We start from the raw sequence: 57,386 nt of genomic DNA on the forward strand, positions 1-57,386 counted from the left end.
CGATGCCGCCGAGAACACCGCTGACCCGGGCGCGGGAGAAGCTGAGACGACGCATCCCGGTGCGCGTCCCCTGCAGGTCCCCGGCGAACCCGACCACCGCATGCACCAGGGCGACGACGGCGATCAGCCCGATTCCGCCGACCATGCCGGCCAACGAGTCCATCTGCCCCTGCTGCTCCGAGTCGATCTGCTCTTCGACGACCTCCTGCGGGGCCAGCCAACGCACGTCCGGGACCACCTCATTCACGTCTGCTGCGCCGGCGACGAAGGTGCGCTCACTCATCTCCCCCTCAACCGCTGACACGCTGAGAGGGAAGGACGTCCCGTCCACCGTGAGCCCTCCACCAAGGGCGGAGTCGCGGTCGACGACGGCGACCACCGTCACCTCACGGCGGACACCGTCATCGTCCCTGACCAGTATCTTCTCACCGAGTTCCCAGCGCTCGTCTGCAGCGACGTCGTCGCCTCCGATCTCGGCGAGGGATCCGGCGAGAACCGTCCCCTCCACCGACAACTGGCCGATCGAGACGGGATCGACCCGGTGCACGGGAAGCTGGTCGACGGAGTTCACACCCTCCAACCACCCGGGGTCCGTGTCCAACGGAGACACGGTGAAACCAGCCTCACGCGCCGCGGTTGACTGCGCTTCAGTCAGGTCTCGAGCGGTTACCGCCGTGGCCTGCAGCGAGGCCGCGCTCCGGTTCGCGTCCCCGATCGTGCTGGTCAGTGCAGCAAGGGCCGCCGTGCCCCCGAGCACCACCAGGAGGGAGGCGACCAGTGACATCCCTGCGACGCGACGGGCCCGGTCGTTGACGACGCCGCCGATAAGCATGCGTCCGGTCCCTCCGCGCCGCAGCAGCCAACTGACCACACGCAGCACCGGCACGGCGAGTCCCCACATGAGAAGGAGGGTGCACAGAGCGATTCCGAAGGACATCTCATTGAAGTTGTCCATGGTCGTCGTGGCGTCGTGGAGTGCCCACAGGGCCATCGCCGCGCCAACGCCCACGGCGTAGCGGAGCGGCGTAGCCAGTACCCGCAGGATGCGACGGCCTCTGCCCGGGCGCCGTGCGTCCGCCTCAATTCCTGCGAGGTGGCGCCCCTGCCACCACACGGTCACGATGCCCCATGCGGCCAGGCAGATTCCGGCCAGAACCGTGGGGCCGGGCATCCACAACGAGCCGAGCTCGGTTGTCACCAGCCCGATCCGGCCCAGCAACCACCTGTAGGCCAACCCTGCCACCGGCGACAGCAGGAGTCCGAGGACAACCGCCACCACAGCGAGGGCAAAGGTGGCCCCGGCAATCCGTAGCCGGACCAACCTCCGCGAAACCCCCAGCAGTCGCAGTGTCCTCGAGGTCGGTGCCAGGCTGGACACGAGGAACTGCGCGACCGAGAGGAGGAGAATGACCCCGACCACACAGGCAATCGCGGAAACCATGAACGCGAACGTCGCGGTCCCCTGGTAGTTCGCCCACGTCGCGGACACCTCGGTGGTCACGACGTCCGACGCTCGGTAGCCGTCGGCCACCTGGGTGGCACGAACCGCGGTGCCGATGACACCGCCGGCCAGGCCGGTGAGCAGGGTAACGACAGTGAGAAAGCCAAGGCAGACGGTGCGGTGACCGGCCAGCATCAGTCGGAACATCGTCACGCCGGATCACCCGCAGACATCGCGTTGACGATCGTTCCGTCCCGGAGTTCCAGCGTCCTGTCCGTCACCGCGGCAACGTCGGCATCATGGGTGACCATGAGGATGCTCGTACCGTCCGCCGCGAGCTCACGCAACAGCGCCACGACGACACGGCCGTTCGCCTCGTCAAGTGCACCCGTGGGTTCGTCAGCGAAGATGACCTGCGGGGACACGGCCACCGCGCGGGCGATCGCGATCCGCTGACGTTGCCCGCCGGACAACTCATCCGGCCGTGACCTCAGATAGTCCTGCATCCCGACCCTCGACAGCGCTTCAGCGATGCGGTCACGGCTCGCGTGACCGCCTGCCATGCGTATCCCCAGCGCAATGTTCTCCTGGACGGAGAGGAAGTCGAAGAGGTTGTACTCCTGGAACACGGTCGCTGTGGTGGTGGCCCGGAGACGCGACCGCCTCCCGTCCGAGAGATCCCAGAGGCCGGTGTCACCGTAGTTGACGACTCCTGAATCCGGTCGGACGATACCGGCGAGAAGGTTCAGGAGCGTCGACTTCCCAGACCCCGACCGGCCCATCAGAGCGAGGAAGGAACCCGCCGGGATGCTGACGTCCACACCTGCGCCGGCCGCGCCGCCGATGACCGGTCCGTCTTGCTCCCGGTAGGTCTTGGTCAATGCATGCGCGGTGATGTCCATGTCCCCACCCTGCGGTAGTGAGGGCTCAGGATCGAGAGGAACCCGGAACGTCGGGAGCTGGCTCCACCCCCGGAAGAACGGTGGAGGTGAGTCCACCGACACGCGTGCCCCTGACCACTACACTTACTGACCGTGGAGTTTTAAGCGAACGATCCATCGAACGCCCCTCAGGCACCCAGGTACTGGCCGGCGGGGTTCGACGTCCGACCGTGGAGATTCCTCGCTGACCGAGGTCCGTGGCGGGTCCTGCCCTGGACCCTCCTCCTTGCAACCCTCTTCCTCCCAGCCCTTGTCACGGCGCTCATCCTGTTGCCGTGGCTGCCGTTGAGTGCCCGAGCATCGGATTCAGTCGGTCGTCTCGGTTCCCGGTGGATGAGGGTCTCCGTGCCCGACCGCCCGGTCAACCGGTGGTTCGACTGGCGGCAGACAGCTGAGCTCTGCGCCCAGCTACTACTGTCCTTCGCCGCTTTCCTGCTGTCGCTGAGCCTCGGTCTCCTCACCTGTGTACTTGCCGCAACCCCCTTCATGTGGGCCAGCCGCGGCTTCCCGGGAGGCACCGGAATCGACCTGGGGGTCCTGGAGATCCACGACACCGGGGCTCTCGTCGCCATCGTCGGGGCCGGAGCTGCAGTCTGCGCCCTCGCTTTCCTGTACGCCAGCTGGGTCATCACCGGCTGCTCGGTCGCTGTTACCGTCGCCTCGAACTCGACGGTTTCCCCCGACGTCGCCGAGATCACCCGGTCACGGGCCGTCCTGGCAGATGCCTTCACAGGCGAACGTCGCCGCATCGAACGCGAGCTCCACGACGGTGCCCAGCAATACCTCACGGCGCTGCAGCTCAATGTGGCCGCGCTGGAAATGACTGCGCGGACGGGACAAGAGCTGACTGAGCCCATGGACAAGGTGAAGGTCAATGCACGGCAAGCTCTCGAATCGCTACGGGCCACCGTCCGCGGCATTTACCCTCAGGTGCTGGCCGACAAGGGTTTGGTGGCCGCGGTGGACGAACTTGTCTCCCATTCCGGGCTCGATCACCGCTTCGTCCTCGACGGAGCCGAGGATGACTTCCGCCTCACCGACACCCCCGCCCTCCTGCTGTACCACTGCACCGCAGAGGCTCTGACGAATGCCGTGAAACACGGGGATGCCGACGCCGTACGGGTCACCCTGTCCGACGACAACGGGCACACCGTCCTCGCGGTCGACAACAACGGCACTGGCACCGGCACGGGCTCTGCGAAGGTAGCCGCCGCCTCCGACGGAGGAGGCACAGGCATCGCCGGACTCACCGAGCGCGCCGCCGCGCTGGGAGGGACCGTGCAGTTGTCAGATCTTGGTACGTCACAAGGACGATGGACCACACGACTGGAAACGAGGCTTCCATGAAGATACTGCTTGCCGAGGACACCACACTGCTTCGCGAAGGCCTCGTCGGACTTCTGGAGTCCGCCGGGCACGAGGTCACCGCGGTCGTCGACGCCGACTCACTGCTGGCTGCTGCTCAGTCGGCATCCCCCGATCTCATCGTCAGCGATGTCCGGATGCCACCAACAATGACGGATGACGGGCTCGCGATGGTGCACCGGCTTCGTCAGGACGCGGACGAGCACCGACTGTCCGTCCCCGCGCTGATGCTGTCCCAATATGTGGCGGCCGCCTACCTCGACGACCTCCTGGAGCACGACGGCTTCGGATACCTGCTCAAGGAACGTGTCGCCGATGTCGATAACTTCCTCACCGCCATAGCGAGCGTCGCAGACGGTGGGACAGTCGTTGATCCGGAGGTGGTGCGCGCCCTGGTGAGTTCCCGGCGCAGCGGCATTGGCGATCTGACGGCGCGCGAACGCGAGGTCCTGGAGCACATGGCGGCCGGCGACTCGAACTCTCAGATCGGCGAGAAGCTCTTCCTCTCCCCTGGTGCCGTGAGCAAACACGTGGCCAACGTGTTCATGAAACTCGGGATGCTGCCTTCGGACGAGAACCGTCGGGTACGGGCGGTGCTGACCTGGCTACGTCACGCAGGTCGGTAACCGGCGCCTCCCCCACCCCTCGCTGCACCGGCCCACCCCGATGTAGCCAGATCACCCTCCCAGGTAGCCGAATCGCCCGATCGCCTTCCTGGGCGGGCGACTATTCCGCAATGGTGCGGCAACGCGGAGGTTCAGCCAGACTGCAGCCAGACCACAGCTAGACCGCGGCGGCGATCCGGTCGCCGACCTCCACGGTGCGCACCGGGGACCCGTCACGCGAGCCGGCCTCGGCGAGCACCGCGGCCTCGATCCGCTCCGCCTGCGACACGCGCAGGGCCGCGTCCTCCCCGGTGGCCCCCTCGTCGTCGGCGAGGTGGCGCAGCAGCAGCGCGGCGGACAGGATCGCCGCACACGGGTCGGCGATCCCCTGCCCGGCGATGTCCGGCGCCGAGCCGTGGACGGGTTCGAACATCGAGGGGTTGCGGCGCGACGGGTCGATGTTGCCGGAGGCCGCCAGACCGATCCCGCCGGTCACGGCGCCGGCCAGGTCGGTGAGGATGTCGCCGAAGAGGTTGTCGGTGACGATCACGTCGAAACGTCCCGGGTCGGTGACCATGTAGATCGTCGCGGCGTCGATGTGGCAGTAGTCCACGATGACGTCCGGGAAGTCCGCGCCCACGGTCTCCACCGCGCGTGACCACAGCCCACCGGCGTTGACCAGCACGTTGGTCTTGTGCACGAGGGTGAGCCTGCCGGAGCGGGCCTGGGCGCGGGTGAAGGCGTCGTGCACCACGCGCTGCACGCCGTACCAGGTGTTCTGGCTGACCTCGCTGGCGACCTCGTTGTCGGTGCCTTCACGCAGTGTGCCGCCGTTGCCGCAGTACAGGCCCTCGGTGCCTTCCCGCACGACCACGAAGTCGATCTCGCCGGGGGCGGCCAGCGGGGAGGACGACCCGGGGTACAGCTTCGCGGGACGCAGGTTCACCGCGTGGTCGAGGCGGAAGCGCAGCGGCAGCAGCAGACCTCGTTCCAGCACGCCGGCGGGCACCGAGCGGGGGTCGCCGATGGCGCCGAGCAGGATGGCGTCGTGGGCACGCAGGGAGTCCAGGTCGGCGTCGGTGAGCAGTTCACCGTTGCGCAGGTAGCGGCGCGCCCCCAGGTCATAGTCGGTGGTGTCGATGGTCTCGTCGCCGGTGACCGCGTCGAGGACCTTCAGGGCCTCCGCGGTGACCTCGGTACCGATTCCGTCTCCGGCAATGACCGCGAGTTTCATTCTGTGGACCCTTTCTGGCGTTTCTGTCTCACATCGTTGGAAAAATCCTTCCACAGGCTACCACGCCGCGCCGTGGGCCTAACTCGCCGCGGGACACGACTGGAGCTACACTTTACTTTCCCCGACGGACGTTCCTTCGTCGCGTCCACCACCCGTCCCCGGAAGGCAGCTGCCTTGACCTCGCACCACCCCACCGACACCACCCCGACCGGGTCACCGGTCACGGCAGCCCCGCCGTCCCCGCCGGCGGCGGGCCGTCCTCTCGCAGGACGCACCGTCCTGACCGTAGGTCTGGCCCTGGTCCTGGCCGTGGTCGCCTACCGCGAGACCCGTCCGGTGGTCTTCGAACGCACCCTGGACCTCTACAAGGTGCCCACCGACTTCATGGTGTACTTCCGTGCCGGTGAGGCGTTGGCCTGTGGCGAGGGCATCTACGACGGCCCGCTCTACGGTCACCTGCCCTTCACCTATCCGCCGTTCGCCGGCAGCATCTTCCGCTACGTGGCCTCCGCACCGGCGGAGATGTCGGCGACGTTCTGGCAGCTCGCCTGCGTCGGCGCACTGGTCGCGGTGGTCCTCGGCACGCTGGTGCAGCGCGGATACCGGCTCGACACCGGGACGATCGCCCTGGGCGTGGCCGCCGCCATGGCTGCACTGGCTCTGTCTCCGGTGCGCGACAGCTTCTTCTACGGCCAGATCAACATGCTGCTGATGCTCCTGGTCGCCCTGGACTTCCTGCGCACGCGTGACCGGCTGACCGGCATCGGCGTGGGTATCGCCGCGGGTCTGAAGCTCACACCGGCCTTCTTCATCCTCGTCTTCCTCATGCAGCGGCGGTGGCGCGAGGCGGCGACGGCCACGGCGACCTTCGCCGTCACGGTGGGCATCGGGTTCCTGACGGTGCCGGACGCGATGCGCTTCTGGACGTCCGCCATCTTCGACTCCTCCCGGATCGGCAGCGACACGGTGTCCGCCTCGCAGTCGCTTAAAGGCTTCACCGAGCGCACCTTCGACAGCGACACGACGGGCACCGCCGTGTGGCTGGTGTCGTGCGTGGTCGTGGTGGCGTTGCTGTACGTGGCGGTGCGCTGGGCCACGCGTCGGGGCAACCAGGCGCTGGTGATGGCCCTCGGCGGGATCACCGCGTGCCTGATCTCCCCGTTCTCCTGGCACCACCACTGGGTGTGGCTGGTGCCGCTGGTGGTGTGCCTGGTGGACCTCGGGGTGCGCGCGGCGCCGGCGTGGCCGGGACACCGGGTGCGGTCCTGGTTCTCCTCGCAGGTCGGCGCGCTGCTGGCTCTGCTGGTGGTGTGGGTGGCGATGATCCCGTTCGTCAGCCACCAGGTGTCGGTGCACTGGTCGTTCATCGGCCAGCAGTACATGTCCGTGCCGTGGAACAGCATGTGGGTGCTGTGGGGCGTGCTGATCCTCGTGGCCTTCGCCGCGGTCGGTCTGGTCGACGCGGTGCGCTCGCGTCGCACCGAGACGGGCACCGAGACGGGTACCGAGACCGGCACCGTCCCCGCGGAGGAGCCGACAGACAGCAACCCCGCAGGACGCTGAGAGCGTCCTGCGGGGTTGTGGACCCGCGGGCGGCGCCGGCACGGCGCCGGGGAGGGTTCGCGGGCTACACGGCCTCGGGGCCGTGGACCTCGACGTGGTCGCGGGACGCCATCATCACGAGGATGGCGACGACGGCCACGACGGCGGCGACGTAGTAGGGCACGGCGACGCCGACACCCTCACCGATCTTCGTGGCGGCGAAGGGGGCGATCACGCCACCCATCCAGCGCACGAAGTTGTACCCGGCGGACGCCACCGGCTGCGGGGCGTCCGACACGCTCATGGCCATCTCGGTGTACATCGTGTTGTTGATGCCCAGCAGGGCGCCGGAGAGCACGACCAGCACGACCACGACCGGGGTGGTGTCGTGGAAGACGCCGAGCAGGGCGTAGATCACCAGCAGGCCGACCAGGGTGGCGATGGTGGTGTTCGCCGCACCGATACGGTTCTGGATCAGCGGGGCGATGAACACGGAGAACACCGCGAGGCAGCAGCCCCAGCCGAAGAACACCGCACCGATGCCGATCTCACCGAAGCCGAGGACGAACGGGGTGTAGGCCAGCACGGTGAAGAAGCCGAAGTTGTAGAACAGGGCGGAGAAGGAGACGCCGAACAGGCCGCGGTGCTTCAGGGCCTTCAGCGGGGCGGTCACGCTGGTCTTCTCGGCCGGCGGCGGGGTGGCCGGCAGCTTGAACAGCAGGACGACCAGGGCGATGAGCATCAGCAGGGCGGTGCCGAAGAAGGGTCCGCGCCAGTTCAGGGAACCCAGGGCCGCGCCGAGCAGCGGGCCGGCGGCCATGCCGAGGCCGAGTGCGGCCTCGTAGAGGATGATGGCCACGGCACGTCCGCCGCTGGCCACCGACACGATCACGGCGAGGGCCGTGGCGACGAACAGGGCGTTGCCCAGTCCCCAGCCCGCCCGGTAGCCGACGAGCTCACCGACGCTGTTGGACGTCCCGGCGAGGCCGGCGAAGACCACGATCAGCGCCAGGCCGGTCAGCAGCGTCTTCTTGCCGCCGATGCGGCTGGAGACGGCGCCGGTGACCAGCATCATCACGGCGGTCACCGCGAAGTAGCTGGTGAACAGCAGGGAGACCTCGGACGCGCCGGCGTCCAGGTTCTCCGCGATCGCGGGGAGGATGGGGTCGACGAGACCGATCCCCATGAACGCGAAGACGCAGGCCAGGGCCGTGGCCCACACTGCGACAGGCTGCCGCATCATCGACGTCTTCTCTGATTCGAGTGTCGCGCCGTTGAGCGTGGCCTCCTGGGTGTCCTGTCTCATTCGCGGTCGTGCCTTTCCAAGTTTCTCGATGTGTCTTCGCTGACCCGACGGATGTACGCGCTGGCGAAGGCCGTCAGCGGTTCCAGTGCGTCGGCAATGCGCCGTCGTGCGTCGTCGTCGAGCAGGTCGAAGTGCTCGGCCAGCGCCCGGTTACGCAGGTTGTTGTCCCGCGTACGTGTGGCGCGTCCCTCGTCGGTGATCTCGACGAGGGTGACCCGGGCGTCCTTGGGACTCCGGACCCGGCGAACCACGCCTGCCCGTTCCAGCTTGTCGATCTGTTGCGTCATGCCCGGCTGGGTCATGCCGTTGATCCTGGCGAGCAGCCCGATCGAGTGGGGCTCCTCGGTCAGCGTGTTGAGGATGCCCAACTGGGTGAGCGTGTGGCTCCCCCGGTGGTCGAGAAGGCGCACCATGTGCAGACCTTCCCGGAGGGCGTCGCGGAACTCGTCGGCGAGCTGGTTGTCCTCGTCCGTGGGGTTGTTCGCGGGTTTGTCCGCGGGGACGGGGGCAGGCGTGTGGTTGGCAGCATTGTTGTCAGTCACGGCAACGACCCTAACCCATAAGACAGTTATTTACATAACTCCCCGAAGTGTTATCACCCCCACCACCTACCCCCACCACTTTGCGGCGGTCGACGCTCCCCCGTCGTTGACCACCGGCAGGACGGCCCCCTCGCCGTCCCGTCCCCGTGGCAGTCCCGTCCCCCGTGGGGTCTAGCTCAGGTCGAGCAGGACGGTGCGCGACGCCGACAGGGAGTCGGCGATCTGCTCCTGCAGGTCCTGCGGGACGTCCTTGTCCACGCGCAGCACCAGCGTGGCGGAACCCTGGTCGGCGTCCTGCGTCAGCGCGGCGGCGTCGATGTTGATGCCCGCACGGCCCAGGAAGGTGCCCACGGTGCCCAGGGCACCGGGCTGGTCGTCGTAGTTGAGGAACAGGTTGAGCCCCTGTGCACGCAGGTCCAGGCCGCGGCCGTTGATGCGCACGATCTTGTCCACGCGCTCCAGGCCGGTCAGCGCACCGATCACGGAGACCGAGGTGCCGTCGCCGGTGACGACGGTGACCTCGAGGACGGAGCGGTGGGTCACGGACTCGTCCGCGGTGGTCACCGAGAGGTCCACTCCGCGCTCGGCGGCGATCTGCGGGGTGTTGACGAAGGTGACCTGCTCGTCGACGACGCCGGAGAACACGCCGCGCAGTGCCGACAGACCCAGGGCATCGACGTTCTCCGAGGACAGCTCACCGCGGGCCTCGACGTTGACGGCGGTCACGGCCTGGTCCAGCAGACCGGAGGCGACCTTGCCCAGCTTGGTCGCCAGGCCGAGCCACAGCGCGACCTCCTCGCTGACCTTGCCGCCCGTGACGTTCACGGCGTCGGGCACGAAGTCGCCGGACAGGGCCTTGAGGACGGACGCGGCCACGTCCGTGCCGGCGCGGTCCTGCGCCTCGACGGTCGAGGCGCCCAGGTGCGGGGTCACGACGACCTCGTCGAGCTCGAACAGCGGGGACTCGGTGCAGGGCTCCGAGGCGTAGACGTCGAAGCCGGCGCCGCGCACCGGACCGTTCTTGATCGCCTCGGCCAGGGCGGCCTCGTCGACCAGTCCACCGCGGGCGGCGTTGATGATGATCTGACCCTCCTTCGCCTTGGCCAGGAGCTCGGCATTGAACATGCCCGCGGTCTCCTTGGTCTTCGGCAGGTGGATGGTCACGAAGTCGGAGCGGCCGACCAGCTCGTCGAGCTCCACGAGCTCCACGCCGAGCTGTGCGGCACGGGCCGGGTTGGCGTAGGGGTCGTAGGCGACGATGTCGGTCTCGAAGGCCGCCAGACGCTGGGCGAACAGCTGGCCGATGTGGCCGAAGCCGACGATGCCGACGGTCTTGCCGAAGATCTCCACGCCCTGGAAGGAGGAGCGCTTCCACTCGTGGTCACGCAGGGTCTTGTCCGCCGCCGGGATCTGACGTGCGGCGGAGAGCAGCAGCGAGATGGCGTGCTCGCAGGCGGAGTGGATGTTGGACGTCGGGGCGTTGGCGACCATCACACCCTTGGCGGTGGCGGCGTCGATGTCGACGTTGTCCAGGCCGACGCCGGCGCGTCCCACGATCTGCAGCTTCGGGGCAGCCTCCAGGACCTCCGCGTCGACGGTGGTCGCGGAGCGCACCAGCAGCGCGTCGGCGTCCACGACGGCCTCCAGCAGTGCGGGACGGTTCGGACCGTCGACCCAACGGACCTCGACGGAGTCCCCCAGCGCGTCCACGGTGGACTGGGCGAGCTTGTCGGCGATGAGGACGACGGGACGGGAATTCTGACTCACGGATACTCCTGACAGCTGTGCATGTCCCGGCCCCTCCGGCACGACCGCGTCGAAGAGGTCAGGGCCCACGCCTGACTCCCCACACCGAAATAAGCCCAGGGGTGACGTGCGACATGGACAGCTTAGTACGTCTTTTGTCGCACGGCTCGGAAACCCCCGAGATCGTGGCCGGGGGCGCCATAAGCAGCCGTTGTGACAGGGCGCACCTCACCCTGCCATAATGTGTTGGTTCACCTATCTTTCTTGAGGAGACCCAACAATGGACTCGTTCGCTGAATCGATGCAGTCCCCGGGCGGGCTAACAGCCATAGGCCTGGGAATCATCATCGTCACCGTCGGCATCCTGCTCCGCGGCAGGAGCAACCCGACCGTCGTCATGACCCTCGTCCCGGTGCTCGGCGCCTTCGTCGCCGGCTACGGCATCAAGAGCATCGGAGACTTCTACGAGTCCGGGCTCGGATCCGTGATGAACGTCGTGGTGATGTTCATCTTCGCGATCATCTACTTCGGTATCCTCAGTGACACCGGACTGTTCACACCCCTGGTCAAGGGGCTGATCATCGCCACCCGAGGTAACGTCATCCTCGTCGCCCTGGGTACCGCCGCGATCGGCATGGTCGTCCACCTGGACGGTGCCGGCGCCACGACCTTCCTGATCACCATCCCGGCGCTGCTGCCGCTGTACAAGGCGCTGCACATGTCGCGTTACGTCCTGCTGGCCATCGTGGCCACCGCGGCGTCGGTGATGAACATGGTGCCCTGGGCCGGTCCGATCGGCCGTGCGTCCTCCGTGGTCAACCAGACCCCCGTTGAGCTGTGGCAGCACATCCTGCCGCTGCAGGGAATCGCCCTCGTCCTCGTCTTCGTGATCGCCGGCCTCCTCGGCCTCAAGGAGTCCCGCCGCATCGCCAAGCTGCGCAAGACCCCCGAGTTCGTCGGCACCGGCGACGTGGACGTCCAGACCCTCGCCGCGGACTTCGTGCAACGTGAGAAGGAGAAGCAGGAGGAGATCGGCGCGCAGATGCGCACCGGCCGCTGGGTCACCATCGTCAACATCGTCATGTCGCTGTGCATGCTGGCGCTGCTGATGTCCGGCTGGATCGAGCCGGGCCCCGTCTTCCTGGTCGGTACCGCGATCGCCCTGGTCGTGAATTTCCCGCTGTCCGGCGAGCAGGCCGAGACCCTGAAGCGTCACGCCCCGAACGCCCTGTCCATGGCCGGCGTCATCCTCGCCGCCGCGATGTTCCTCGGTGTGCTGAACGAGTCCGGCATGCTCGAGGAGATCGCGCTGAGCCTGCTGCACATCCTGCCCGACTCCGTCGGCGCGCAGCTGCACGTCATCGTCGGCCTGCTCGGTGTGCCCCTGGACCTGCTGACCTCGACCGACGCGTACTACTTCTCGGTGCTCCCGGTCGTGCAGGAGACGGTGGCGTCCTTCGGCGTCTCCGGCTCCGGCGCCGCGGCCGCCCTGATCATCGGCAACATCATCGGTACCTTCGTCAGCCCCTTCTCCCCCGCCCTGTGGCTGGCCATCGGCCTGTCCGGCGGCACGATCGGCAAGCACATCAAGCTGACCTTCCCGATCGCCTGGGGCTTCGGCATCATCATGGTGCTCATCGCCCTGGCGCTGGGCCTCACCGCCTAGACGGCGCTGCCAGCGCCCTGCCCGTCCTGCCCGTCCTTTCGGGGCAGGACGCACTCCTCGCCGCACCCGGAGTCGCACGCCTGCGCGCGCGGCGTCCTGGCGGGTGCGGCCAGGGCCTCGGTCTGCACGGTGACGTGACCGATCCCCCGGTCGGCGAACACTCTCCTCACGTCCTTCCGGACATCCTGCTCGTCACCGGTGGTGACCACGTGAACGGTCGCCATCGACGACTCGCCGTCCACCGACCAGATGTGGAGGTCGTGTGAGCCGTAGACCCCGTCCGTCGCACTGACGGCCTCCTGGACCTCGACCGGGTCCACCCCGGCGGGCACCTGCTCCATGAGCACGGTGCCCGCCTCCTTCATCAGCGACCACGCCCGCGGCAGGATCATCGCCGCGATGATCAGCGACGCGACCGCGTCGACCCAGTACCAGCCCGTCGCACCGATGACCAGGGCAGCGACGATCACGGCGACCGACCCCAGCAGGTCCACCAGGACGTGCAGGTAGGCGCCCTTCATGTTCAGCGACTCCCCTGCGCTGCGGCGCAGGATCACCGCCGAGACCACGTTGGCCAGCAGACCGACGACCGCCACGGTGAGCATCAGCCCGGTCTGGATCTCCGCGGGCCCCTCCCCCATCCGCCGGAACGCCGCCACGGCGATCCACACGCCGATCACGGCGACCGCACCGGCGTTGACCGCGGCGGCGAGCACCTCGGCACGACGGAAGCCGTAGGTCGAACGCGCGGTGGCCGGCTTCGACCCGACCATCATCGCGAAGGCCGCGACGACGAGGCCCCCGGCGTCCGACAGCATGTGTCCGGCGTCGGCGAGCAGCGCGAGCGAGCCGGACACCACCCCGCCGATGACCTGGGCGACGAAGATCGTCGAGGTCATCGCGATGACGATCCACAGTGCCCTTCCGCGGACCTGGGTATGTGAGTGATCATGGTCGTGATCGTGCGCCATGGCGAACCTCCATTTTCATTAACGGTAAGTGCTCACAGTAGAACGAGATTTGGCGCAGGTCAAGGGCGATCTTTGGGTAGCGTAATCATTATCATTAAGCGCTCCGCCGGCGCGGCGCGGCTGCGGATGCGGAATACCGCGGCGCCGCGTGCGGTTGGCCCTGAGGTAACACACCGTCGATCTGCAGCAAGGACCTGAAGACATATGAGCACAGTGGGATTCATCGGCGCGGGACTGATCGGGGCCACCGTCGCCCGGCTCTCCGTCCTGGCCGGTCATGACGTGGTCCTGAGCAATTCCCGGGACCCGAAGACCCTCCTCCCCCTCGCCGCCGCGCTGGGCCCCAAGGCCCGGGTGGACACCCCGGAGGGCGCGGCGACGGCCGGCGACATCGTCGTCGTCACCATCCCGCTCGGCGCGCTGACCGAGGTCCCGGTGGCGCCGCTGGCGGGCAAGACCGTGATCGACACGTCCAACTACTACTGGCAGCGTGACGGCCACATCGACGTGCTGGACGCCCGGGAGATCACCACCTCCCAGATCCTGCAGGACCACCTGCCGGACACCCACGTGGTCAAGGGCTTCAACAACATCAACTTCGCCCACCTCGGTGAGCTCGCCCGCCCGGCCGGCGACGCCGCCCGCACCTCCCTGGTGATCGCCGGTGACGACGACGCCGCCAAGCAGGACGTCGCGTCCTTCCTCGACGCCGGTGTGCTGGCCGAGGGCTGGCGCTTCGACAACGGCGAGCCCGCCTACGGCAGGCCGTACATCTCGCCGGACGCCACACCGACCTCCATCTACGACATGGGGCCTGGTAAGGCCGCCTCCGACGAGGAGCTGCGCGAGGCGCTGACCGCCGCAGAGCGCTGACACAGACAGGCCCCACGGACCTTTTCTTCGGTCCGTGGGGCCTTCCCCGGTGTTGCGGTGACGCCTACGCGGTGGCGTCCAGCGGGTTCTTGACCCAGCTCATGAGATCGCGCAGCTTGGTGCCGGTGGTCTCGATCGGGTGCTTGGCGTAGTCGGCACGCAGACCCTCGAGCTCCTTGTTGCCGCCCTCGACGTTGGCGATGAGGCGCTTGGTGAAGGTGCCGTCCTGGATGTCGGACAGGATGTCCTTCATGCGGTCCTTGGTGCCGGCGTCGATGACGCGCGGGCCGGAGAGGTAGCCGCCGAACTCAGCGGTGTCGGACACCGAGTAGTTCATGTTGGCGATGCCGCCCTCGAACATCAGGTCCACGATGAGCTTGAGCTCGTGCAGGCACTCGAAGTAGGCCATCTCCGGCTCGTAGCCGGCCTCGGTGAGGACCTCGAAACCGGTCTTGACCAGTTCCTCGGTGCCACCGCACAGCACGGCCTGCTCACCGAAGAGGTCGGTGACGGTCTCGGCCTCGAAGGTGGTCGGGATGACGCCGGCGCGCGCACCGCCGATGGCGGCGGCGTAGGACAGGGCCAGGTCGCGGCCCTCGCCCTTGGGGTCCTGCTCCACGGCGATCAGGCACGGCACACCCTTGCCGTCGACGAACTGGCGGCGCACCAGGTGGCCCGGGCCCTTGGGGGCGGCCATCGCGATGGTGAGGTTGTCGGCCGGCTTGATCAGCTCGAAGTGGATGTTCAGCCCGTGGCCGAAGAACACGGCGTTGCCGTCCTCCAGGTTCGGGGCGATGTCCTCGGTGTAGACCGTGGCCTGGGTGGTGTCGGGCACCAGGACCATGACCACGTCGGCCCAGGCGGCGGCCTCGGCGTTGGACAGGACCTTGAATCCCGCCTCCTCGGCCTTCGCGGCGGACTTGGAGCCCTCGCGCAGACCGATGACGACCTCGACGCCGGAGTCTCGCAGGTTCTGGGCGTGGGCGTGGCCCTGTGACCCGTAGCCGAGCACGGCAACCTTGCGGCCCTGGATGATCGACAGGTCGGCGTCGTCGTCGTAGAAAACGTCAATTGCCATGAGGTGAAGCCTTTCGTGGGAAAACGGGTGTGGATCGGTTCATCGAACCGGGAACTGCGTTCTGTGCCGCTATCGTACCAGCAAGGATTATCAGAGTGTGAGACTGGGTATCCCACCCCGTGAATGGCCACGGGGAGGGACTGAAGAGGCCGATCAGAGCTTGGCGGGGTACATCGCCTTCTGGCCGCGGCTCACCGCGGTCACGCTGGACTCGACCAGTTCACGGATGCCGAAGGGCTCCAGGACCTCCAGCATCGCCTTGAGTTTCGTGGGCGTGCCGGTGGCCTCGATGACCAGCGACTCGGGTCCGACGTCGACCACGTGGGCGCGGAAGAGCTTGGCGGACTCCACGACCTGCGTGCGGTTGGAGTTGTCGGCGGAGACCTTCACCAGCATCAGGCCGCGGCACACGATGGAGTCCGGCTCGTGCCGGCTGACCTTGATCACCGGGATCAGCTTGTTGAGCTGCTTGGTGATCTGCTCGATCACGTGGTCCTCGCCCTCGACCTGGATGGTGAACCGGTTGACCCCGGCCACCTCCGTCTGACCCGAGGCGATCGAGATGATGCTGAAGGCGCGGCGGGTGAACATGCCGGTGATACGCGACGCGATTCCGTCGACGTCCTCACACAGGACGCTCAGAGTGTGGACTTGAGACATTAGTTCTCCTCGCCTTCCTCGATGATCTTACGGATGTCGTCGGGTTCCTCCGCCGCGGACTGCTCCTGTTCGAACAGCGGACGCAGGTCGCGGACGTACTGGACCTCGTCGTTGGAGGCCCCGGCCGAGATCATGGGCCACACCTGGGCGTCCTCGCCGACGATGAAGTCGATGACCACGGGACGGTCGTTGATCTCCCGCGCCTTGGCGATCGTGGCGGCCACGCCCTCCGGTCCGTCCTTCTCGGTCACGCGGAAGGCCGCGCAGCCCATGGACTCGGCGAGTCCCACGAAGTCCGGGAGGTAGTTCTCGCCCGGCTTGAGGTTGGTGTGCGAGTAGTGGCCGTCGAAGAACAGGGTCTGCCACTGGCGGACCATGCCGAGGTTGCCGTTGTTGATCAGGGCGATCTTGACCGGCAGCCCCTCGACCGCACAGGTCACGAGCTCCTGGTTGGTCATCTGGAAGCAGCCGTCGCCGTCGACGGCCCAGACCTCGGTGTCCGGGGCGGCGGCCTTGGCGCCCATCGCTGCGGGCACGGCGTAGCCCATCGTGCCCAGCCCACCGGAGTTCAGCCAGGTGCGCGGCTTCTCGAAGCGCAGGAACTGCGCGGCCCACATCTGGTGCTGGCCGACGCCGGCGACGTAGACGGCGTCGGGGCCCGCGGCCTGGGTGAGCTCCTGCAGGACGAACTGCGGGGCGAGCTTGCCGTCGGCCGGCTCGTCGAATCCCGGGGGGAAGTCGGTCTTCAGACCGTCGAGGTAGGTCGTCCAGCGCGACGTGTCCTGGCGACCCTCACGGTCCTCCACCGCACGACGCAGCGCGAGGAGGACCTCACGGGCGTCGCCCACGATCGGCACGTTGACCTCGCGGATCTTGCCGATCTCCGCCGGGTCGATGTCGGCGTGGATGACCTTGGCGCCCGGGGCGAAGGAGTCCACGTCGCCGGTGACCCGGTCGTCGAAGCGCGCGCCCAGGGCGAGGATCAGGTCGGACTTCTGCAGCGCGGCGACGGCCGGCACGGTGCCGTGCATGCCCGGCATGCCGAGGAACTGCGGGTGGGACTCGGGGAACACACCCAGCGCCATCAGCGTGGTGGTCACCGGCAGTCCGGTGGACTCGGCGAAGGCGAGCAGCTCCTTGTGGGCGTTGGCCTTCAGGACGCCGCCGCCGGCGTAGATGACCGGGCGCTTGGCCTCGGCGATGAGGCGGGCCGCCTCGTCGATCTGGCGGGAGTGCGGGGTCGTGACCGGGTGGTAGCCGGGCAGCCGGTAGCTCGGCGGCCAGATGAAGTCGAGCTCGGCGTTCTGCACGTCCTTGGGGATGTCGACCAGCACCGCGCCCGGACGCCCGGTGACGGCTACGTGGAAGGCCTCGGCGATCGCCGCGGGGATGTCCTCGGGACGGGTGACCATGAAGCTGTGCTTGGTGATCGGCATCGTGATGCCGCGGATGTCGGCCTCCTGGAAGCCGTCGGTGCCCAGCAGGTGACTGCCGACCTGACCGGTGATCGCCACGATCGGCACGGAGTCCATGTTGGCGTCCGCCAGCGGGGTGACCAGGTTCGTCGCACCGGGACCGGAGGTGGCGATGCACACGCCGACCTCCCCGGAGACCTGGGCGTAGCCCGTGGCGGCGTGACCTGCGCCCTGCTCGTGGCGGACGAGGATGTGGTTGAGCTTCTCGGAACCGTAGAGAGCCTCGTAGAGCGGGAGCACCGCACCACCGGGGAGGCCGAAGACTACGTCAGTACCCAGTTCCTCGAGGGAGCGGACTACCGCCTGGGCACCGTTGATGCGCTCGGGCTTACGGCTGCGTCCTGAGGCAGCGACTGTCGCAGGACTGGGGTGTGGGCGTGAGGTGTCATTCACCGTCCGTGCACTCCTTTGGGTGGTCATGTGTTGTGGATGTCCGACGATCGAGGTCTCGAGGTGTGTGGTTTCCGCCGTAGAACCGACTGTGCCCCCGCTACCCGTGGTTCGGGGCGGGGGCGCCAGATTGTTCCGCGAAGTGACCGCAGGGGCTCTAGCGCCCGGCGGATACAAGAATCAGGAACGTCGTCATAACCCACGACCATAGCGGAGCACCACCCCCCGGTCAATGGATTTCAGGAAATTTTCCCACCCGCTGATACCCCCCGTCTCACTGCATGAACGCCCCGCGTCGGTCCCGGCGGAGACGCTGTTTCGCGTGTCGAATGATCCAGCGAATCCCCAGAAACACGGTCTATGGTGAGTCTCATGTTCGACGTCAAGTACCTCTTGTTCTCCCTCTGGGAATGGATCATTCAGCACGGGTTGCCGCTGTCGGCCCTGTTGATCGCGGCAATCCTGATTCCCCGGGTCGGCCGCCAGGTCGTCCGTGTCCTCACCGACCGTCTCGAGAGCGGCCAGGAGGAGACGAAGTCCAAGCTCGCCCTCGTCGGCGCCCTGGTGTACATGCTCGAGATCGTCGCCTACTTCGTCCTGGTGCTCCTCGCACTGACGAACCTCGGCGTACCGGCCATGGGCGCGGCCATCCCGGCGACCGTGGTCTCCGCCGCCATCGGTTTCGGCTCGCAGAACATCATCGGTGACTTCCTCACCGGCTTCTTCATCATCTCCGAGCGCCACTACGGTGTCGGCGACGTGGTGACCTTCGACGACACCTCCGGGCAGATCACCGGTACGGTCGTGAAGCTGACCCTGCGTTCCACGCAGATCCGCACCGTCGCCGGCGAGCTCGTCACCGTGCCGAACAGCAAGGCCAGCGTGACGATCAACTACTCGCAGCGCTGGTCGCGTGCCGTGGTGGACCTCGACATCCCGATGGTCGACGAGGAGTCCATGGCGGACCTGCTCACCAAGGTGGAGACCGCAGCGGCCAAGGCCGTGGAGTCCGCCGGGGTGGACGCGAGCATCCTCGGTGACATCGAGGTCCAGCCGGCCCGCAGCATCACCCCGCCCGCCGCCGCCGGCCAGCCCTGGTCGGTGGGCATGCGCGTGGGCGTGGACACCGGCCCCGCCGACCAGTGGTTGGTGGAGCGCGCGATCCGCGCGAACCTGGTCAACACGTTCTGGGACCGCTACCAGTCCCGAGGCGACGTGCTCGGCACGGCAGGGGCCGCGCAGGCCCCCTCCACCGACACCACCCAGGCGCCGTCGAAAATCGCGGCGAAGGACACGTCCGAGGACGACACGTCCCGCGTCGTGGCGGCCGCGGCGTCCGGCCCCGACCACATGTCGTTGGACGACGGCGCCGACGGCGACGAGGGTGCAGACAACGCCGCCGCGGACGCCGACAAGGTCGAGGACGCGCAGGACGCCTCGGCTGAGCCGGACAGTGCGGCGCAGCCTGACCCGGACGACCCGGCGACCCAGGTGCTGCCCTCCCCCGCACCGGAGGAGGACCCCGACGCGAAGGACGGCAAGGCGGGGAAGGACGGTAAGGCCGGAGCAGAGGACGACAAGTCCGATCTCGCCGACCTGGTCGACGGCCCCTACGAGTCGAAGACGAAGAACCTGCTGAGCTTCGGCGGCCGGTTCCGTCCCTCGACCTCGGGCCTGTTCATCGCCCTGGTGATCGTGGCGATGCTCGCGCTGTTCTCCAGCAACCCGGACGACGGCAACCCCGGCATCCTGTCGCCGGACCGCTACCGCAACGCAGGTACCGAGGTGGAGTCCACCGAGACCAGCGTGTCGAGTACCCCGACCGAGACCGAGGAGAACACCGACAGCGAGCCCACCGAGGACACGCAGCCCACCGACACCGAGGAGTCCGACAACTCCGGTGAGGTCACCGACACCGAGGAGTCCGACGGGTCCGGCGACAGCTCGACCAACAGCGGCAACACCTCCGGCAACGGTAACTCGGGCAACTCCGGCAACTCGAACAACTCCGGTTCCGGTACGTCGGGCACCGACGGCACCGAGGGCACCGGCACCACGGACGGCACCAACGAGTCCGACGGTTCCACGCAGAACCAGGGTCAGAGCCAGAACCAGGGCACGACCCAGCAGGACGGCACCTCCGGCGACCAGACCACCACGCCCTGACGTCCCACCCCTGCACCACCGCACCACCACATCGCCCGGACCACATGGTCCGGGCGATGTGTGCGTGGGCCACCGGTGCTGATTAAATGGACAACCATGAGTTCCGTGGAGTCGCCCGCCCTGCCGTACCAGGTCCGCACGGATCAGGCCCACCTGATCGCCGGTTTCCTCATGGTGGCGATGTCGATCGTCGGTGTGGCCTATGCCCCGGGCGTGCTCTTCTGGCTCCCGCTCCTGCCCCTCCTGTTCATCGTGGGTGTGCTGCGCACCCGGACGGAGTTCACCGAGGGCGGCATCACCGCCCGTTACCTCCTTCGCCCCACAAAGTCATTGGCGTGGGACGACTTCGAGGCGTTACGATTCACCCGTGGAGGCAAGGCCCTTGCGGTGAGCAAGGACGAGACGACATTCCCGCTCCCGGGTGTGAGCTTCAATTCGCTGGTGACCCTGGCGGAAGTGACCGGGGGCAGGATCCCGGACCCGGTGACCCCGAGTCTCTCCGCGATCGACGAGAAGGTACGGGTCGTCGAACGCGACAGCGGTCTGGCCGTCCTCATGGACGAGGACGAGTACGGCGAGTACGAGGCCGCGCAGCGTGCCCGACGCATGGCGCGCGAGGAACTCGAACGCCGCCGCTCCGCTGCCGGCGACCAGGACGCCGGGCAGGACGGTAGACCGGACGCCGCGAGCTGACCGGACGCGCCGCGCGCCGCGGTGCGTCCGATAGCGTCCGACTGAGTACCGGGGCCGACAGCTGACTACTGTCCCCCGGCCCCGCCGGATCCCGCCGTCGCCGCCGTGGCTCCGCACCTATAAATCAACGCAAGAACCCCCACGCACGAACCCCACCGAAACAACTGCCCACGGGCCGGGCAGCCGCACGAGGCCCCACGAGAGGACGCTTTTCCCACCATGAACGAGATCTCCTACCGGTCATCAGTGACCACCCAGGGACGCAACGCCGCCGGCGCACGCTCCCTCTGGCGAGCCACGGGCATGAAGGACAGTGACTTCGACAAGCCGATCATCGCGATCGCGAACTCCTACACCCAGTTCGTCCCCGGGCACGTCCACCTGAAGAACGTCGGTGACATCGTCGCCGAGGCCGTCGCCGAGGCCGGCGGCGTGGCCCGCGAGTTCAATACCATCGCCGTGGACGACGGCATCGCCATGGGGCACTCCGGCATGCTGTACTCGCTGCCGAGCCGCGAGATCATCTCGGACTCCGTGGAGTACATGGTCAACGCCCACCAGGCCGACGCCATCGTGTGCATCTCCAACTGCGACAAGATCACCCCTGGCATGCTCAACGCCGCGATGCGCCTGAACATCCCGGTCGTCTTCGTCTCCGGCGGGCCGATGGAGGCCGGCAAGGCCGTGGTCGTCGACGGTGTGGCCCACGCGCCCACCGACCTGATCACCTCGATCTCGGCGTCCGCCAGCGAGCAGGTCTCCCGCCAGGGCCTGATGACCGTGGAGCAGGCCGCCTGCCCGACCTGCGGTTCCTGCTCCGGCATGTTCACCGCCAACTCGATGAACTGCCTCACCGAGGCTCTCGGCCTGTCCCTGCCCGGCAACGGCTCCACCCTGGCGACCCACTCCGCGCGCCGCGACCTGTTCAGCGAGGCCGGACGCACGATCGTGAACCTGTGCAAGCGCTACTACGGCGAGGGCGACACCTCCGTGCTGCCGCGCAACATCGCCACCAAGGAGGCCTTCCAGAACTCCATGGCCCTGGACATGGCCATGGGCGGGTCCACCAACACGGTGCTGCACATCCTCGCCGCCGCCCAGGAGGGTGGCATCGACTTCGACCTGCAGGACATCGACGACCTGTCGCGCAACGTCCCCTGCCTGTCGAAGGTCGCGCCGAACTCCGACTACCACATGGAGGACGTCCACCGCGCCGGCGGAATCCCCCGCATCCTCGGCGAGCTGTGGCGTGGCGGCAAGCTCAACGAGGGCGTGCACACCGTGCACTCCCCCAGCCTCGCCGAGTGGCTCGAGGACTGGGACGTCAGTGCGGCCTCGCCGCGCCAGGAGGCGATCGACCTCTACCACGCCGCCCCCGGCGGGGTGCGCACCACCGAGCCCTTCTCCACGGACAACGTGTGGGACGACCTCGACGTGGACGCCGAGAACGGTTGCATCCACGACGTGGAGCACGCCTTCACCGCCGACGGCGGGCTGGTCATCCTGCGCGGCAACCTCTCGCCCGACGGCGCGGTGATCAAGGCCGCCGGCATCGACGAGTCCCTGTGGCACTTCTCCGGACCGGCCCTGGTCGTGGAGTCGCAGGAGGAGGCCGTGGACGTGATCCTCAAGAAGAAGGTCACCGCCGGCGACGTGGTCGTCGTGCGCTACGAGGGCCCGTCCGGCGGACCGGGCATGCAGGAGATGCTGCACCCCACCGCCTTCCTCAAGGGCTCCGGACTGGGCAAGAAGTGCGCCCTGATCACCGACGGGCGTTTCTCCGGCGGATCCTCGGGTATCTCGGTCGGCCACATCTCCCCGGAGGCCGCCGACGGTGGACTGATCGGGCTCGTCGAGAACGGCGACACCGTGACCATCGACGTCCACAACCGTCAGCTCACCCTCGACGTGCCGGACGAGGAGATCGCGCGTCGCCGTGCTGCGATGGACGCCTCGCAGAAGCCGTGGTCCCCGGCGACCCGTCAGCGCAAGGTCACCAAGGCGCTGCGCGCCTACGCCAAGATGGCCACCAGCGCCGACAAGGGCGCGGTGCGCGAGGTCGACTAGACCCTGCCGCGGCCCTGCCGCAACGACAGCTCACAACGTGCCCGGGTACGCCCCGCCGTCGATGAGCATGTTCTGCCCGGTGATGTAGCCGGCCTGTGCCGAGCACAGGAAGGCGCAGGTCGCGCCGAACTCCGCCGGGTCGCCGAAGCGTCCTGCCGGGATGCCGTCGGTGGACGGCGACGAGCCGGTGCGCGCCAACCGCGCGGTCGCGAAGCGTCCCGGCAGCAGGTTGTTGACCGTCACGTTCGCCGCGGCCAACCGGGGTTGGCGTGCCACCCCGGCCACGAAGCCGGTCAGCCCGCCGCGCGCCCCGTTGGACAACCCCAGCGTGGCGATCGGGGCCTTCACCGCCACGGAGGTGATGTTCACCACCCGCCCGAATCCACGGGCGGCCATGTGGTCCACCGTGGCCTTGATCAACTCCACCGGGGTGAGCATGTTCTGCTTCAACGCGGCGAGCCAGGCGTCCTCGTCCCAGTCGCGGAAGTCGCCGGGCGGCGGCCCGCCGGCGTTGGTGACCAGGACGTCGACCTGTGGTGCGGCGTCCAGCAGGTTCTCCCGGACACCGGGATCGCTGATGTCCCCGGCGACCTCACGCACCTCCACCCCGTGGGTGCGAAGCTTTTCGGCGGCCTCGGCGAGCGGCCCGGTGCGTCGGGCGTTGACGACGAGGTTCACCCCCTCGGACGCCAACGCGTCGGCGCACCCGAGGCCGAGCCCCTGACTGGAGGCACCGACCACGGCCCATCTGCCTGCTATCCCGAAGTCCATTCCCCCACGCTACCGCGCCCGCACAACCGCCTAGAATGGGGGCCATGGTCGACCCAAGTTCCACAGTCCGTGTCCACGACGCCCACCTGCGCAACCTGCGCCACGTCTCCGTGGAGTTCCCGCGGGGCAAGCTGGTGGCGGTTACCGGGGTGTCGGGGTCGGGGAAGTCGTCGTTGGCGTTCGGCACGGTGCACGGCGAGGCGCAGCGCCGCTACCTTGAGTCGGTCGCGCCCTTCGCCCGCCGGCTAATCGCCGGGGCGGTGGACCCGAAGGTCGGACGCATCGACGGGTTGCCGCCGACGGTGGCGCTAGAGCAGTCGCGTTCCGGCGGTGGGGCACGATCCACGGTGGGGACGTTCTCCACGGTGTCGAACTCGGTGCGTCTGCTGTTCTCCCGCTCGGGCACCTACCCGGAGGAGCTGCGGGAACGGGTGGGCCGGTTGGACTCGGACCGCTTCTCCCCCAACACCGCCTCGGGCATGTGCCCCACGTGCCAGGGCACCGGGACGGTCCATGCGCCGACGGAGGCGTCGATGGTGCCGGACGCCTCGGTGTCGATCGACGACGGTGCGATCGCGGCCTGGCCCGGCGCGTGGCTGGGCAAGAACTTCCACGACATCCTGGTCACCCTGGGCTACCGCACGGACGTGCCGTGGTCGCAGCTGTCGCGCGAGGACCGGGACTGGATCCTGTTCACCCCGGACAAGCCGGTGGTCACGGTGCACCCGGTGCGCGGCGCCCACCAGATCCAGCGCACCTACGACGGGACGTGGCGCTCGGTGGCGACCTACCTGCGCGAGACGTTGGCCTCGACGTCGTCGGACGCCACACGCCGTCGCGTCCTGTCCTTCATGGACCATTCGGTGTGTCCGGAGTGCGGTGGGCGCCGGCTCACCGCGGATGCGCTGTCGGTGACGTACTTGGGGCTGACCATCGACGAGTTGAACGCCGTGCCGTTGGAGGAGCTCGCCGGCCTCGTCGCCGGGGTCACATCCCCGTCGGAGGCCGAGCGTCTGCTGCTGGAGCAGGTGACCCCCACGGTGCGCGCGGCGGTGGAGCTGGGGCTGGGCCACCTGAGCCTGGACCGTGCCGCCTCGACGCTGTCGGCCGGGGAGCTGCAGCGCCTGCGCCTGGCCTCGCAGCTGCACTCGGGCCTGTTCGGCGTGGTGTACGTGCTGGACGAACCCTCCGCCGGACTGCACCCGACCGAGCGGGTGGCGGTGCGTGAGCTGATGACCCGCTTCCTGGAGGCGGGCAACAGTGTGGTGCTCGTGGAGCACGACATGTCCCTGGTCGCCGGGGCGGACTGGGTGGTGGACGTGGGCCCGGGCGCCGGGGAGAACGGCGGCGAGGTGTTGTGGTCCGGGCCGGTCGGTGGTGAGGACGGCGGTGAAGACGGTGGTCAGGACGGTCTGGCCGGGCAGGACACGCCCACCGGCCGCGCGCTCGCCGCCGCAGCCCCCACGCTCACCGGGGGACGCCACCCGGCGCGCGCAGCGTCCTCCCGTCTGCCGGTGCGCAGCACCGAGCGCACCCTGGACATCGACACGTCACTCGGGCTGGGCCAGTTCACCGCGGTGACCGGGGTGTCCGGCTCCGGAAAGTCGACGTTGCTGTCCAGTGTGCTGCCGCAGGTGCTCGACGACGCCGGAATCCGCACCGTGCACATCACCCAGCAGCCCATCGGCCGCACCACCCGCTCCTGCCTGGCGACCTACACCGGCCTGTTCGACCACGTGCGCAAACTCTTCGCCGGCACCGACGGGGCGCGCGAACGCGGGTGGACGGTCTCCCGGTTCTCCTACAACGTCACCCAGGGACGCTGCCCGACGTGCAACGGTGAGGGCGCGATCGAGGTGGAACTGGTGTTCCTGCCCGGCAGTTACACCACCTGCCCGGACTGCCACGGCGCCCGCTACAACGACGAGACGCTGCAGGTCACCTGGCACGGCTACACCGTCGCCGGGATCCTGGGCCTGACCGTGAAGGACGCCCTGGACGTCTTCACCGACGAGCCCGCGGTGCTCACCGCACTGCAGGCGTTGGACGCCGTGGGCCTGTCCTACCTGCGCCTGGGCCAGGGTGCCCCGGAGCTCTCCGGCGGGGAGGCCCAGCGCATCAAACTGGCCACCGAGCTGCAGCGCAGCCGCCGGGCACGCCGTGGCACCCCCACGGTGCACCTGCTGGACGAGCCGACCACCGGCCTGCACCCGGCGGACGTGGACCTGCTGGTCACCGAGCTCAACCGGCTGGTCGACGCCGGTGACACCGTGGTCGTGGTGGAACACGACCTGCGTGTGGTCGCCCAGGCCGATCGGGTGGTGGACCTGGGGCCCGGTGCCGGAGTGGAGGGCGGACGCATCGTCGCCGACGGCACCCCGGCCGAGGTCGCCGACTCCGGCACCGCCACCGGCCGGGTCCTGCGCGCGGTGGCGGGTGCGGACGGGTAGCTCGCACCTCCCCTTCCTATAACCCCACTCAGTTGTTGGTCTCCGGGATCCCCACCAACATCTGCGTGGGGTTTCAGGAGCCAGCATCGGTAGGCGTCAGTCTGCGATGGTCAGCGTGCCAGCTGGTGGATCACGCCGTCCAGGATGACCTCGAGTCCGTACCTGTAGACCGCCGTCGGGTCGGTGACCGCCTGGTACTTCTCGCCCACCGCGGTGCCGACGCGTCCGGACACCGGGAAGTCCGCGTCCCTCATGACCTGCGACAGTACCGGCTCGTTGACCCGCCACCAGTCCGCGTCACTGACCCCGGTGTCCCGGGCGAGGTCCCGGGTGTTCACGCTCGCCGCCGCGCTGGCCACGGCATGGGACTCGATCAGTGAGATGGTGTGGTCCATGGCCACGTCGTCCAGTCCGCACCCGTCCACGGCGGTGAGCTGCCATTCGTAGCGACGCGATACGTTCGGGCCGAGCAGGGGCCGGTGCCGCTGGGCGTTGAGCAGCCAGGGGTGCTCGTGGACCTCCTCCCAGGCGACGGCCGACACCATGCGGAGTCTCTCGGCCACGCTCTGCGGATCCGTGGCCGCACCGTCGAACGACGGGAGGTCGACGCGTCCCATGACCTGGTCGACCATCAGCCCGAGAAGTTCGTCGCGGCCGGGGATGTAGGTGTACAGCGTGGCGGCGGAGGTGTCGAGCTTCTCCGCGATCCGGCGCATGGAGAGTCCCTCAACACCGGCGACACCGGCGGCGTCCGCCTCGGCGATGGCGGTGTCCACGACCTGGTCGACCGACCATTTCTTCCGCGGGCCGCGCGCGCCGGACTCCTCGCCGATCTCGTGGCGCCACACCAGTCGCAGCATGCGGTCCGGTTCAGCGGCAGTGTCGTTGTGGCTCTCGGAATCCATGTTGACAGCTTACTCCGAACGGCGTACGTTAAAACACCCTCGCAACTTCGTACACTGTTTGGAGTTTATTGTGCCCTCGGCCTCCCCGCCCGCCATCCACGCTGAATCACTGGTCAAGACCTACGGCGACCACCGCGCGCTCGACAACTTCACCCTCACCGTTCCCACCGGCACCATCCACGGACTGCTCGGCCCCAACGGCGCCGGCAAGACGACCGCCGTCGGCGTCCTCACCACACTGACCACCCTCGACAGCGGGACCGCCCGGATCGCCGGCACCGACGTCCGTGACGGAAACGCCCTGCGCTCACGCATCGGCCTGGTCGGCCAGTACGCCGCCCTCGACGAGGTCATCGGAGGTCGTGAGAACCTCGTCATGTTCGCCCGATTGCTCGGACTACGTCGCCGCGACGCCCGGCGCCGCGCCGACGAGCTCCTGGAGCAGTTCTCCCTGACCGACGCCGCCGACCAGGCGGTGTCCGGCTACTCCGGCGGCATGCGCCGACGCCTCGACATCGCGGTCTCACTCATCCGCGAGCCGGACGTCCTCTTCCTCGACGAACCCACCACCGGACTCGACCCCCGCGGACGCGTCGACGTGTGGGACGCCGTCCTGCAGACAGCCCGCGCCGGCACCACCGTGCTGCTGACAACCCAGTACCTCGAGGAGGCTGACCAGCTCGCCGACCGCATCTCGATCATGAAGGACGGACGGGTGATCGCCAAGGGAACACCGGACGAACTCAAACGCAGCCGCGGCGGCGACCGCGTCGACGTCACCTTCCCCTCCACCACCACCCGGGCCGAGGTCGAGGCCGCCGTGCCCGCCGGATGGCAGTCGCTGACCGAGACCCCGGACGGGATCCACGCCAGCGTGCCCGCACCACGCGGCACCGCCGACATGGTCGATCTCGTCCGACGACTCGACGAGGCGAACCTGTCGCCCACCGACGTCGCACTGCGCCGCCCGACCCTCGACGAGGTCTTCCTCTCCGTCACCGAGACCCCGTCCGACCCGACCGTCCCGAACCCCGAGGAGAACCGATGAACAGCATCACCAGCGGCATGATCCTCACCACGAGGGAACTGCAGCACTGGCGCCGCCAACCCCTGACCCCGGTGTTCAGCATCCTGTTCACCGTGATGCTCCTGCTGATGTTCGCCCTGCTCTTCGGCGGGTCGATCGAACTGCCCGGCGGCGGGGACTACATCGACTACCTGCTGCCCGGCATGATGGCCCTGTCCATGATGTTCGGTGTCGAGGCGACCACCACCGCCATGGCCAACGACGCGAAGAAGGGCATCACCGACCGCTTCCGCTCACTGCCGATCGGGGACGCCTCCGTCGCGCTCGGTCGCGCCGGCGCGGACATGATCACCTCGGCGGTGGAACTCGTCGTCCTGGTCGTCGGCGGACTCCTGCTGGGGTGGCGGATCACCGGCAGCCTCCCCGAGGCGATACTGGCGATCGCGCTGCTGCTGTGGTTCCGCTTCGCCGTGCTGTGGATCGGCATCTTCCTCGGCCTGACCCTGGGCAGGAACGAGGGAGCTGCCATGGCGGTGCAGGTCCTGGTCTGGCCGATCGGGTTCCTGTCCACCGCCTTCGTGTCCCCGGAGTTCATGCCGTCCTGGCTGGAACCCCTGGCCACCTGGAACCCGGTGTCCGCCACGGCCACCGCCGCCCGCGAGCTCTTCGGCAACCCCACCGGCCTCACCGGCGGGGCTCTGGCCGACCATGCCGTGCTGGCGGCGTTGTTGTGGCCCTTGGTACTCGTGGCGGTGTTCCTCCCCCTGTCGGCCCGCGCGTACCGTCGACTGAGGCGCTGATCCTGAAACCCCGCGATCTTGTCGGTCTTCGGGATCCGGACCACCATCTGCGTGGGGTTTCAGGAAGGCATGGCCCCAGCCCCACTACCCCAGGCCCACTACCCCAGCACCGCTACCTCAGCCCCGCAGCCGCGGCGGCGTGCACGGCGTCGGTGAGCACGCCGAGGGTGTCGGACTCCAGGCGCCAGTGCTGCCAGTACAGGGGCACCTCGATGACGTCCTCGGTGAGCCGGGCCATGGTGCCGGCCGACACATAGGGCCGCGCGGCGGACACCGGTACGAGCGTCCACCCGAGCCCGGCGACGACGGCGTCGTTGAGCCCTTCGAAGCTGGGGATCCGGGAGACCCGACGGTCGGCACGCGGGGTGACCTCGCGGGGCACGAGAACACCGTCGGTCATCCGGTCGTGCGGTCCGATGACCAGCAGCGGGAGGCCCGCCCAGGCGGAGTCTCTCTGCTCGGCCAGGCCGCGGTGCAGGGTCTCGGCGAGCCCCGGGGAGCCCACCGGCCAGTAGTGCAGCACCCCGAGCTCCTCGACCACGCACCCGGCGACGGGTTCCGCCTCGGCGGTGACCACGCCCATGCAGTCTCCGCGGCGCAGCATCGCCAGGGAGCGTTGCTCGTCTTCCACGGTGAGTTCCAGAGAGATCCCACCAGACGCCGCGACGTGCCCGAGCACGGGCCGGAACCACGTCCCCAGCGAGTCGGCGTTGACGCCCACGCTCACGGGACGTTCACTGATCTGCCCGCGCAGACGGTCGTCGGTCTCGAGCTCGAGCAGCCGCATCTGCCGCGCGCTCTGCACCAGCACCTCCCCGGCGTCGGTCACCCCGACCGGCGACGTCCGGCGCACCACCACGCGTCCCACGTCCGATTCCAGTGCCTTGATGCGCTGACTCACCGCCGACGGACTCACCCCCAGACGCGATGCGGCGGCCTCGAAGCTCCCCTCGTCGACGACGAGCAGCAGTGTATCCAGGTGACGTGGGATCATGAAGCACATCTTAACTGTGCCCAGTTCTGCTTGCTTGTCTTCACTCGCCCCGGTTCCTAGGCTCTGGCGGGTGACCTACGATTCCCTCCTCCCCGCACTCAGGATCGCCCTCGCCGGCATGGTCTTCCAGCTCTCCGTGATCGCCGCCGTCGGCCCGCAGAACATCGTGCTGCTCAAACAGGGTGTGAAACGCTGGGGCGTGGGCCTGGTGATCAGCGTGTTCATCGTGGGCGACCTCATTCTGCTGCCTGCGGGCACCGCCGGCGTCGCCGTGGTGACCGACAGGCTTCCGGTGCTCATCGAGATCCTGCGCTGGGGCGGCGTCGCCTACCTGCTCTGGTTCGCCTCGACGTGCCTGCGCGACGTGCGTCACCCCACCGCCATCGAGGGCGTCGAGCCGCCGTCCGGCAGCATGCAGGACGAAGCGCAGGACGCCGGGAGCGCGCTGCCCGGCGACGTCCTGCCCACCGGCGGCGGGCAGGTGGCCACCAAGACGCGTCCCGTCCCCACCCGGCAGGACGCCCCGCGGCGGTTGCTGCGGCTGCACCGTCCGCGCGCGGTCTCCGCCCTGCCCACCGCCCTGGCGGTGACGTTCCTCAACCCGGCGGCCTACGTCGACGGCATCGTGGTGTTCGGCACGATGGCCAACCAGTACGACCCCGGCAAGTGGGTCTTCACTGCCGGGGCCTTGGTCGGGTCCGTCCTGTTCTTCGTGGTGGTGGGCTACGGGGCCCGCCTGCTCAGCCGCCCGTTGTCCAGCCCCGGGGTGTGGCGCTGGATCAACCTGGGCATCGGACTGCTGATGATCGGCATGGCCGCCCGGCTCGCGCTGGGCTGAGCCAGTGTGGCCGGTGCAGCCGGGACCGTCAGAACGGGTTGCCGCCCGAGACCGCCAGCCACAGACCGGCGACGCCGGCCAGGCCGATGATCGCGAACAGCCACGACGACGCCAACGGCCTCGTCGCCCACCCGCGCGAGATGTCCGCGGAGTAACGGCCCGGGCCGGTGAACGTGAGCACCAGGCCGACGAGCGACACCATGCCCCAGAACTGCACGTGCGGGCTCAACGTGTACGGCCAGTACCCGGAGTCCCACAGGGAGAAGTTGTGCAGGGTGAGGAAACCGGCGACCACCAGCGCCAGAGCGCTGCCCACCGGGGTGAGCAGGCCGAAGACCAGCAGACCACCGGCGACGATCTCCGCGACCGGCAGGGCGACGGCCAGGATGTCGGCGAAGTTGTAGGCCGACAGGGTCTGCTCGAAGGCGCTGATTCCCGGGTCCCCGCCGAAGGCGAAGAGGGTCTGCAGACCGCGCACGATCAGCAGCGCACCGACGACGACGCGCAGGATGAACAGTCCGAGGTCCAGCGTGCCTCGCTTGGCCTCGACCTCACCCGGCACGGCCGCAGCCTCCTCGCCGTTCTCGTCGACGGCCACGGCCGCGTCGTCCTCACCGGACGCCGCGACGCCGGCGGTACCGGCTGCGCCTGCCGCGCCTGCAGCACCCGGTGCGAAGACGGAGGTCTCGCCCTCCGTGCCGGCGCCCGGGTATTCGCCGGAGTACTGCGCCTGGGTCTCGGTCGACTCCGGGACCGCTGAGCGACGCGGGGTCGCCGCGGCGCCGGCTGCACCCGCTGCACCGATTCCGCCACCGAAGGCCAGGGTCTCGTGGCCGTTCTCCCCGGAGTCGGCGGCCTCCTCCCCCGTCTTCGTCCCGTAGGCCGGGTCGGCGGCAGCGGCGGTGAAGACCTCGGTCCGCGAGTCGTCGCCCCGCGGCTCGATCTTCTGCGGCCGCGCGCGACCGGACACCGCGTAGATGTCACGCTTCGGACGCGGCGTCTCGTCAGCCGTCTCGTCAGCGCCGTCGATTGCTTCGGTCGCCTCGGGGGCCTCGGGGGCCTCGTCAGCGTTGTCCGACTCGGCGGCCGGGGCGGACGACTCGCCCTGTGCCTCGGTGTGCTCGGTCGGCCTCGTCGGCTCAGTCGGCTCGGCCTGCTCGGCCTGCTCGGCCGGCGCCGTGTTCACCGACAGCGGACGCGTCGCGTCCGGCACGTCGATGGCGTCCACCGAGTCGATCGCCTCGAAGAGGTCGTCGTCGTTCGTGGTGTCGTTCGCGGCATCGTTGACGTCGCTGCCACCCGTCTTACCCGTGTCACCGGTGCCGTCCGGTTTCGCCGGATTCCGGTCAAACAATCCCATGGTCTCCCACCTTCTGCGCCGCCGGCGTGGTGACCTCTGGCGCGGCGATCTCGTGCTGGTCTCGTGCTGGTCCGTGTGCTCGTCTCCGCATGGATACGTGCGTCAAGCCTAGGCTAGAACCCACGCGTCACAGCGGAGGACGACACGGTATGTCGCACCACCGCACCCACGAACACACAAAATGGAGGACACCATGGGATACGTCGCCAGCGGGGCCGAGGGCTTCGACCGGGACATGAGCTACATCGACGACCGCGTCGTCGCCGACACCGACGGGTTCGACGCGGCGAGCACCGCGTCCGGCAAGGGCGTCGCCTGGCCCGTGACGGCAGGACGCTACCGCCTCGTTGCGGCGCGCGCGTGCCCGTGGGCGCACCGCGCGGTGATCGTCCGGCGCCTGCTCGGCCTCGACGGGGCCGACACCCCCGAGTCGCCCGCCCCACTGAGCCTGGGGCTGACCGGCCCCACCCACGACTGGAAATCGTGGACCTTCGACCTCGACCCGAACTCCGTGGACCCGGTGCTCGGCGTCGGACGCCTGCGCGACTGCTACCTGCACCGCTACGCCGACTACCCCAAGGGCATCACCGTCCCGGCGCTGGTGGACGTCGACTCGAAGGCCGTGGTCACCAACGACTTCCGCACCATGGTGCGTGACTTCGTCACCGAGTGGACCCCGCTGCACCGCGACGGTGCCCCGGACCTCTACCCCACCGAGCTCCGCGAGGAGATCGACGAGATCGCCGACCGGGTGTTCCGCACCGTCAACAACGGCGTCTACAAGTGCGGCTTCGCCGGGTCACAGGACGCCTACGAGAAGGCCTTCGGCGAACTCTTCGACACCCTCGACGTGCTCGAGGAGCGCCTGGCGACCCGCCGCTACCTCGTCGGCGAGCACATCACCCTGGCGGATATCTACCTCTACGTCACCCTGGTCAGGTTCGACATGGTCTACCACGGGCACTTCAAGTGCAACCGCTACACGATCTCCAGCAGGCCGAACCTGTGGGGCTACCTGCGTGACCTGTTCCAGACCCCCGGCTTCGGCGACACCACCAACTTCGGGCAGATCAAGGACCACTACTACATCGTCCACACAGACGTGAACCCCACCGGGGTCGTGGCCGTGGGGCCGGACCCGGTGGGGTTCACCACCGCCCACGACAGGGGGCGGCTGGGCGGATCACCGTTCGGTGACGGTACGGCACCGGCGGCACCGCGTCCGGAGGACGTCCGGGACGGTGACGGTGCCTGACGGTGCCTGACAGTGCGTGATCGGGCGTCCTCCTAGAGGGCGGAGGTGATCGCCTCGACGGACTGCTTGGCGTCGCCGAGCAGCATGTCGGTGTTGTCGTTGAAGAACAGCGGGTTCTGCACGCCGGCGTAGCCGGAGCCCATGGACCGCTTGAACACGATGACCTTGTCGGCCTCCCACACCTTGAGCACCGGCATGCCGGCGATCGGGGAACCCGGCTCCTCGGCGATGGGGTTGACCGTGTCGTTGGCACCGATGACCAGCACCACGTCCACGTCGCCGAAGTCGTCGTTGACCTCGTCGAGCTCCAGGACGATGTCGTAGGGTACCTTGGCCTCGGCCAGCAGCACGTTCATGTGGCCGGGCAGACGGCCCGCAACCGGGTGGATGCCGAAGGTCACGTCGATGCCCTGGTCGCGCAGCTTGGCGACCAGCGAGGCGACCGGGTACTGCGCCTGGGCGACGGCCATGCCGTAGCCCGGGGTGATCATGACCGACTTCGCACCCTTGAGCAGCTCGGCGGTGTCCTCGGCGGAGACCTCGGTGTGCTCGCCGTAGTCGCGGTCGTCGCCACCGGAGGAGTCGGCGCCGAAGCCACCGAGGATCACCGAGATGAACGACCGGTTCATCGCCTTGCACATCACGTAGGACAGGTACGCACCGGAGGAACCCACCAGCGAACCGGTGATGATCAGCAGCGGGTTGGCCAGCATGAAGCCGGCGGCCGCGGCGGCCCAGCCCGAGTAGGAGTTCAGCATCGAGACCACGACGGGCATGTCGCCACCGCCGATGGCGGCGACCAGGTGCACGCCGAGGGCCAGGGCCAGCACGAGCATCACGCCCAGGACGGTCCAGGACAGTGCCGGGTTGTCGGTGCCGGCGGCGATGAACACGCCCATGCCGACCAGCGACACCAGGATCACGCCGATGTTGAGCAGGTTGCGGCCGGGCAGCATCAGCGGCGAACCGCTGATCTTCCCCGACAGCTTCAGGTAGGCCACGATCGAGCCGGTGAGCGTCACCGCACCGATGAAGATGCCCAGGTAGATCTCGCCCAGGTTGAAGCCGGCGACGTGCTCGTCGGACTCCGAACGCTGGATGAAGGAGTTGACGCCGATGAGCACGGCGGCCAGACCCACGAAGCTGTGCAGCATCGCGATGAGCTCGGGCATGCCGGTCATCTCGACCTTGCGGGCACGCGGGATGCCGATAGCCGCACCGATGATCATCGCGATGGCGATGAGGATCAGGGTGACGAACGGGCTGTTGTAGTTCTCGGAGTCGTCGGCGGAGGCCACGACGGCCTTGACGATGGTGGCGATCAGGGCGATCGCCATGCCCGCCATGCCGAAGCGGTTGCCGCGGGAGGCGGACTGCTGCTTGGCCAGGCCCGCGAGAGCCAGGATGAACAGCAGGGCGGCGATGATATAGGCCAGGTTGGTGACCTTGTCCGTCCACTCCAGGACGGACTCACTCGGACCGTTGGCGAGAATGAGCTGGTTGGTCAGGGTCATGTCAGTTGCCTCCCTCGAACATGGTGAGCATGCGCCTGGTGACGAAGAAGCCACCGAAGATGTTGATCGAGGCGACGACGATGGCGATGAATGCCAGGACTGCCACGGCGATGTTCGACGATCCGACCTGGAGGATCGCTCCGACCAGGATGATGCCCGAGATCGCGTTCGTCTCGCTCATCAGCGGGGTGTGCAGCTTGTGGGTCACCGCGGTGATCACGTAGAAACCGACCACGACGGCCAGCAGGAGCACCATGTACTCGTCGGCGACCTCCAGGGGGCTGACCAGCACCAGGGCGATGCCGAGGATCCCGGCGAGGATCTTCCACGGCAGGGTGGACTTCGCCGGCGCCTCCTCCTCGGCGGCCGGGGCCGCCTCAGCCTTCGGCGCGGGCGCCGGGGCGGCGGAGACCTTCACCGGTGGCGGTGGCCACAGGATCTCGGCCTGGGCGTCCTGCGCGGCGTGCGCACCGTCCTGAGCCTTGGTCACGGTGATGCCGCGGACGATCTCGTCGTCGAGGTCCAGGACGGTCTGGCCGTCCTTGCCCGGGGTGACCAACTTGAACAGGTTCACCACGTTCTGGCCGTAGAGCTGCGAGGACTGCGCCGGCAGGCGTCCGGCGAGATCGGTGTAGCCGATGATCTTCACACCGTTGTCGGTGGTCGTGACCTCGCCGGCGACGGTGAGCTCGCAGTTGCCGCCGTTGGCGGCAGCCATGTCCACGATGACCGAACCCGGCTTCATCTTCGCCACGTCCGCCGCGGTCAGCAGCACCGGGGAGGTACGTCCCGGGATGTTGGCCGTCGTGATGACGATGTCGGACGCCGCGGACTGCTCTGCGTAGAGCTTCGCCGCCGCGGCGGCCTGGTCCTGGGTCATCTCCTTGGCGTAGCCGTCGTCGGACTTCTCCGAGGCGGTGGGGATGGCCACGAACTCCGCACCCATCGACTCCACCTGCTCGGCGGTCTCCGGACGCAGGTCGGTGGCCTTGACCACCGCGCCCATCGAGTTGGCCGTGCCGATCGCCGCCAGCCCGGCGACGCCGGTGCCGATGACGTACACGGTGGCCGGGGGAACCTTGCCCGCCGCGGTCACCTGACCGGTGAACAGCCGGCCGAAGGTGTTGGCGGCCTCGATGACCGCACGGTAGCCGGCGATGTTCGCCTGGGAGCTGAGCACGTCCATGGACTGTGCGCGGCTGATACGCGGGACGGTGTCCATGGCGATGGCGGTCACGTTCTTCTCCGCCAGCTCCCGGACGAGCTCGTCGTTGCGTCCCGGTGCGAGCCGGGAGATCAGGGTGGCACCGGACTTCAGGGCTCCACGCTGGTCGGCGGTCGGGGTGTCGAGGGTGGTGACGATGTCGGAGGACCAGACGTCCTCGCCGACGATCGTGGCACCGACGGCCTCGAACTGGCTGTCGGGGAAGTTCGCCTTGTCACCTGCGCCGGACTGAACGGCTACGTCGTAGCCGAGCTTGATCAGCTTGCCGACGGTGTCAGGTGTCGCAGAGACCAAGGTTTGCGGTTCCCGGGGGATACCTATGAGCAACGGAGGGCTCCTCTGGTGCGTGGTCGAGCTTTCCGGGGCCGCGGCATGCCCACCATAGGTGTGGGTGGAGGTCGCGAGCGCGCCCGGACGTCGACCCAGTCATTGGGTACACGTATGTTAACGTCCGGTTTATTATGCACATGTAGCTGACTCGCCAACAGAGGTTCCGTGATATTGTCCGGATCTTCCCGCGCAGGGCAGCCAACCACCCCCGTTTTCCCGGATGCGGTGCCCCCGACACCGTCCGAGGGGACCTATTTAACGTTTCTGCGGATAACGAAACCTCCCCCGTGTAGGGTCCCCACCCCACGCATCGACCCCCGGGGTGGGCACCCCGGGGGTCGGTGTTTCTACGACGTGGACCGGTCTCAGCCCAGCTTCGTGGCGATGAGCTTGTTCACCTGAGCGGGGTCGGCCTTGCCGCGGGTGGCCTTCATGACCTCACCGACGATGGCACCGGTGACCTTCTTGTTGCCCGCCTTGTACTTCTCGACGATGTCGGGGTTGGCGGCGAGGGCGTCGTCCACGGCCTTCTCGATCGCACCGTCGTCACGGACGACCTCCAGGCCGCGGGCGGCGACGACCTCGTCGACGTCACCCTCGCCGGCGAGCACGCCGTCGACGGCCTTGCGGGCGAGCTTGTTGGTCAGCTTGCCCTCCTTGACCAGTGCAGCGACGCGGGCGACCTGGACCGGGGTGATCTCCAGGCCCTCGAGCTCGACGCCGGCCTCCTTGGCCTTCTGGGACAGGTAGGCGACCCACCAGCTGCGCGCCTCGGACGGGGTGGCCCCGGCCTCGACGGTGGCGATGATCAGGTCGAGGGCACCGGCGTTGACCAGGTCGCGCATCTCCTCGTCCTTGAGGTCCCACTCCTCCTGGATGCGGGCGCGGCGGATCCAGGGCATCTCCGGCAGCGTCTCGCGGATCGACTCGACCCACTCGGACGGTGCGAGCACCGGGGGCAGGTCGGGGTCGTTGAAGTAGCGGTAGTCCGCCATGGTCTCCTTGACGCGCCCGCGGGAGGTCGTGCCGTCGGCCTCCTGGTAGTGGCGGGTCTCCTGGATGATCTCCACGTCGTTGACGATGCAGGCCGCCTGGCGCTGCATCTCGAAACGCACGGCCTGCTCGACCGACTTCAGCGAGTTGATGTTCTTGGTCTCGGTACGGGTACCGAACTCCGTGGTCCCCACCGGACGCAGGGACAGGTTGGAGTCCACGCGCATCGACCCCTGGTCCATACGTGCGTCGGAGACCTCGAGTGCCTTGACCAGGTCACGCAGGGCGGTGACGTAGGCGCGCGCGATCTCCGGGGCGCGCTCCCCCACGCCCTCGATGGGCTTGGTGACGATCTCGATCAGCGGGATACCGGCACGGTTGCAGTCCACCAGCGACGCCGTCGCGCCGTGGATGCGTCCGGTGGCACCACCCAGGTGGGTGAGCTTGCCGGTGTCCTCCTCCATGTGCGCGCGCTCGATCTCGATGCGCCACGGGGTGCCGTCGTCCAGCACGATGTCGAGGTAGCCGTCGTGGGCGATGGGCTCGTCGTACTGGGAGATCTGGTAGTTCTTCGGCTGGTCCGGGTAGAAGTAGTTCTTCCGGGCGAAGCGCGAGTAGGGCGCGATGTCGCAGTTCAGGGCGAGGCCGATCTTGATGGCCCACTCGACGCCCTGGCGGTTGACCACGGGCAGCGCTCCGGGGAGGCCGAGGCTGCAGGGGTCGACGTTGGTGTTCGGTGCGTCACCGAACTCCGCCGAGGACGCGGAGAACATCTTCGTCCGCGTCGCGAGTTCAACGTGGACCTCCATCCCCATCACGGGGTCGAAGCGCTCGAGCACCTCGTCGAAGTCCATCACGTCATCGGAGTAATCGTTCACCACGGCTGTCATGGTGATTCAGTCTAGTGGATGGCGTCCGCGGCGTCGCTGGCGTGGTCCGCTCTGTGGTCGGTTCGTTGTGCCGCACGACGGTCCGACGCACGGCACAGGGCCGCGAAGACCGCACCGGACAGGTTGTGCCACACGGAGAAGATGGCACCGGGCAGCGCGGACATCGGCTCCATGTGCTGTGCGGCGAGCCCGGCTGCCAGCCCGGAGTTCTGCATCCCGACCTCGATGGCCATGGTGCGACGCACCGGGACGGGCCGGCCGGTGACCTTGCCCGCACCGTAGCCCAGCGCCAGGCCGAGGGTGTTGTGCAGCACGACGGCCACCAGCACCAGGAGACCTGCCTCCAGGAGGTTGTCGCGGTTTCCGGAGACGACGATCGCCACCACGGCGGCGATGGCGACGACCGAGATCCACGGCAGTGCCGGCAGGATCTTCTCGATCAGCCGGGGCAGCAGGAAACGGAACAGGAGCCCGGCGATGACCGGCACGAGCACGACCTGCACGATCGACACCGCCATGGAGCCGGCGTCCAAGGGCATGTACTGCCCGGCCAGCCACAGGGTGAGCAGCGGCGTCAGCAGCGGGGCGAGCAGGGTCGAGACCGACGTCATCGCCACGGACAGGGCCAGGTCACCGCGGGCGAGGTAGGACACCACGTTGGACGCCGTGCCGCCCGGGGCGCAGCCCACGAGGACCACGCCGGCGGCGATGGCGGACGGCAGCCCGAGGACCCACACCACCAGCAGGGCGGCCAGGGGCATGATCACGAACTGTGCGACGACCCCCACGACCACGGGCAGGGGCCGCTTGACCACGAGGACGAAGTCGCCGGGCTTCAGGGTCAGCCCCATGCCGAACATGATCAGCCCGAGCAGCCAGTTGGTCCACCCGGACGTCGCGGCAGACAGGTCGTCGCCGCCGAGGAAACCGATGACTCCGCCGATGATCACCAGGACGGGGAAGCCCAGCGAGGCGATGTAGGCGCTACGGTCCTGGGTGGCGGAGGAGGACGCGGATGTTGACGTGGAGGGTGCGGAGGACCCGGAAGACACAGAAGACACGGGGAGGTCAGGTCACTTTCGGAAAGGAGCCGTGAGTGCGCGTCATCTCCGTGGGCCGGGGGTGGTCGGCCGCGCGAGGACGGGGATGAACGCGGGATGCCTGATGCGGTGAGGGTCACCCTACAAGCGGGTACCCCCTCCCCTGTCCGGCAGGGGCCGGATGCACGTCGTTCACCGCGGAAACATACATGCAGGACGGGCCGGGTGGCTACCCGATCAGCGCGCCGACGGAGTCGATACGCTGCTGCGGCACCACCTTCAGGTTGCCGACCGCCTCGTCGAAGGACACCAGCTCGATACGCTCACCGTGCAACGCGACGACCTTGCCGGTCTCCCCACGCAACGCCGCCTTCGTGGCATGCACCGCGTACCGGGTCGCCAGCACCCGGTCGAACGCCGTGGGGGTACCACCACGCTGGATGTGACCCAGCACCGTGGAACGCACGTCGGTGTCCAGACGGTTCTCGATCTCGTGGGCGATCTTCGCACCGATGTCGTCGAACTTCTGGTGACCGAACTGGTCCACCGCCCGGTCACCGATGTCGAACGTGCCCTCCTTGGGCACCGCCCCCTCGGCCACCACGATGATGCCGTACTTCTCACCCAGCTCGAAGCGACGCGACATGCGCTTGCACACCTCGTCGATGTCGAAGGGCACCTCCGGGATCAGGATGTCGTGGGCACCACCGGCCATGCCGGCGTGCAGGGCGATCCAGCCCACGTGCCGGCCCATGACCTGCACGATCATCACACGGTTGTGCGACTCGGCGGTGGTGTGGAGCCGGTCGATGGCGTCGGTTGCCACGGCCACCGCCGTGTCGAAACCGAAGGTGTAGTCGGTGGCGTTGACGTCGTTGTCGATGGTCTTGGGCACACCGATCACCGGTAGGCCCTGCTGGTGCAGCCACTGCGCACCCTTGAGCGTGCCCTCGCCACCGATGGCGATGAGCACGTCGATGCCCGCGTCGTCGAGGTTCTCGCGGATCTTGTCGATCGACGCCTTGAAGTCGGCGGTCTTGAGCCGGCCGGTGCCCAGGATCGTGCCACCACGGGTGAGGATCCGGTCGATGTCCTCATCGTCGTAGAGCTGGATGCGGCGGTCCTCGACCAGCCCCTGCCAACCGTCCTGGTATCCCACGACGGTTGCTCCACGGCCTGCCGCCGTTCGGACCACGCCACGGATGACGGCGTTGAGTCCGGGGCAGTCCCCTCCACTGGTCAAGGTTGCGATGCGCATGCCACTGATCCTAGTCAGCCGACGGCCCGGCTGCGACTGTCGAGCTCCGGTGCAGGTTGTTCCTGGACAACAGGGACGACGCCACCCCCACGAGCATGGTCGCGGCGGGCAGGAGCACGGCCAGACCGAAGGCCACGCCGGGGTCGTCGACGGTGAGCCGCCACTGCATCATGGCCCCTACCGCCGCCACGCCGAGCACCGAGCCGAGCTGGCGGGTCTGGTTGTACACGCCGGATCCGGCACCCATCTGGCTGAGCTCCAGGTCGCGCATCGTCGAAGCGGAGTTCGGCGCCCACACCAGCGAGTTGCCCACACCCAGACCGATCAACGGGATCACCGTCCAGTAGTGGCTCACGTCGGTGGACATCACCACGGTCATGCCCACGATCGACAGCCCCATCACCGCGAAGCCGGACGCACCCAGCCCGCGCGGGCTGTAGCGGTCGGTCATGCGTCCGACGACGGGCGACAGCACCAGGGACGTCGCCGCCTGCGGGACCAGCATCATGCCGGCCTCCAGCGGCGTCAGTCCGTGCACCTGCTGGTAGTAGAGCGTGAACGGCAGCGGCACGCTGGCCACGGTGAAGCCCATGGCCACGATGCCGATGTTGCCCAGGGAGAAGTTTCGCACCTTGAACAGGCTCAGCGGCATCAGCGGGTCGCGTCCCCGCTTCTCGGCGACGACCTGCTGGCGCACGAACAGGACGAACAGGACGAGGGACACCACGATCATCACCCAGATCCACCAGGCCCAGTCCATCGTCTCGCCCTCCTGCAGCCCGAACACCAGCAGGAAGACGGCCAGAACGGACAGCACGATGGACCACGGGTCGATGCGCCGCGCCGCCGGCGGGAACCGCGGCACCCACATCATGACCGCGATGATCGACAGCACCCCGATGGGCACGTTGATGAAGAAGACCCACTCCCAGCCCACGGTGCCGGTGATCAGTCCGCCGAGGATCGGTCCGCACAGGGTGGACAGACCGGCGGTCGCGCCCCACACCCCCAGTGCGGAGCCACGCTTGTCCCGCGGGAAGATGCGGTTGATCACCGCCATGGTCTGCGGGGTCAGCAGCGCCGCCCCCAGGCCCTGGACGGCGCGCGCGGCGATCAGCTCCTCCACGCTGCCCGCCAGCCCGCACCACAGCGAGGACAGCGTGAACACCGTCATGCCGACCACGTACACGTTGCGGGGGCCGAAGCGGTCGCCGAGACGTCCGGTGACGAGCAGCGGGACGGCGAAGGTCAGCAGGTAGGCCGAGGTCACCCAGATGACCTGGTTGTAGTCGGCGCCGAGCTGACGCTGGAACTCCGGCGTCGCCACCGCGACGATCGTCTGGTCGAGCAGGATCATGAAGAAACCGGTGCACAACGCGAAGAGCGCGGGCCACGCGTCCTTCGCCGGCAACGGCATCGTGGGGTACGTCGAGGCGTTCTTTTCGGTCACGACGGACCAGTCTGCCACGAAGAGGCGGTCCTAGGCCTCCAGCATCTCCCGCAGCCCGGGCAGGGCCTCGCGGAAGGGCGGGATCAGCGGGAGTTCGGCGACCTCGTCGATGGGGCACCACGCCAGGTCGGCGCTCTCCGCCGACGGGAACAGCTCCAGCGCGGAGTCGCAGGTCGCCAGCACCGTGGTGTACGTCCACTCCTCGATGCTGTCGTCCGGGACCTCCCAGCACAGCTGCCCGGAGATCGTCATCGTCAGCGGGTAGCCGGTGCCGGGCTGGGTGATGCGGTGGGAGCGCACGGCCTCCAGCAGCGTCGCCCCGTCCTCCACCGCCGCGGTGACCGGTGCGGCAAGCACCATGTCCTCCGGGGCGAGCGGCAGCCGCACCAGCACGTGGGTGAGGTCGGCGCGCGAGGTGACGAGGTGGTCGGAGACGTGGACGTCGGACGGTTCGACGCCGGTCTCCTCCTGCGTCTCGCGCAGCGCGGCCTCGACCGCGGACTCCCCCGGCTCGACCGCCCCGCCGGGGATCCCCCAGGTGCCGCCGAAGTTGGTCCAGCTCGCGCGGTGCTGGACGAGGAGAAGGGTCGTGTCGTTTTCCCTGGTGGTGAGGAAGAGGCCCGCCGCACCGAGCGTGCCCCACCGTCGGGTGCCGTCGGTGCCGACGGCCCACCCGTCACCGTGCAGTGCCTGTTGGGTCATGCCGACGAGGGTACGCCACTTCGCCGGGGCCCTCTTGTGCGGAGGCCCCGTCGGATCTACCATGAAGCCCATTCATGGTTACGGTTGCCAAACCTCAGGAGAGACATGACCACACCACACGCAGAACCGGGGACGGACCCGGCGACCGACTCGGGGTCCTCCGGTCGCGCCGACCAGAAGGCCGGCGCTGCCGCGCTCCGGGAGCTGCTGTCCCCGGTCGCCGGTCCGCTCGCGGTCGGACGCCTCCTCGCCGCGGTCTCCGCGGTCCTGGCCGTCGTCCCCTATGTCGCGCTGGTGCAGATCGGGGAGATCCTCCTCCGCGCCTCGGCCGACGGCGAGGCGGTCGACGGCGCAGCCGTCCGACGGTGGCTGTTCATCCTGCTCACCGCCTTCACCGCCCGGCTCTTCGTCTACTTCATCGCCCTGACACTCGCCCATGTGGCCGACGTCAGCCTCGGCCACCGGATCCGCGGTGACCTCGTCGCCCGCCTGGCCCGTGTCCCGCTGTCCTGGTTCACCTCCACGAACTCGGGCCGGGTTCGCAAGGCCCTGCAGGACGACATCACCACCGTGCACCAGCTCATCGCCCATCAACCGGTCGAAGGGACGAACGCGCTGGTCATGCCCGTCGCGCTGATGGCCTACGCCTTCATCATCGACTGGCGTCTCGGTCTGCTGTCCATCGCGACCGTTCCGCTGTCCCTGACGGCGAACCTGGTGATGATGCGGGGCATGGGTGAGAACACGGTCAAGATGGACCGCAAGCTCGCCGACGTTTCGGCCCGGATGGTGGAGTTCGTCACCGGCATCACGGTGGTCAAGGCGTTCGGTCAGGTCGGCAAGGCCCACGGCCGCTACCAGCAGGCCGCCGACGACTTCTACGCCTTCTACCGCGCCTGGTGCCAGCCGTTGATCCGCATGGCGGCCCTGGGCCAGTCGACTCTCGCCGTACCGCTGGTCCTGCTGGTCAATCTCGGCGGTGGCGCGTGGTTGGTCCACCACGACTACGTCAGCGTCGCCGACGTCACCGCGACATCCCTGATCGCCCTGCTGGTGCCGTTCGCCATCGAGGTCGGGATGAGTTCGATGTGGTCGCACCAGCTCGCCGGGCAGGCCGCGCTGCGTCTCGTGCGGCTCCTGCAGACCCCGACCCTGCCGGACGGTACGGACACAGGCGCGGACGCCGCGTCCTCCCCCGCCGGCAACGACGTCGTCTTCGACCAGGTGACGTACTCCTACGAGGGATCGGACGTTGCCGCCGTCGACGACGTCAGCTTCACCCTGCCGCAGGGCACCGTCACCGCGCTCGTCGGGCCGTCCGGGTCCGGAAAGTCCACCATCGCCACCCTGCTCGCCCGCTTCGCGGACCCGGACTCCGGCACCGTGAGAATCGGTGGTGTCCCCGTCTCCCGGGTACCGGACCTGTACTCCCACGTCGGATTCGTCCTGCAGGATCCGCAGCTGCTGGGGGTCAGCATCCGGGACAACATCGCGTTGGGACGTCCCGACGCCACCGACGACGAGGTACGCGGGGCCGCGCGGGCGGCCCACGTGCTCGACGAGATCGAGGCGCTGCCCCACGGGCTCGAGACGGTCTACGGGTCGCAGGCCGGCCTGTCCGGCGGCCAGGCCCAGCGCATCGCCATCGCCCGGGCGCTGCTGGTCGACGCCCCCGTGCTCATCCTCGACGAGGCGACCGCCCTGACCGACCCGGAGTCCCAGCACCAGATCCAGGAGGCGCTGAGCACCCTCGTGCGGGGCAGGACCGTGCTTCTCATCGCGCACCGCCCCGAGGTCATCACCGGGGTCGACCAGATCATCCTCACCGACAACGGCAGGGTCGTCGCCGCCGGAAAGCACGCAGAGATGCTCGCCCATCCGGGGTACGCGCGTCTCTGGGACAACACCGAAGGACTCCAGTCATGAACCTCCCCCTGACCGACATAATCCCCCGCTGTCGCCGGATGCTCGCCGACCCGGGTGCGATGCGGCGTGTGGTGTCCATCGCCGTCCTCGTCGGACTCCTCGAGGGTGCGGCGCTGGGCGCCCTCCTGCCCGCAGTGACCGCCCTGGCCACCGGGGACCCGGTGTGGGGCATCGGATTCGGCGGGTGGATGTGGGTCCTGGCCGGACTCGCCCTGGCCACGTTCGTGGCGAACTACCTCTCCAACAGGTGGGGGTACGCCATGGCCCTGGACTTCCTGCGCAACATCCACCGGCTCGTCGGCGACCAGGTGACCCGTCAGCCGCTGGGGTGGTTCGCCCGGTCGCGGGCGGGCCGTTTGTCGCGCATCGTGTCCACGGAGTTGATGACCACCGGGGAGATCATCGCGCACATGATCGTCCCGTTGATCAGCCGGACGACAGCGGCCGGGGTCATCGTCGTGGTCTCCTGGTTCTGGGACCCGCTGCTCGGGCTGGTCCTCACCGTCTCTGTCCCGGTGTTCGCGCTGCTGACCGTGGCCTCCACCGCCCTGATGCGGCGGGCGACCCGGCGGACCGCCCCGGCCCAGGACGATCTCGCCGACCGGATCGTGGAATTCGCCCAGTGCCAGGGGGCGCTGCGGTCCTGCGGCAGAAGCGGTGACTTCACTCCCCTGACCGAGTCGATGGAGCGGGCCCGGTCGACGAAGCTGCGTGCGCTGGGCCTGGAGACCGTCGGCCTGGTGCTCGGCGGCGCGGCGACCCAGGGCGTGGTCGTGGCGTTGATCAGCGTGACCAGTTCACTCGCGGTCGCCGGCACGCTGGACCCGGTTCCCGCACTGGCCTTCATCGGCCTGGCGATCCGCTTCACCAGCACGTTGTCGGCGATCACGGAGAGCGCGATGGGCATCGAGAGCCGGCGCGCCGTGCTCGACGGGATCGACGAGGTCCTCACGGCCACACCCTTGCCGGAGCCGTCCCGTCCGGCGGAGTTGACCGCCCCCGGTTCGGTGTCGTTGGAGCACGTCACCTTCGGTTACTCGCCGGACTCCCCGGTGCTGCGCGACGTGGACCTCCACATACCCGCCGGGCGGATGGTGGCACTCGTCGGCCCGTCCGGGTCAGGGAAGACGACGGTGGCCCGCCTGATCAGCCGTTTCTACGATGCCGGTAGTGGCGTCGTCAACGTCGGCGGTGCGCCTGTCACCGAGCAGACCACCACACAGCTGATGTCGCAGCTGTCCATGGTCTTCCAGGACGTGTACCTCTTCGACGACACCCTGCTGGAGAACGTGCGGGTGGGTCGGGAGGACGCCTCGGACGCCGACGTCGTCGCCGCCGCATCCGTGGCCGGGGTGGATTCCGTCGCCGCCCGGCTCGCCGACGGGTGGCACAGCCGGGTCGGCGAGGGTGGTCGTGCACTGTCCCGTGGTGAACGCCAGCGGGTGTCGTTCGCCCGTGCCCTGCTCAAGCAGGCGCCTGTCGTCCTGCTGGACGAGGCGACGAGTGCCCTGGACGTGGAGAACGAGTCCAACATCGTCGCGGCGGTGGAGGAACTACGCACCCACTCCACCGTGCTCGCCATCGCCCACCGCCTGGACACCATCGCCCGCGCCGACGTCATCGTGCAGCTCGACGAGCAGGGCCGGGTGGAGGCGCAGGGGTCCCACGCGGAGCTGCTGGCACTCGGTGGGACGTACGCCCGTTACTGGAGCCACCTGCACGATGCGCAGGGCTGGAGGCTGGTGGAGTAGATGACGCGCTCCCCCACTACGCTGGCACCATGAGCAGCACACCTGGACAGGCGGGACGCAAGACGGGGCCGAAGCCCACGTTCACCCGTGAGAACGTGGTGGACGCCGCGCTGGGGTTGGGCATCACCGACTTCACCCTGTCCGCGGTCGCCCGCCGGATCGAGGTCGTCACCCCGGCGTTGTACCGGGTGTTCCCCTCCCGGGACGCGGTGCTGGAGGCCTGCCTGGCCCGCGTCGCCGCCACGATCCAGCCTCCCGGGGATGACGCCGGCTGGCAGGACGCGCTGCGTCTCTGGGCCGACGAGTGCTGGCGCATGTGTGAGGAGGTACCCGGGCTGGCCCGGACCCTGTTCTCATACCCGGCGGCGTTCGACCACATCGAGGATCCGTTGCGTGGTTACGTCCGGGTGATCGAGTCGCACGGCAGGTCGAGGATGCAGGCGGCCTTCGCCCTGGACTTCATCGGGGACACCGTGATGGCCACCCGGCTCGGGGTGGAGATGATGCGCGCCACCGACACCGCCGGTGTCTCGGGGCTGGAGAAGGTGCGGCAGCGCATCGGCGAGGAGCACCTCTTCCAGCCCGACGAGTCGTGGTCGGGTCGTGGATTCATGGACGTGAAGGTGGACTTCATCGTCGAGGGCCTGGAACGGAACTGGCCGGAGGTGTGAAGGGCAGGGCCTATTCGGCCGCTCGCCCCAGTCTTTTCGGGGCACGGGCGTCCCATGCCTCGGCGAGGAGCTCGGAAAGCTCACCGACGTCGACCTGATCGAGGCGGACCAGGACACTGGCGTGCCCTGCGTAGTGGTCCGTGGTGAAGAACTTCCCCGGGTCTGCCGCCAGCAGGAACTCACGGTCCTCCAGGCTCTCCCGCCAGCACACCAGCACGTCCGGTTCTTCGTGGACGCGTGCGAAGATCGTGCCCGCCACGTAGAACGCGGGCGTCCCGTAGCACGTACGCTCAGCCACCTCGGGCAGGGCGGTGGCCAGGCGCCGGACGTCGTCCTCAGTGCTCACTGGCCTCTCCTCCTGCCTCGGCGATGGTTGCGGCCAGTCTAGCGCCGCCCCGCCTCGTAGGCGGCGCCCACGCGGTAGAGCCGGTCGTCGCCGTGTGCGGGGCCCATGATCTGCAGGCCGACGGGCAGGCCGGTGTCGCTGGACAGCGGGCCGGGCACGGACATGCCGCACACCCCGGCGAGGTTCAGCGGCAGGGTGCACAGGTCGAACAGGTACATCGCCAGCGGGTCGTCCGCCTTCTCCCCCAGCTCGAAGGCGGTGGTCGGGGTAACCGGGGAGACCAGCACGTCGACGTCGGCGAAGGCCTTGGCGAAGTCCTGGGCGATGAGGTTACGCACGCGCTGTGCTTGCAGGTAGTAGGCGTCGTAGTAGCCGACGGACAGCGCGTAGGTGCCCAGGATGATACGACGCTTAACCTCGGGGCCGAACCCTGCGGCGCGGGTCGCGGACATCACCTGGTCGGCGGAGTGCTGGCCGTCGTCGAGCTGACGCTGGCCGTAGCGCATCCCGTCGAAGCGGGCCAGGTTGGAGCTGACCTCGCAGGGCAGGATGAGGTAGTAGGCGTTCAGCGCGTACTCGAAGCTCGGGCAGTCCACCTCGACGATGGTCGCGCCCTGGCTCTTGAGCTGCTCCAGGGAGGCCCGGTAGCTCTCCGCCACACCGGCCTGCAGGCCCTGCACGCTCTCGAGCTGCTTGACCACGCCGACGGTCACGCCGGTCAGGTCGCCGTTGGCGCCCTGGCGGGCGGCCTCCACGACGGGGGCGACGGGACGCTCGGACGACGTCGAGTCGTTGGCGTCGTGGCCGGCGATGACCTCGTGCAGCAGGGCGGTGTCGAGCACGGTGCGGCCGGTGGGCCCACCCTGGTCCAGGGAGGACGCGCAGGCGACCAGGCCGTAGCGGGAGACCGTGCCGTAGGTGGGCTTCACGCCGACGGTGTTGGTCAGGGCGGCCGGCTGGCGGATGGATCCGCCGGTGTCGGTGCCGATGGCCAGCGGGGCCATGCCGGCGGCCAGGGCCGCGGAGGAGCCGCCGCCGGAACCGCCGGCGGTGCGGCTGAGGTCCCAGGGGTTGTGGGTGGGGCCGTAGGCGGAGTTCTCGGTGGAGGAACCCATGGCGAACTCGTCCATGTTGGTCTTGCCGAGGATCGGGATGCCGGCCTCACGGATGCGGCGGGTGACCGTCGCATCGTAGGGGCTCATGTAGCCCTCGAGCATCTTCGAGGCACAGGTCGTCGGCGCGTCGGTGGTGACGAAGACGTCCTTCAGCGCCAGCGGGACGCCGGCGAGGGAGGACGCGACGGTGCCGGCGGCGATGTCCTTGTCCGCCTGCTCGGCGGCGGCGAGCGCCTCCTTCTCCCCCACGTGCAGGAAGGCGTGGACATCGGTGTCCACCGAGGAGATCCGGTCGAGGTGGGCACGGGTGGCGTCGACGGAGCTGACGTCGCCGGCGTGGATCTTCTCCGCGAGTTCGGCGGCGGTCCAGGTCGTCAGGTCCGAGTCGTCCCGGGTTCCGACGGTGTAGGTCGTGTTGTTCACTTCACTCATTTCGCTGTCGTCTCGCCCTCTACTCGCCCAGGATCCGGGGAACCTGGAAGCGCTGCTGGTCCTGCTTGGGGGCCTGGTCCAGGGCCTGCTCGGCGGTCAGGGACTCCTGGGGGACGTCCTCACGCATGACCGACACCGCGCCGTCGACGTTCTGGGTGGGGTGGCTCAGCGGTTCGACACCCTCGGTGTCGACCTCGCGCACGGCGGCGACGGTCTCGACGATGCCGTCGATCTGTGCGGCGTAGTTGGTGAGCTCGTCCTCGGTCAGGTCGAGGCGGGAAAGCCTGGCGAGGTGCGCGACCTCGTCACGGGAGATCTCGGACACAGGTGGGTCCCCTTTTCATCGTTCGTGCGGTACATGTGCTGTCGCAGGGTTTACCCGCACCACTCTAGTAGGACGCCGTGTCCGCGCGTGCGTCCGCCCCGGTTCGCTACAATTGTGGCGCAACGCATTGTTTCCGCTTTATTTACCCTGCCCTATCTACACTGAGGTTCACCTTGTCCTATCTGATGCGCGTCCGGCTTCCCGACGTCCCCGGCACCCTCGGGCTCATCGCTGCCACGATGGGCACCATCGACGCCGACATCAGGAGCGTGGACGTCGTCGAGCATGATCCGGACGGCTCGGTCGTCGACGACATCGTCGTCGACCTGCCGAACGGCCGCCTGGCGGACGCCCTGATCAGCGCCGCCCAGGAGGTCGACGGGGTCTACGTCGACTCGATCCGCCCGTTCTCCGGGACGGTGGACCGTCGCGGCCAGATCAGCCTGCTCGCCGAGGTCGCCCGGCACCGCCGTCGGGCGTTGGGCAGCGTCCAGAAGCTGATCGACCGGCTGCCGAAGTCGATGTCGGTGCAGTGGGCCGTGATCCTGGAGTCCGGGGAGAACACCCGCCGTGTGACGGCGTCCGCCGCCGCCCCGGAGGACGACGGCCGGGTGCTGTCGGAAACCCCGGTGACCGAGGCACGCGCCCTGACTGACCGGGACACCTGGGTGCCGTCGAGTTGGACGGTGATGGACTCCGCCCTGGCCGCGACCCCGTTGACCGGCACGGACTACATCCTGATCCTGGGCCGTCCGGGCGGACCGGATTTCCTGCTCTCCGAGATCGAGCACCTCGGCGAGGTCGGCGAGATCCTCGGCGCTCTGCTGGACTGAGCGGCCTCCGCCTCGACCCGGGCCTCGTCGTCTACTCCCCCGCAGGTGCCAGGAACAGCTGGTAGGACGGGTTGTCCGTCACCTCGGTGAACGGGTAACCCAGCTCGCTGAGGTGGGCCTCGAAGTCGGCGGAACGGGCGTCCTCGAAGGCGGCGAGGATCCGTCCGTAGTCCATTCCCTGGCTGCGGTAATGGAATGCGGTGACGTTCCAGTTCGCGCCGAGCACGTCGAGGAAGTGGACCAGGGCACCGGGGTGCTCCGGGAATTCGAAGGTGAACATCCGCTCGTCGACGAAGGCCGGCGGCACCCCGCCGATCATGTAGCGCACGTGCTCCTTGGCGACCTCGTCGTCGGAGAGGTCGACGACATCGTAACCGGCGGTGTCCAGTGCGTCGGCGATGGCGGTGCGTTCGGCGGCGCCCTCCTTGAGCTGGACACCGACGAAGATCCGGGCACGCCGGTCGTCGCCGCGCTCGCCGACGCGGTAGTTGAACTCCGTGACCATACGGCCGTTGAGCACCTCGCAGAACTTCACGAAGGCGCCCTGTTCCTCGGGGATGGTGACGGCGAAGATCGCTTCGCCACCTTCACCGAGTTCGGCGCGCTCGGAGATGTAGCGCAGGGTGTGGAAGTTCAGGTTCGCCCCGGACAGCACGTTGACGAGGGTCTCGTCCTGGAGGTCGTTGGCGGTGGCGTACTTCTTCAGCCCGGCCAGGGACACCGCGCCGGCCGGCTCGGCGATCGCGCGGGTGTCGTCGAAGAGGTCCTTGATCGCCGCGCTGATCTCGTCGGAGCTCACGGTCACGACCTCGTCGAGGTACTGCTGGCACAACCGGAAGGTCTCGGCACCGATCTTGCGCACGGCCACACCCTCGGCGAAGAGGCTGACGTGCTCGAGCTCCACGGGCTCCCCTGCCCACAGGGCGGCGGTGAGGCAGGCAGACTCCTCGGGCTCGACACCGATGACCTTGATCTGCGGGTTGAGTTCCTTGAGCAGTACCGCCACTCCGGCGGCGAGGCCACCACCACCGACGGGCACGAAGACCCGGTCGACGGCGGCGGACTGGAAGATCTCCAGCCCTATGGTTCCCTGTCCGGCAATCACTGCCTCGTTGTCGAACGGAGGTACGTACACCAGGCCCTCGACCTCGGAGAGTTCCTTGGCCTTGCCCTGCGCGGCGTCGAAGTTCTCCCCGTGCAGCACGACCTCACCGCCGAATCCGCGCACGGCGTCCACCTTGATCGACGGGGTGGTCACGGGCATCACGATGACCGAGCGAATCCCCAGTTCGCGGCCGGACAGGGCCACACCCTGGGCGTGGTTGCCGGCTGAGGCGGTGATCACACCGGCGCAGCCGGTGAGCTGGGACATGCGGTTGAAGGCCCCTCGCAGCTTGAAGCTGTGGACCGGCTGCAGATCCTCACGTTTGACCAGCACCCGGTTGCCGGTGCGTGCCGACAGCGCGTCCATGGTCTCAAGCGGGGTGTGCCGTGCCGCCCGGTAGACCGGCGCGGCAACGATGTCGCGGAGGTACTCGGCCGAGGTCTTGGGTGCGGAATTAGCCATGGTCGTCAATCCTACTGAACAGCTATGCCTGGAGGGGCCAGGAGGTGTTCACCGTGGCCGCGCGGTCGGTCTGCCCCTTGTTCTCGAAGTACTTCTTCAGCCCCGACTGCGACTCGTAGTGCCAGGTGGCCTGCTGAAGCATCAGCTCGTCCGCGGTCACCTCGGTGATCTCCGGGTAGGCACGTGACAGCTTCCAGGCCACGCGGGCGGCCGCCAGTGCGTCCGCCGTCGCCTCGTGGGCGTTGCCGAGGGTGACGCCCCAGTGCTCGCAGACGGTCTCCAACCGCCGGTTCCCCTTGCGGTACTGGTCCTTGGCCTTGTCGATGACGAGCGGGTCGATGACGGGGCCGTCCACGGTGAAGGACGGTTCCAGGCTGCGCAGGACGGTGAGGTCGTAGGCGGCGTTGTAGACGACCAGGGTAGCCCCGGCGCGCCAGCCGGCACGGATGCGTTCGATGGTCTCGGACAACACCTCGGCGTGCGGGCGGCCGTGCTCCTGCGCGTACTCCGTGGAGATGCCGTGCACCTTCGACGCCCCCTCGGGGATCGGGATCCCCGGGTCCGCGAGCATCTCCAGGTCGTCGCGTTCACGGCCGTTGATGGTGATCAGCGCGCTGGTCACGATCCGTGCGGTCAAGGGATCCGTTCCGGTGGTCTCCAGGTCGAAGCTGAGGAGGTGGGTCGGGTCGAAGTGCTCGGCGGTGGTCATGGCAGCCACTCTATAACGCACCCCGGACATGAAACCCCGGGCGTGGTCGAACAGCGACGTCCAACGCCGCCCAACGACGTCGCCCGGGTGCACGATCATGGTGATCGTGCACCCGGGCGACGGGAACCAGGTGGGGCTAGACGAGGAAGTCGTCGTGCTCCGGGGTGTCCACGGCGATGGCCTCGTCGTCACCGAACAGGAAGTAGTTGGCGCCGGCGGTCATCTCGTTGATCTCTTCACGGCTGAGCAGGTTGAACATGTGATCGTCCTTTCTGGAGGTGCAGCCATCGGATTTCAGTGCTGGTCTGCGTGTGTGGTGTTCCCTGTGGGGCTCCTTGACACCGACAACGCTAGGTTTTCCCAGGTGAACAGATCTACCCCCACGAACTTCGGACCACCCCGATACCCACATCACATTCCCGCCATCACCGCAGGGCACGGCACGGACGCCACCTCCACCTAGTTATGACCACCGCAGATACCACCACCCCCACCGGTAGTGATGCACACCACAGGAGTGCCGTCCCCTGTGAACAGGCACTCATCTGTCCGTAGAACCATCCGGTTGCCGCCAGGTGCGGCTCCCCCGGCGGCACCGCGCTCACTACACTGGCCCAGGTGACTGAGACACCCGAGCACACAACTGAGCACACTCCCGAGCAGACACCCGAAGACCGGTGGACCACGCTGGCGTCCGACATCCGCCGCCACCGGGAGCTGTACTACTACGAGGCGCCCGAGATCTCCGACGCCGACTTCGACGCGATGATGCGTGAGCTCCAGGAGCTCGAGGCGTCCCACCCGGAGGTGGTGCAGGGCACCAGCCCCACCCAGGAGGTCGCCCCGTCGCCGGAGAACTCACCGTTCCGCAACGTCGACCACCGTGAGCAGATGCTCAGTCTCGACAACGTCTTCAGCCTCGACGAGATGCGTGAGTGGCTCGAACGCACCCCCGCGCCGACCTACCTCACCGAACTGAAGATCGACGGTGCCTCGATCGACCTGCTCTACATCGACGGCCGGCTCGACCTCGCCCTCACCCGCGGTGACGGCGTCACCGGCGAGGACGTCACCCACAACGCCCGCACCCTCGACGACATCCCGGACGTGCTCACCGGCACCGACGAGTTCCCCGTGCCCGCCCTGGTGGAGATCCGCGGCGAAATCTTCATCACCGTTGAGGACTTCGCCACGATGAACGCCGACCGGCAGGCCGAGGGCAAGAAGATGTTCGCCAACCCCCGCAACGCCGCCGCCGGGGCGATGCGGCAGAAGAACCCGGAGGAGACGGCCAAGCGTCCATTGCGTCTGATCTGCCACGGCATCGGCGCCCGCGAAGGCTTCGAGCCGGCCAGCCAGCACGACGGCTACCGGGCGATCGAGGCCTGGGGGCTGCCCGTGAGCCCCTACACCCGGCAGGTGCGCACCGTGGCCGAGGTGCTGGACGCGGTCACCTACTGGGGCGAGCACCGTCACGACGCCGCCCACGAGATGGACGGGCTCGTCGTGAAGATCGACGACGTCTCCGAGCAGCAGGACCTGGGTGCCACCAGCCGCGCACCGCGCTGGGCCATCGCCTACAAGTACCCGCCGGAGGAGGCGGTGACCACCGTGGAGTCCATCCGCGTGGGCATCGGACGCACCGGGCGCGCCACCCCGTACGCGGTCATGACGCCGACCTACGTCGCCGGGTCCACCGTCACCATGGCCACGCTGCACAACGCCACCGAGGCGCACCGCAAGGGCGTCCGGCTCGGCGACCGTGCCATGATCCGCAAGGCCGGCGAGGTCATCCCCGAGGTCCTCGGCCCCGTGGAGAGCGCGCGCACCGGGGAGGAACGCGAGTACCTCTACCCGTCGTTGTGTCCGGAGTGCGGCACGCCGCTGTCGCCGACCCGCGACGGCGACGCCGACTGGCGCTGCCCCAACACCCGCTACTGCCCCGGCCAGCTGCAGAACCGCCTGAACTACCTCGCCGGACGTGGCGCCTTCGACATCGACGCGCTCGGCGAGCGCGCCGCCCACGACCTCATCGACTCCGGTGTCCTGCCCGACGAGGGCCACCTGTTCTCCCTCACCCCGGAGAAGCTGGCCACCACCAGTGCGTACACCACAAAGGCAGGCGCGCTGAACAAGCAGGGCGAGGTGCTGCTGGCCAACCTCGAGGAGGCCAAGGGTGTGGACCTGTGGCGGGTGATCACCGCCCTGTCGATCCGCCACGTCGGCCCCACCGCGGCCAAGGCGCTCGCCGCGAAGCTGCAGTCCATCCCCGCCATCGACGAAGCCTCTGTCGAGGAGATGGCCGACATCGACGGGGTCGGCGGCATCATCGCCCAGTCGGTGAAGGACTGGTTCGCCGTGGACTGGCACCGCGAGATCGTCGACGCCTGGGCCGCCGCCGGGGTGCGCATGGAGCAGATCATCGAGGCCTCCGAGCGCCCGGAGCAGACCCTGGAGGGATTGACCCTGGTGGTCACCGGATCGCTCGTCGACTTCGACCGCACCGAGGCCAAGGAGGTCGTGGAGGCCCACGGGGGCAAGGCGTCCGGCTCCGTGTCAAAGAAGACCGACTTCGTCGTCGCCGGGGAGAAGGCGGGCTCGAAGCTGAAGAAGGCCGAGGACCTGGGTGTCCCGGTCCTCGACGAGGACGGCTTCAAGCTACTGCTGGCCGAAGGGCCGGACGCGGTGCGCTGACCGCCCGCAAATGGACTTCGACCGACCGAAGTAGTCCTGACGTCACTACAGTCGACTGTAGTGACGTCAGGACTACTATCAGCCTCGCGGCCTTCACTGATGGCCTTCACTGACGTACTCGACCGGTTCCGCGGGTTCGCCCTCGACTCCCAGCTCACCGACACCGAGATTCACGACGCGCTGGGCGATGGCACGCTGGTGGTCCACGGTGATGACGCTGAGCCGGGCCGACGTTCCTGAACCTGGCCACGCTCCCGGATTCATCTTCGCTGACTCCACCGTGTCGAGGATCCACGACTGCGGGGTTCCGTCCCCCAGTACCTGAGGGGGCGCAGCTGCCGACCGTGACGATCACGTCCGGTACCTTCACCGACGAGGACTGGTCCTGGGAGTTCGGACTACCGGTGATGAGCGTGCTGTGCTCCATTCGCCGGCTGGCGGACAACTCCGGTATCGAGCCCGCCTGGTTGTTCGCGGCCGTCGAGGACGTCTACGACGAGGGGGCTGGACGGCGGTAGACTCGCTGGTGGAAACACACTCTCACCCCGAAGCAAGGAGCAACATGTCCGTCGTGAAGATCAACGCCATCGACGTCCCCGAGGGCGCCGGCCCCGAGCTCGAGGCCCGTTTCGCCGCCCGCGCACACACCGTCGACGGCTCCCCCGGCTTCGAGGGCTTCCAGCTGCTGCGCCCCACCGCCGGCGAGACCCGCTACTTCGTGGTCACCACCTGGGCGACCGAGGAGGACTTCCAGGCGTGGGCGGACGGCCCGGCGAAGGCCGCCCACAGCGGCCCGCACGGCGGCGAGGGCAAGAAGCCCGTCGCCACGGGCGCCTCGCTGCTGGAGTTCGAGGTCGTGGACCTCGGCTCCGAGTAGTCCCCTCCCGACCCCGGGGCACCGCGCCTAGTTGCTGTGCAGCAGCGCCGCGGCCCCGCGCACGGTCCGGGCGAGCTCGGCCGCCGGGCCCGGTTTCAGTACCCCGTCCCCCACGGCGACGAGGTCGATCTGGGGTTCGGGGGTGGCCGCGTCGAAGGTCCAGAGCCGCCACGTGCCGATGACCTCGCGGGCGATGTCCTCGCTCGACCGGGCGTCGTCCACCCGCCAGGCGACCTGTGCCCCGGCGTCGATCAGCCCGGCCACGTCGTCGGTGCGCTCCCCGGAGATCTCGTCGACGACCAGCGCGTCGGCGCCGGTGTGCAGCAGTTCCGGCCACACCAGCCCGGTGTCCAGGACCACCCGGCGCGCGGTCCCACCACGCACCTGGTCGATGAACCTGCGCTCCACGTTCAGCGCGACCTCGCGGTCGACCTGCATCGTCTCGAACTCCGTCGCGCCCTGCAGGTGTGAGGTGACCTCGCCGAGGCGTCGTTCATGCACGTGCACCACCGACGCTCCCACCGCGTCGCAGAACTCCCGGACGCCCTCGCCCAGCGACAGCGCCACGTCCCGGAACGCCGGACGGTCGAAGCACAGCGGGTGCCCGCGGTACTCCACGTCCGCCCCGAAGGTCCACGGGCCGGTGACGTGCACCATCAGCCGGTCGGTGCCCGGCATGACCTCGGCGACGATGTCGGTGAGCTCGTGCAGCCGCCCCAGGAAGTGCCGGGCGTCCAGCGTCCGGCCCGGGGCGATCTCCCAGCCGCGGGCGTGGGAGCGCAGGTAGGGCCCACCGACGAGCACGCCCATCGCCGCGCTGGCGGGCAGAAGGTCACCCTGCGGCAGACTCAGCGGGGGAACCACGCCAACGTCCTCGTCCACGTCGCGGGTGCGCCGGGACGCCGCGGCCAGGGCGGCACGGAGGTCGACGTGGTCGGTGCGGATGTCCTCCCACCAGGCGAAACGAGTCATCGTCTCGTTCACGCGGTCCGTGCCTGCGACGCCTGTGATGTAGGCACCGTCTCGGACCAGGGCTGCGTCCGGCAGATCGTGCCGGACCCGAGCAGGATGTCGCCCTCGGCGTCCGGCAGGTAGACCACCGCGGCCTGGCCGCGGGCGACCCCGCGCAACGGTTCGTGCAGCTCCAGCTCCACCGATCCCCCGCCGAGGGTGGCGGTGGCCGGGACCACGCCGCCGTGGGCGCGGACCTGCACGTCGCACTCGAAGGTGCTGCCGTGCTTGGCCGGGTCCAGACGCTTGAGCCGGTCGGCGGTGATGTGGCCGACACGCAGGTCCTCACGCCCACCCACGGTCACCGTGCCGGTGGAGGCGTCGATGTCGGTGACGTAGCGCGGCTGGCCGTCGGCGGCGGGACCTGCCACGCCGAGGCCCTTACGCTGGCCGATGGTGAAGCCGTAGACGCCGTCGTGCTCGGCGAGGGTCTCGCCCTCCACGGACTTGACCATGCCGGGGCGCAGACCGATCTGGTTGCCCAGGAACGCCTGGGTGTTGCCGTCGGGGATGAAGCAGATGTCGTGGCTGTCCGGCTTGGAGGCCACACCCATGCCCAGCCCGGC

General features: G+C 68.6%; 50 protein-coding genes (1 of these 50 running past the window's edge). 21 read left to right on the forward strand and 29 right to left on the reverse strand.

Features of this window, described 5'->3' with window-relative positions; genetic code table 11:
- A partial coding sequence (locus ACT3TD_RS10360) for a hypothetical protein (protein ID WP_444637988.1) occupies positions 1-1,654 on the reverse strand: 1,654 nt, incomplete at its 3' end.
- Positions 1,651-2,343 (reverse strand): ABC transporter ATP-binding protein, encoded by a 693-nt coding sequence (locus ACT3TD_RS10365; protein WP_301443846.1) that lies wholly within the window; start codon positions 2,341-2,343, stop codon positions 1,651-1,653. The genes ACT3TD_RS10365 and ACT3TD_RS10360, both read right to left, overlap by 4 nt.
- Positions 2,344-2,727: 384 nt before the next feature.
- Between ACT3TD_RS10365 and ACT3TD_RS10370 the strand changes: the two genes are divergently transcribed.
- A complete protein-coding gene (locus ACT3TD_RS10370) occupies positions 2,728-3,729 on the forward strand; it encodes a sensor histidine kinase (protein ID WP_441582066.1) in 1,002 nt (333 codons plus the stop codon).
- The gene (locus tag ACT3TD_RS10375; RefSeq protein ID WP_301443844.1) at positions 3,726-4,373 is read left to right on the forward strand and encodes a response regulator transcription factor; all 648 of its coding nucleotides are present in this window, start codon (positions 3,726-3,728) and stop codon (positions 4,371-4,373) included. Before ACT3TD_RS10370 ends, ACT3TD_RS10375 begins: the two co-directional genes overlap by 4 nt.
- 157 nt (positions 4,374-4,530) lie before the next feature.
- On the opposite strand, the gene ACT3TD_RS10380 is transcribed toward ACT3TD_RS10375, so the two are convergent.
- Entirely contained in the window at positions 4,531-5,586 is a 1,056-nt protein-coding gene (locus tag ACT3TD_RS10380; RefSeq protein ID WP_301443863.1) for a 3-isopropylmalate dehydrogenase, read from the reverse strand.
- A 174-nt stretch (positions 5,587-5,760) separates the two neighbouring features.
- On the opposite strand from ACT3TD_RS10380, the gene ACT3TD_RS10385 reads away from it, so the two are divergent.
- On the forward strand, positions 5,761-7,149 hold the full coding sequence (locus ACT3TD_RS10385) for a glycosyltransferase 87 family protein (protein WP_301443864.1): 1,389 nt from the start codon (positions 5,761-5,763) through the stop codon (positions 7,147-7,149).
- A gap of 64 nt (positions 7,150-7,213) precedes the next feature.
- Here the strand turns inward: ACT3TD_RS10385 and ACT3TD_RS10390 are convergent, their stop codons facing one another.
- The 3 genes from ACT3TD_RS10390 to serA all read right to left on the reverse strand — a co-directional run bounded on the left by ACT3TD_RS10390 (position 7,214) and on the right by serA (position 10,743).
- The gene (locus tag ACT3TD_RS10390) at positions 7,214-8,434 is read right to left on the reverse strand and encodes an MFS transporter (RefSeq protein ID WP_301443865.1); all 1,221 of its coding nucleotides are present in this window, start codon (positions 8,432-8,434) and stop codon (positions 7,214-7,216) included.
- On the reverse strand, positions 8,431-8,976 hold the full coding sequence (locus ACT3TD_RS10395; RefSeq protein ID WP_301443866.1) for a MarR family winged helix-turn-helix transcriptional regulator: 546 nt from the start codon (positions 8,974-8,976) through the stop codon (positions 8,431-8,433). Before ACT3TD_RS10395 ends, ACT3TD_RS10390 begins: the two co-directional genes overlap by 4 nt.
- A gap of 171 nt (positions 8,977-9,147) precedes the next feature.
- Positions 9,148-10,743, reverse strand: a complete 1,596-nt coding sequence (gene serA / locus ACT3TD_RS10400) for a phosphoglycerate dehydrogenase (RefSeq protein WP_441578839.1) — start codon at positions 10,741-10,743, stop codon at positions 9,148-9,150.
- A gap of 280 nt (positions 10,744-11,023) precedes the next feature.
- Here serA and ACT3TD_RS10405 point away from each other — a divergent pair, with 280 nt between their 5' ends.
- A complete protein-coding gene (locus ACT3TD_RS10405; protein WP_301444036.1) occupies positions 11,024-12,388 on the forward strand; it encodes a CitMHS family transporter in 1,365 nt (454 codons plus the stop codon).
- Here ACT3TD_RS10405 and ACT3TD_RS10410 read toward each other — a convergent pair.
- Complete coding sequence (locus tag ACT3TD_RS10410) at positions 12,385-13,359, reverse strand: cation diffusion facilitator family transporter (RefSeq protein WP_301444034.1); 975 nt, start codon at positions 13,357-13,359, stop codon at positions 12,385-12,387. The two genes, ACT3TD_RS10405 and ACT3TD_RS10410, sit on opposite strands and share 4 nt — an antisense overlap.
- A gap of 204 nt (positions 13,360-13,563) precedes the next feature.
- Between ACT3TD_RS10410 and ACT3TD_RS10415 the strand changes: the two genes are divergently transcribed.
- On the forward strand, positions 13,564-14,232 hold the full coding sequence (locus ACT3TD_RS10415; RefSeq protein ID WP_441578838.1) for an NADPH-dependent F420 reductase: 669 nt from the start codon (positions 13,564-13,566) through the stop codon (positions 14,230-14,232).
- 64 nt (positions 14,233-14,296) lie between these two features.
- Here the strand turns inward: ACT3TD_RS10415 and ilvC are convergent, their stop codons facing one another.
- The 3 genes from ilvC to ACT3TD_RS10430 all read right to left on the reverse strand — a co-directional run bounded on the left by ilvC (position 14,297) and on the right by ACT3TD_RS10430 (position 17,838).
- Positions 14,297-15,310, reverse strand: a complete 1,014-nt coding sequence (gene ilvC / locus ACT3TD_RS10420) for a ketol-acid reductoisomerase (RefSeq protein ID WP_301443548.1) — start codon at positions 15,308-15,310, stop codon at positions 14,297-14,299.
- A gap of 153 nt (positions 15,311-15,463) precedes the next feature.
- Positions 15,464-15,970 carry an acetolactate synthase small subunit gene (gene ilvN / locus ACT3TD_RS10425; RefSeq protein WP_301443547.1) on the reverse strand — a complete coding sequence of 169 codons (507 nt, stop codon included), beginning with the start codon at positions 15,968-15,970 and terminating at the stop codon, positions 15,464-15,466.
- A complete protein-coding gene (locus ACT3TD_RS10430; RefSeq protein WP_301443546.1) occupies positions 15,970-17,838 on the reverse strand; it encodes an acetolactate synthase large subunit in 1,869 nt (622 codons plus the stop codon). Before ACT3TD_RS10430 ends, ilvN begins: the two co-directional genes overlap by 1 nt.
- A gap of 369 nt (positions 17,839-18,207) precedes the next feature.
- Here ACT3TD_RS10430 and ACT3TD_RS10435 point away from each other — a divergent pair, with 369 nt between their 5' ends.
- The 3 genes from ACT3TD_RS10435 (at position 18,208) to ilvD (ending at position 22,761) form a co-directional block, all read left to right on the forward strand.
- Positions 18,208-20,001, forward strand: coding sequence for a mechanosensitive ion channel domain-containing protein (locus ACT3TD_RS10435; protein ID WP_301443545.1), 1,794 nt, complete (start codon positions 18,208-18,210; stop codon positions 19,999-20,001).
- A 96-nt stretch (positions 20,002-20,097) separates the two neighbouring features.
- Positions 20,098-20,694 carry a PH domain-containing protein gene (locus ACT3TD_RS10440; RefSeq protein WP_441578898.1) on the forward strand — a complete coding sequence of 199 codons (597 nt, stop codon included), beginning with the start codon at positions 20,098-20,100 and terminating at the stop codon, positions 20,692-20,694.
- A 219-nt stretch (positions 20,695-20,913) separates the two neighbouring features.
- On the forward strand, positions 20,914-22,761 hold the full coding sequence (ilvD, locus tag ACT3TD_RS10445) for a dihydroxy-acid dehydratase (protein ID WP_441582063.1): 1,848 nt from the start codon (positions 20,914-20,916) through the stop codon (positions 22,759-22,761).
- 30 nt (positions 22,762-22,791) lie between these two features.
- On the opposite strand, the gene ACT3TD_RS10450 is transcribed toward ilvD, so the two are convergent.
- Positions 22,792-23,532: an SDR family oxidoreductase gene (locus ACT3TD_RS10450; RefSeq protein ID WP_301443824.1), complete on the reverse strand. Its 741-nt coding sequence runs from the start codon at positions 23,530-23,532 to the stop codon at positions 22,792-22,794.
- 35 nt (positions 23,533-23,567) lie between these two features.
- Between ACT3TD_RS10450 and ACT3TD_RS10455 the strand changes: the two genes are divergently transcribed.
- Positions 23,568-25,982: an ATP-binding cassette domain-containing protein gene (locus tag ACT3TD_RS10455; protein ID WP_441582062.1), complete on the forward strand. Its 2,415-nt coding sequence runs from the start codon at positions 23,568-23,570 to the stop codon at positions 25,980-25,982.
- 110 nt (positions 25,983-26,092) lie between these two features.
- On the opposite strand, the gene ACT3TD_RS10460 is transcribed toward ACT3TD_RS10455, so the two are convergent.
- Positions 26,093-26,887, reverse strand: coding sequence for a TetR/AcrR family transcriptional regulator (locus ACT3TD_RS10460; RefSeq protein WP_441578896.1), 795 nt, complete (start codon positions 26,885-26,887; stop codon positions 26,093-26,095).
- Positions 26,888-26,957: 70 nt separating this feature from the next.
- Here ACT3TD_RS10460 and ACT3TD_RS10465 point away from each other — a divergent pair, with 70 nt between their 5' ends.
- Positions 26,958-27,935, forward strand: coding sequence for an ATP-binding cassette domain-containing protein (locus ACT3TD_RS10465; RefSeq protein WP_441578895.1), 978 nt, complete (start codon positions 26,958-26,960; stop codon positions 27,933-27,935).
- On the forward strand, positions 27,932-28,714 hold the full coding sequence (locus ACT3TD_RS10470; RefSeq protein ID WP_301444113.1) for an ABC transporter permease: 783 nt from the start codon (positions 27,932-27,934) through the stop codon (positions 28,712-28,714). Before ACT3TD_RS10465 ends, ACT3TD_RS10470 begins: the two co-directional genes overlap by 4 nt.
- A gap of 112 nt (positions 28,715-28,826) precedes the next feature.
- Here ACT3TD_RS10470 and ACT3TD_RS10475 read toward each other — a convergent pair whose 3' ends face one another.
- Positions 28,827-29,708: an ArgP/LysG family DNA-binding transcriptional regulator gene (locus tag ACT3TD_RS10475; protein WP_301444003.1), complete on the reverse strand. Its 882-nt coding sequence runs from the start codon at positions 29,706-29,708 to the stop codon at positions 28,827-28,829.
- 70 nt (positions 29,709-29,778) lie between these two features.
- On the opposite strand from ACT3TD_RS10475, the gene ACT3TD_RS10480 reads away from it, so the two are divergent.
- A complete protein-coding gene (locus ACT3TD_RS10480) occupies positions 29,779-30,546 on the forward strand; it encodes a LysE/ArgO family amino acid transporter (RefSeq protein WP_301444002.1) in 768 nt (255 codons plus the stop codon).
- A 28-nt stretch (positions 30,547-30,574) separates the two neighbouring features.
- Here ACT3TD_RS10480 and ACT3TD_RS10485 read toward each other — a convergent pair whose 3' ends face one another.
- Positions 30,575-31,906: a DoxX family membrane protein gene (locus ACT3TD_RS10485; RefSeq protein WP_441578894.1), complete on the reverse strand. Its 1,332-nt coding sequence runs from the start codon at positions 31,904-31,906 to the stop codon at positions 30,575-30,577.
- Positions 31,907-32,099: 193 nt separating this feature from the next.
- Here ACT3TD_RS10485 and ACT3TD_RS10490 point away from each other — a divergent pair, with 193 nt between their 5' ends.
- On the forward strand, positions 32,100-33,161 hold the full coding sequence (locus tag ACT3TD_RS10490; protein WP_441582061.1) for a glutathione S-transferase family protein: 1,062 nt from the start codon (positions 32,100-32,102) through the stop codon (positions 33,159-33,161).
- Positions 33,162-33,193: 32 nt separating this feature from the next.
- Here ACT3TD_RS10490 and pntB read toward each other — a convergent pair whose 3' ends face one another.
- From pntB to ACT3TD_RS10525, 7 genes are all read right to left on the reverse strand, one after another.
- Positions 33,194-34,675, reverse strand: coding sequence for a Re/Si-specific NAD(P)(+) transhydrogenase subunit beta (gene pntB / locus ACT3TD_RS10495; RefSeq protein ID WP_301443941.1), 1,482 nt, complete (start codon positions 34,673-34,675; stop codon positions 33,194-33,196).
- Between the two features lies 1 nt (position 34,676).
- Positions 34,677-36,227 (reverse strand): Re/Si-specific NAD(P)(+) transhydrogenase subunit alpha, encoded by a 1,551-nt coding sequence (locus ACT3TD_RS10500; RefSeq protein WP_301443940.1) that lies wholly within the window; start codon positions 36,225-36,227, stop codon positions 34,677-34,679.
- 368 nt (positions 36,228-36,595) lie between these two features.
- A complete protein-coding gene (gene gatB / locus ACT3TD_RS10505; RefSeq protein WP_441582060.1) occupies positions 36,596-38,113 on the reverse strand; it encodes an Asp-tRNA(Asn)/Glu-tRNA(Gln) amidotransferase subunit GatB in 1,518 nt (505 codons plus the stop codon).
- 11 nt (positions 38,114-38,124) lie between these two features.
- Positions 38,125-39,165, reverse strand: coding sequence for a bile acid:sodium symporter family protein (locus ACT3TD_RS10510; RefSeq protein ID WP_301442080.1), 1,041 nt, complete (start codon positions 39,163-39,165; stop codon positions 38,125-38,127).
- A 217-nt stretch (positions 39,166-39,382) separates the two neighbouring features.
- Positions 39,383-40,411 (reverse strand): ATP-dependent 6-phosphofructokinase, encoded by a 1,029-nt coding sequence (locus ACT3TD_RS10515; protein WP_301442078.1) that lies wholly within the window; start codon positions 40,409-40,411, stop codon positions 39,383-39,385.
- Between the two features lie 10 nt (positions 40,412-40,421).
- Positions 40,422-41,828 (reverse strand): DHA2 family efflux MFS transporter permease subunit, encoded by a 1,407-nt coding sequence (locus ACT3TD_RS10520; protein ID WP_301442079.1) that lies wholly within the window; start codon positions 41,826-41,828, stop codon positions 40,422-40,424.
- 63 nt (positions 41,829-41,891) lie between these two features.
- Positions 41,892-42,563 carry an NUDIX domain-containing protein gene (locus tag ACT3TD_RS10525; protein WP_301442077.1) on the reverse strand — a complete coding sequence of 224 codons (672 nt, stop codon included), beginning with the start codon at positions 42,561-42,563 and terminating at the stop codon, positions 41,892-41,894.
- A 105-nt stretch (positions 42,564-42,668) separates the two neighbouring features.
- Here ACT3TD_RS10525 and ACT3TD_RS10530 point away from each other — a divergent pair, with 105 nt between their 5' ends.
- From ACT3TD_RS10530 to ACT3TD_RS10540, 3 genes are read left to right on the forward strand one after another with little or no spacing between them, the layout of a single operon-like run.
- Positions 42,669-44,489: an ABC transporter ATP-binding protein gene (locus ACT3TD_RS10530; RefSeq protein ID WP_441578891.1), complete on the forward strand. Its 1,821-nt coding sequence runs from the start codon at positions 42,669-42,671 to the stop codon at positions 44,487-44,489.
- Positions 44,486-46,240, forward strand: coding sequence for an ABC transporter ATP-binding protein (locus ACT3TD_RS10535; protein WP_441578890.1), 1,755 nt, complete (start codon positions 44,486-44,488; stop codon positions 46,238-46,240). Before ACT3TD_RS10530 ends, ACT3TD_RS10535 begins: the two co-directional genes overlap by 4 nt.
- A 29-nt stretch (positions 46,241-46,269) precedes the next feature.
- Entirely contained in the window at positions 46,270-46,911 is a 642-nt protein-coding gene (locus tag ACT3TD_RS10540; RefSeq protein ID WP_444614759.1) for a TetR/AcrR family transcriptional regulator, read from the forward strand.
- Positions 46,912-46,921: 10 nt separating this feature from the next.
- Here the strand turns inward: ACT3TD_RS10540 and ACT3TD_RS10545 are convergent, their stop codons facing one another.
- The 3 genes from ACT3TD_RS10545 to gatC are packed head-to-tail and all read right to left on the reverse strand — an operon-like array spanning position 46,922 to position 49,129.
- The gene (locus ACT3TD_RS10545) at positions 46,922-47,257 is read right to left on the reverse strand and encodes an MmcQ/YjbR family DNA-binding protein (RefSeq protein WP_301442073.1); all 336 of its coding nucleotides are present in this window, start codon (positions 47,255-47,257) and stop codon (positions 46,922-46,924) included.
- Positions 47,258-47,295: 38 nt separating this feature from the next.
- Entirely contained in the window at positions 47,296-48,795 is a 1,500-nt protein-coding gene (gatA, locus tag ACT3TD_RS10550) for an Asp-tRNA(Asn)/Glu-tRNA(Gln) amidotransferase subunit GatA (RefSeq protein WP_441578889.1), read from the reverse strand.
- 28 nt (positions 48,796-48,823) lie between these two features.
- Entirely contained in the window at positions 48,824-49,129 is a 306-nt protein-coding gene (gene gatC / locus ACT3TD_RS10555) for an Asp-tRNA(Asn)/Glu-tRNA(Gln) amidotransferase subunit GatC (RefSeq protein WP_301442071.1), read from the reverse strand.
- Positions 49,130-49,302: 173 nt separating this feature from the next.
- Here gatC and ACT3TD_RS10560 point away from each other — a divergent pair, with 173 nt between their 5' ends.
- Positions 49,303-49,962, forward strand: a complete 660-nt coding sequence (locus tag ACT3TD_RS10560) for an amino acid-binding ACT domain protein (RefSeq protein WP_301442070.1) — start codon at positions 49,303-49,305, stop codon at positions 49,960-49,962.
- 31 nt (positions 49,963-49,993) lie between these two features.
- Here ACT3TD_RS10560 and ilvA read toward each other — a convergent pair whose 3' ends face one another.
- The 3 genes from ilvA to ACT3TD_RS10575 form a co-directional block, all read right to left on the reverse strand.
- Positions 49,994-51,529 (reverse strand): threonine ammonia-lyase, biosynthetic, encoded by a 1,536-nt coding sequence (gene ilvA / locus ACT3TD_RS10565; protein WP_301442069.1) that lies wholly within the window; start codon positions 51,527-51,529, stop codon positions 49,994-49,996.
- Positions 51,530-51,551: 22 nt separating this feature from the next.
- Positions 51,552-52,238 carry a 3'-5' exonuclease gene (locus tag ACT3TD_RS10570; RefSeq protein ID WP_301442068.1) on the reverse strand — a complete coding sequence of 229 codons (687 nt, stop codon included), beginning with the start codon at positions 52,236-52,238 and terminating at the stop codon, positions 51,552-51,554.
- Between the two features lie 136 nt (positions 52,239-52,374).
- The gene (locus tag ACT3TD_RS10575; RefSeq protein WP_301442067.1) at positions 52,375-52,497 is read right to left on the reverse strand and encodes a hypothetical protein; all 123 of its coding nucleotides are present in this window, start codon (positions 52,495-52,497) and stop codon (positions 52,375-52,377) included.
- 350 nt (positions 52,498-52,847) lie between these two features.
- Between ACT3TD_RS10575 and ligA the strand changes: the two genes are divergently transcribed.
- The 4 genes from ligA (at position 52,848) to ACT3TD_RS10595 (ending at position 55,809) form a co-directional block, all read left to right on the forward strand.
- A complete protein-coding gene (gene ligA / locus ACT3TD_RS10580) occupies positions 52,848-54,932 on the forward strand; it encodes an NAD-dependent DNA ligase LigA (protein ID WP_441578900.1) in 2,085 nt (694 codons plus the stop codon).
- Between the two features lie 99 nt (positions 54,933-55,031).
- Entirely contained in the window at positions 55,032-55,172 is a 141-nt protein-coding gene (locus ACT3TD_RS10585; RefSeq protein WP_301442065.1) for a hypothetical protein, read from the forward strand.
- A 104-nt stretch (positions 55,173-55,276) separates the two neighbouring features.
- Positions 55,277-55,450 (forward strand): hypothetical protein, encoded by a 174-nt coding sequence (locus ACT3TD_RS10590; RefSeq protein WP_301442064.1) that lies wholly within the window; start codon positions 55,277-55,279, stop codon positions 55,448-55,450.
- A gap of 44 nt (positions 55,451-55,494) precedes the next feature.
- A complete protein-coding gene (locus ACT3TD_RS10595) occupies positions 55,495-55,809 on the forward strand; it encodes an antibiotic biosynthesis monooxygenase family protein (protein WP_301442063.1) in 315 nt (104 codons plus the stop codon).
- A 27-nt stretch (positions 55,810-55,836) separates the two neighbouring features.
- Here ACT3TD_RS10595 and ACT3TD_RS10600 read toward each other — a convergent pair whose 3' ends face one another.
- Positions 55,837-56,793 (reverse strand): hypothetical protein, encoded by a 957-nt coding sequence (locus ACT3TD_RS10600; RefSeq protein WP_301442062.1) that lies wholly within the window; start codon positions 56,791-56,793, stop codon positions 55,837-55,839.
- Positions 56,790-57,386 carry the 3' portion of a tRNA 2-thiouridine(34) synthase MnmA gene (gene mnmA / locus ACT3TD_RS10605; protein WP_301442061.1) on the reverse strand. It continues 528 nt past the right edge of the window, so the window shows 597 of its 1,125 coding nt (coding positions 529-1,125); its start codon lies off the right edge, out of view — the gene reads right to left on this strand; it ends in the stop codon at positions 56,790-56,792. Before mnmA ends, ACT3TD_RS10600 begins: the two co-directional genes overlap by 4 nt.

It is taken from the genome of Corynebacterium sp. AOP36-E1-14 (assembly GCF_052377495.1).
In the GTDB taxonomy this organism is placed as follows: domain Bacteria; phylum Actinomycetota; class Actinomycetes; order Mycobacteriales; family Mycobacteriaceae; genus Corynebacterium.

Bases quoted from the DNA above. Each gene is read 5' to 3' on its own strand.
- ACT3TD_RS10365 (WP_301443846.1), bottom strand. From the start codon at position 2,343: ATGGACATCACCGCGCATGCATTGACCAAGACCTACCGGGAGCAAGAC.
- ACT3TD_RS10375 (WP_301443844.1), top strand. From the start codon at position 3,726: ATGAAGATACTGCTTGCCGAGGACACCACACTGCTTCGCGAAGGCCTC.
- ACT3TD_RS10380 (WP_301443863.1), bottom strand. From the start codon at position 5,586: ATGAAACTCGCGGTCATTGCCGGAGACGGAATCGGTACCGAGGTCACC.
- ACT3TD_RS10390 (WP_301443865.1), bottom strand. From the start codon at position 8,434: ATGAGACAGGACACCCAGGAGGCCACGCTCAACGGCGCGACACTCGAA.
- ACT3TD_RS10405 (WP_301444036.1), top strand. From the start codon at position 11,024: ATGCAGTCCCCGGGCGGGCTAACAGCCATAGGCCTGGGAATCATCATC.
- ACT3TD_RS10410 (WP_301444034.1), bottom strand. From the start codon at position 13,359: ATGGCGCACGATCACGACCATGATCACTCACATACCCAGGTCCGCGGA.
- ACT3TD_RS10415 (WP_441578838.1), top strand. From the start codon at position 13,564: ATGAGCACAGTGGGATTCATCGGCGCGGGACTGATCGGGGCCACCGTC.
- ilvC (WP_301443548.1), bottom strand. From the start codon at position 15,310: ATGGCAATTGACGTTTTCTACGACGACGACGCCGACCTGTCGATCATC.
- ilvN (WP_301443547.1), bottom strand. From the start codon at position 15,970: ATGTCTCAAGTCCACACTCTGAGCGTCCTGTGTGAGGACGTCGACGGA.
- ACT3TD_RS10435 (WP_301443545.1), top strand. From the start codon at position 18,208: ATGTTCGACGTCAAGTACCTCTTGTTCTCCCTCTGGGAATGGATCATT.
- ACT3TD_RS10440 (WP_441578898.1), top strand. From the start codon at position 20,098: ATGAGTTCCGTGGAGTCGCCCGCCCTGCCGTACCAGGTCCGCACGGAT.
- ilvD (WP_441582063.1), top strand. From the start codon at position 20,914: ATGAACGAGATCTCCTACCGGTCATCAGTGACCACCCAGGGACGCAAC.
- ACT3TD_RS10450 (WP_301443824.1), bottom strand. From the start codon at position 23,532: ATGGACTTCGGGATAGCAGGCAGATGGGCCGTGGTCGGTGCCTCCAGT.
- ACT3TD_RS10455 (WP_441582062.1), top strand. From the start codon at position 23,568: ATGGGGGCCATGGTCGACCCAAGTTCCACAGTCCGTGTCCACGACGCC.
- ACT3TD_RS10460 (WP_441578896.1), bottom strand. From the start codon at position 26,887: ATGGATTCCGAGAGCCACAACGACACTGCCGCTGAACCGGACCGCATG.
- ACT3TD_RS10470 (WP_301444113.1), top strand. From the start codon at position 27,932: ATGAACAGCATCACCAGCGGCATGATCCTCACCACGAGGGAACTGCAG.
- ACT3TD_RS10475 (WP_301444003.1), bottom strand. From the start codon at position 29,708: ATGATCCCACGTCACCTGGATACACTGCTGCTCGTCGTCGACGAGGGG.
- ACT3TD_RS10485 (WP_441578894.1), bottom strand. From the start codon at position 31,906: ATGGGATTGTTTGACCGGAATCCGGCGAAACCGGACGGCACCGGTGAC.
- ACT3TD_RS10490 (WP_441582061.1), top strand. From the start codon at position 32,100: ATGGGATACGTCGCCAGCGGGGCCGAGGGCTTCGACCGGGACATGAGC.
- pntB (WP_301443941.1), bottom strand. From the start codon at position 34,675: ATGACCCTGACCAACCAGCTCATTCTCGCCAACGGTCCGAGTGAGTCC.
- gatB (WP_441582060.1), bottom strand. From the start codon at position 38,113: ATGACAGCCGTGGTGAACGATTACTCCGATGACGTGATGGACTTCGAC.
- ACT3TD_RS10515 (WP_301442078.1), bottom strand. From the start codon at position 40,411: ATGCGCATCGCAACCTTGACCAGTGGAGGGGACTGCCCCGGACTCAAC.
- ACT3TD_RS10520 (WP_301442079.1), bottom strand. From the start codon at position 41,828: ATGCCGTTGCCGGCGAAGGACGCGTGGCCCGCGCTCTTCGCGTTGTGC.
- ACT3TD_RS10525 (WP_301442077.1), bottom strand. From the start codon at position 42,563: ATGACCCAACAGGCACTGCACGGTGACGGGTGGGCCGTCGGCACCGAC.
- ACT3TD_RS10530 (WP_441578891.1), top strand. From the start codon at position 42,669: ATGACCACACCACACGCAGAACCGGGGACGGACCCGGCGACCGACTCG.
- ACT3TD_RS10535 (WP_441578890.1), top strand. From the start codon at position 44,486: ATGAACCTCCCCCTGACCGACATAATCCCCCGCTGTCGCCGGATGCTC.
- ACT3TD_RS10540 (WP_444614759.1), top strand. From the start codon at position 46,270: ATGAGCAGCACACCTGGACAGGCGGGACGCAAGACGGGGCCGAAGCCC.
- ilvA (WP_301442069.1), bottom strand. From the start codon at position 51,529: ATGGCTAATTCCGCACCCAAGACCTCGGCCGAGTACCTCCGCGACATC.
- ACT3TD_RS10570 (WP_301442068.1), bottom strand. From the start codon at position 52,238: ATGACCACCGCCGAGCACTTCGACCCGACCCACCTCCTCAGCTTCGAC.
- ACT3TD_RS10575 (WP_301442067.1), bottom strand. From the start codon at position 52,497: ATGTTCAACCTGCTCAGCCGTGAAGAGATCAACGAGATGACCGCCGGC.
- ACT3TD_RS10585 (WP_301442065.1), top strand. From the start codon at position 55,032: ATGGCCTTCACTGACGTACTCGACCGGTTCCGCGGGTTCGCCCTCGAC.
- ACT3TD_RS10595 (WP_301442063.1), top strand. From the start codon at position 55,495: ATGTCCGTCGTGAAGATCAACGCCATCGACGTCCCCGAGGGCGCCGGC.